General features: G+C 53.9%; 45 protein-coding genes, 1 tRNA gene and 1 pseudogene. 25 read left to right on the top strand and 22 right to left on the bottom strand.

Annotation, left to right across the window (positions count from 1 at the left end):
• The 10 genes from GHN86_RS19810 to GHN86_RS19765 all read left to right on the top strand — a co-directional run.
• Positions 1–531 (top strand): electron transfer flavoprotein subunit alpha/FixB family protein (locus GHN86_RS19810; RefSeq protein ID WP_228389632.1); only part of this gene is annotated, 531 nt, incomplete at its 5' end.
• 137 nt (positions 532–668) lie between these two features.
• Entirely contained in the window at positions 669–1,496 is an 828-nt protein-coding gene (locus GHN86_RS19805) for a substrate-binding periplasmic protein (protein ID WP_153377012.1), read from the top strand.
• Positions 1,496–1,852 carry a DUF4398 domain-containing protein gene (locus GHN86_RS19800; RefSeq protein WP_323369098.1) on the top strand — a complete coding sequence of 119 codons (357 nt, stop codon included), beginning with the start codon at positions 1,496–1,498 and terminating at the stop codon, positions 1,850–1,852. The genes GHN86_RS19805 and GHN86_RS19800 overlap by 1 nt, the downstream gene beginning before the upstream one ends.
• Positions 1,849–2,664, top strand: coding sequence for an OmpA family protein (locus GHN86_RS19795; protein ID WP_153377013.1), 816 nt, complete (start codon positions 1,849–1,851; stop codon positions 2,662–2,664). Before GHN86_RS19800 ends, GHN86_RS19795 begins: the two co-directional genes overlap by 4 nt.
• Before the next feature lie 174 nt (positions 2,665–2,838).
• Positions 2,839–4,278: a PLP-dependent aminotransferase family protein gene (locus GHN86_RS19790; protein WP_153377014.1), complete on the top strand. Its 1,440-nt coding sequence runs from the start codon at positions 2,839–2,841 to the stop codon at positions 4,276–4,278.
• 102 nt (positions 4,279–4,380) lie between these two features.
• Positions 4,381–4,854 carry a translation initiation factor 2 gene (locus tag GHN86_RS19785; protein ID WP_153377375.1) on the top strand — a complete coding sequence of 158 codons (474 nt, stop codon included), beginning with the start codon at positions 4,381–4,383 and terminating at the stop codon, positions 4,852–4,854.
• A 151-nt stretch (positions 4,855–5,005) separates the two neighbouring features.
• A complete protein-coding gene (locus GHN86_RS19780) occupies positions 5,006–5,260 on the top strand; it encodes a YkgJ family cysteine cluster protein (protein ID WP_153377015.1) in 255 nt (84 codons plus the stop codon).
• 46 nt (positions 5,261–5,306) lie between these two features.
• Complete coding sequence (locus GHN86_RS19775) at positions 5,307–5,912, top strand: START domain-containing protein (RefSeq protein ID WP_153387173.1); 606 nt, start codon at positions 5,307–5,309, stop codon at positions 5,910–5,912.
• 265 nt (positions 5,913–6,177) lie between these two features.
• On the top strand, positions 6,178–6,519 hold the full coding sequence (locus GHN86_RS19770; protein ID WP_153377017.1) for a ribonuclease E inhibitor RraB: 342 nt from the start codon (positions 6,178–6,180) through the stop codon (positions 6,517–6,519).
• Between the two features lie 602 nt (positions 6,520–7,121).
• Entirely contained in the window at positions 7,122–7,841 is a 720-nt protein-coding gene (locus GHN86_RS19765; RefSeq protein ID WP_153377018.1) for an amidotransferase, read from the top strand.
• Positions 7,842–7,907: 66 nt separating this feature from the next.
• Here GHN86_RS19765 and GHN86_RS19760 read toward each other — a convergent pair whose 3' ends face one another.
• From GHN86_RS19760 to GHN86_RS19750, 3 genes are all read right to left on the bottom strand, one after another.
• Complete coding sequence (locus GHN86_RS19760) at positions 7,908–8,879, bottom strand: magnesium and cobalt transport protein CorA (protein ID WP_153377019.1); 972 nt, start codon at positions 8,877–8,879, stop codon at positions 7,908–7,910.
• A gap of 80 nt (positions 8,880–8,959) precedes the next feature.
• Positions 8,960–9,742, bottom strand: coding sequence for a lysophospholipid acyltransferase family protein (locus GHN86_RS19755; protein WP_153387171.1), 783 nt, complete (start codon positions 9,740–9,742; stop codon positions 8,960–8,962).
• Positions 9,743–9,952: 210 nt separating this feature from the next.
• Positions 9,953–10,642 (bottom strand): crotonase/enoyl-CoA hydratase family protein, encoded by a 690-nt coding sequence (locus GHN86_RS19750; protein ID WP_153377021.1) that lies wholly within the window; start codon positions 10,640–10,642, stop codon positions 9,953–9,955.
• 306 nt (positions 10,643–10,948) lie between these two features.
• On the opposite strand from GHN86_RS19750, the gene GHN86_RS19745 reads away from it, so the two are divergent.
• Positions 10,949–11,038: transfer RNA gene (locus tag GHN86_RS19745), tRNA-Ser, on the top strand.
• A 256-nt stretch (positions 11,039–11,294) separates the two neighbouring features.
• On the opposite strand, the gene GHN86_RS19740 is transcribed toward GHN86_RS19745, so the two are convergent.
• From GHN86_RS19740 to GHN86_RS19730, 3 genes are all read right to left on the bottom strand, one after another.
• Entirely contained in the window at positions 11,295–11,585 is a 291-nt protein-coding gene (locus GHN86_RS19740; protein WP_323369099.1) for a type II toxin-antitoxin system RelE/ParE family toxin, read from the bottom strand.
• Entirely contained in the window at positions 11,548–11,811 is a 264-nt protein-coding gene (locus GHN86_RS19735; protein WP_153377022.1) for a CopG family ribbon-helix-helix protein, read from the bottom strand. Before GHN86_RS19735 ends, GHN86_RS19740 begins: the two co-directional genes overlap by 38 nt.
• Before the next feature lie 137 nt (positions 11,812–11,948).
• On the bottom strand, positions 11,949–12,431 hold the full coding sequence (locus tag GHN86_RS19730; RefSeq protein ID WP_153377023.1) for a cupin domain-containing protein: 483 nt from the start codon (positions 12,429–12,431) through the stop codon (positions 11,949–11,951).
• A gap of 166 nt (positions 12,432–12,597) precedes the next feature.
• Between GHN86_RS19730 and GHN86_RS19725 the strand changes: the two genes are divergently transcribed.
• Positions 12,598–13,116: a DUF4142 domain-containing protein gene (locus tag GHN86_RS19725; RefSeq protein ID WP_153377024.1), complete on the top strand. Its 519-nt coding sequence runs from the start codon at positions 12,598–12,600 to the stop codon at positions 13,114–13,116.
• A 53-nt stretch (positions 13,117–13,169) separates the two neighbouring features.
• Here the strand turns inward: GHN86_RS19725 and GHN86_RS19720 are convergent, their stop codons facing one another.
• The 5 genes from GHN86_RS19720 to GHN86_RS19700 form a co-directional block, all read right to left on the bottom strand.
• Entirely contained in the window at positions 13,170–13,577 is a 408-nt protein-coding gene (locus GHN86_RS19720; protein WP_153377025.1) for a low affinity iron permease family protein, read from the bottom strand.
• Positions 13,578–13,710: 133 nt separating this feature from the next.
• Entirely contained in the window at positions 13,711–14,043 is a 333-nt protein-coding gene (locus GHN86_RS19715; RefSeq protein ID WP_153387169.1) for a hypothetical protein, read from the bottom strand.
• A gap of 122 nt (positions 14,044–14,165) precedes the next feature.
• A complete protein-coding gene (locus tag GHN86_RS19710; RefSeq protein WP_146383877.1) occupies positions 14,166–14,462 on the bottom strand; it encodes a DUF6388 family protein in 297 nt (98 codons plus the stop codon).
• 104 nt (positions 14,463–14,566) lie between these two features.
• Complete coding sequence (locus GHN86_RS19705; RefSeq protein ID WP_153377027.1) at positions 14,567–15,769, bottom strand: MFS transporter; 1,203 nt, start codon at positions 15,767–15,769, stop codon at positions 14,567–14,569.
• A 145-nt stretch (positions 15,770–15,914) separates the two neighbouring features.
• Positions 15,915–16,235 carry a DUF883 family protein gene (locus GHN86_RS19700; RefSeq protein ID WP_122783998.1) on the bottom strand — a complete coding sequence of 107 codons (321 nt, stop codon included), beginning with the start codon at positions 16,233–16,235 and terminating at the stop codon, positions 15,915–15,917.
• 189 nt (positions 16,236–16,424) lie between these two features.
• On the opposite strand from GHN86_RS19700, the gene GHN86_RS19695 reads away from it, so the two are divergent.
• Positions 16,425–16,676, top strand: a complete 252-nt coding sequence (locus GHN86_RS19695) for a hypothetical protein (RefSeq protein WP_122783999.1) — start codon at positions 16,425–16,427, stop codon at positions 16,674–16,676.
• A 27-nt stretch (positions 16,677–16,703) separates the two neighbouring features.
• Here the strand turns inward: GHN86_RS19695 and GHN86_RS19690 are convergent, their stop codons facing one another.
• Complete coding sequence (locus GHN86_RS19690) at positions 16,704–17,186, bottom strand: GreA/GreB family elongation factor (protein ID WP_153377028.1); 483 nt, start codon at positions 17,184–17,186, stop codon at positions 16,704–16,706.
• 127 nt (positions 17,187–17,313) lie between these two features.
• On the opposite strand from GHN86_RS19690, the gene earP reads away from it, so the two are divergent.
• The 3 genes from earP (at position 17,314) to GHN86_RS19675 (ending at position 19,956) form a co-directional block, all read left to right on the top strand.
• On the top strand, positions 17,314–18,447 hold the full coding sequence (gene earP / locus GHN86_RS19685) for an elongation factor P maturation arginine rhamnosyltransferase EarP (RefSeq protein ID WP_153377029.1): 1,134 nt from the start codon (positions 17,314–17,316) through the stop codon (positions 18,445–18,447).
• Between the two features lie 49 nt (positions 18,448–18,496).
• Positions 18,497–19,069: an elongation factor P gene (locus GHN86_RS19680; RefSeq protein WP_048382289.1), complete on the top strand. Its 573-nt coding sequence runs from the start codon at positions 18,497–18,499 to the stop codon at positions 19,067–19,069.
• A gap of 134 nt (positions 19,070–19,203) precedes the next feature.
• The gene (locus GHN86_RS19675; RefSeq protein ID WP_153377030.1) at positions 19,204–19,956 is read left to right on the top strand and encodes a sulfite exporter TauE/SafE family protein; all 753 of its coding nucleotides are present in this window, start codon (positions 19,204–19,206) and stop codon (positions 19,954–19,956) included.
• On the opposite strand, the gene GHN86_RS19670 is transcribed toward GHN86_RS19675, so the two are convergent.
• The gene (locus GHN86_RS19670; RefSeq protein ID WP_153377031.1) at positions 19,946–20,803 is read right to left on the bottom strand and encodes a LysR family transcriptional regulator; all 858 of its coding nucleotides are present in this window, start codon (positions 20,801–20,803) and stop codon (positions 19,946–19,948) included. The two genes, GHN86_RS19675 and GHN86_RS19670, sit on opposite strands and share 11 nt — an antisense overlap.
• 96 nt (positions 20,804–20,899) lie before the next feature.
• On the opposite strand from GHN86_RS19670, the gene GHN86_RS19665 reads away from it, so the two are divergent.
• Positions 20,900–21,079: a DUF1127 domain-containing protein gene (locus tag GHN86_RS19665; protein WP_153377377.1), complete on the top strand. Its 180-nt coding sequence runs from the start codon at positions 20,900–20,902 to the stop codon at positions 21,077–21,079.
• Between the two features lie 86 nt (positions 21,080–21,165).
• Here the strand turns inward: GHN86_RS19665 and GHN86_RS19660 are convergent, their stop codons facing one another.
• The gene (locus GHN86_RS19660; protein WP_153377032.1) at positions 21,166–22,512 is read right to left on the bottom strand and encodes a class II 3-deoxy-7-phosphoheptulonate synthase; all 1,347 of its coding nucleotides are present in this window, start codon (positions 22,510–22,512) and stop codon (positions 21,166–21,168) included.
• Between the two features lie 157 nt (positions 22,513–22,669).
• On the opposite strand from GHN86_RS19660, the gene GHN86_RS19655 reads away from it, so the two are divergent.
• On the top strand, positions 22,670–23,425 hold the full coding sequence (locus GHN86_RS19655; RefSeq protein WP_153377033.1) for a spermidine synthase: 756 nt from the start codon (positions 22,670–22,672) through the stop codon (positions 23,423–23,425).
• A gap of 371 nt (positions 23,426–23,796) precedes the next feature.
• Positions 23,797–25,467 (top strand): DEAD/DEAH box helicase, encoded by a 1,671-nt coding sequence (locus GHN86_RS19650; RefSeq protein WP_153377034.1) that lies wholly within the window; start codon positions 23,797–23,799, stop codon positions 25,465–25,467.
• A 78-nt stretch (positions 25,468–25,545) separates the two neighbouring features.
• On the opposite strand, the gene GHN86_RS19645 is transcribed toward GHN86_RS19650, so the two are convergent.
• Entirely contained in the window at positions 25,546–26,313 is a 768-nt protein-coding gene (locus GHN86_RS19645) for a DODA-type extradiol aromatic ring-opening family dioxygenase (RefSeq protein ID WP_153387167.1), read from the bottom strand.
• Positions 26,314–26,414: 101 nt separating this feature from the next.
• On the opposite strand from GHN86_RS19645, the gene GHN86_RS19640 reads away from it, so the two are divergent.
• Positions 26,415–27,080, top strand: coding sequence for a thiopurine S-methyltransferase (locus GHN86_RS19640; protein ID WP_153377036.1), 666 nt, complete (start codon positions 26,415–26,417; stop codon positions 27,078–27,080).
• Between the two features lie 56 nt (positions 27,081–27,136).
• Here the strand turns inward: GHN86_RS19640 and htpX are convergent, their stop codons facing one another.
• Together htpX and GHN86_RS19630 are read right to left on the bottom strand one after the other, a co-directional pair.
• Positions 27,137–28,024, bottom strand: coding sequence for a protease HtpX (gene htpX / locus GHN86_RS19635; RefSeq protein ID WP_153377037.1), 888 nt, complete (start codon positions 28,022–28,024; stop codon positions 27,137–27,139).
• Between the two features lie 314 nt (positions 28,025–28,338).
• Complete coding sequence (locus GHN86_RS19630) at positions 28,339–29,550, bottom strand: pyridoxal phosphate-dependent aminotransferase (RefSeq protein WP_153377038.1); 1,212 nt, start codon at positions 29,548–29,550, stop codon at positions 28,339–28,341.
• 222 nt (positions 29,551–29,772) lie between these two features.
• On the opposite strand from GHN86_RS19630, the gene msrB reads away from it, so the two are divergent.
• Positions 29,773–30,168: a peptide-methionine (R)-S-oxide reductase MsrB gene (gene msrB / locus GHN86_RS19625; RefSeq protein ID WP_153377039.1), complete on the top strand. Its 396-nt coding sequence runs from the start codon at positions 29,773–29,775 to the stop codon at positions 30,166–30,168.
• 23 nt (positions 30,169–30,191) lie between these two features.
• Entirely contained in the window at positions 30,192–30,680 is a 489-nt protein-coding gene (locus GHN86_RS19620) for a glutathione peroxidase (RefSeq protein WP_153377040.1), read from the top strand.
• A gap of 58 nt (positions 30,681–30,738) precedes the next feature.
• Here GHN86_RS19620 and GHN86_RS19615 read toward each other — a convergent pair whose 3' ends face one another.
• Entirely contained in the window at positions 30,739–33,054 is a 2,316-nt protein-coding gene (locus GHN86_RS19615; protein WP_153377041.1) for an ATP-binding protein, read from the bottom strand.
• A gap of 168 nt (positions 33,055–33,222) precedes the next feature.
• Between GHN86_RS19615 and GHN86_RS19610 the strand changes: the two genes are divergently transcribed.
• A complete protein-coding gene (locus GHN86_RS19610) occupies positions 33,223–34,113 on the top strand; it encodes an ATP-binding protein (protein ID WP_323369102.1) in 891 nt (296 codons plus the stop codon).
• Positions 34,110–34,592, top strand: a complete 483-nt coding sequence (locus GHN86_RS19605) for a GAF domain-containing protein (protein WP_153377042.1) — start codon at positions 34,110–34,112, stop codon at positions 34,590–34,592. Before GHN86_RS19610 ends, GHN86_RS19605 begins: the two co-directional genes overlap by 4 nt.
• A 12-nt stretch (positions 34,593–34,604) precedes the next feature.
• Here the strand turns inward: GHN86_RS19605 and GHN86_RS19600 are convergent, their stop codons facing one another.
• From GHN86_RS19600 to GHN86_RS19585, 4 genes and pseudogenes are all read right to left on the bottom strand, one after another.
• Positions 34,605–37,553 carry an HD domain-containing phosphohydrolase gene (locus GHN86_RS19600; RefSeq protein ID WP_153377043.1) on the bottom strand — a complete coding sequence of 983 codons (2,949 nt, stop codon included), beginning with the start codon at positions 37,551–37,553 and terminating at the stop codon, positions 34,605–34,607.
• Positions 37,554–37,660: 107 nt separating this feature from the next.
• Positions 37,661–41,275, bottom strand: a complete 3,615-nt coding sequence (locus tag GHN86_RS19595) for a transporter substrate-binding domain-containing protein (protein ID WP_153377044.1) — start codon at positions 41,273–41,275, stop codon at positions 37,661–37,663.
• Between the two features lie 8 nt (positions 41,276–41,283).
• On the bottom strand, positions 41,284–41,910 hold the full coding sequence (locus GHN86_RS19590) for a response regulator transcription factor (RefSeq protein WP_153377045.1): 627 nt from the start codon (positions 41,908–41,910) through the stop codon (positions 41,284–41,286).
• 356 nt (positions 41,911–42,266) lie between these two features.
• A pseudogene (locus tag GHN86_RS19585) lies at positions 42,267–42,983 on the bottom strand (deoxyguanosinetriphosphate triphosphohydrolase); the annotation flags it as partial.
• Positions 42,984–43,292: 309 nt separating this feature from the next.
• On the opposite strand from GHN86_RS19585, the gene GHN86_RS19580 reads away from it, so the two are divergent.
• A complete protein-coding gene (locus GHN86_RS19580) occupies positions 43,293–44,087 on the top strand; it encodes a hypothetical protein (protein WP_194286559.1) in 795 nt (264 codons plus the stop codon).
• Positions 44,088–44,119 lie beyond the last annotated feature (32 nt).

The raw sequence follows: 44,119 nt of genomic DNA, 5'->3' as shown, positions 1-44,119 counted from the left end.
GCGACCGTGCAGTCCACTGCACCGGTCAAAGTGATCACCGTGCGTGCTACCGGTTTCGACCCGGTTGCAGCAGAAGGCGGCTCGGCCGCAGTTGAAGCGGTGAGCGCTGTTCACGATGCAGGGACTTCGTCGTTTGTTGGCGAAGAACTGGCCAAGTCGGACCGCCCTGAACTGACCGCCGCCAAAATCGTCGTTTCCGGCGGTCGTGGCATGCAGAACGGTGACAACTTCAAACATCTGTACGCACTGGCTGACAAGCTGGGCGCTGCGGTTGGCGCTTCGCGTGCGGCTGTGGATGCAGGCTTTGTACCCAACGACATGCAGGTCGGTCAGACCGGCAAAATCGTTGCACCACAGCTGTACATCGCGGTCGGTATCTCCGGCGCGATTCAGCATTTGGCCGGTATGAAAGACTCCAAAGTGATCGTTGCGATCAACAAGGACGAAGAAGCACCGATCTTCCAAGTGGCCGATTACGGTCTGGTAGCGGACTTGTTCGAAGCAGTACCTGAGCTGGAGAAGCTGGTCTAATCCAGTTGCTTCACTTATAAAGAGCCCGGTCGTTTGGGCCGTGGGAAAAGCGCAACACTCTGTGTGTGCGTATTTCCTGCGGCGTGAGCCACCGGGCTTTTTTACGCCTATGAATTGAGTGTGCGGAGTGCAGGGCTATGGATGTGCGTCAGATAAGCAGGCTGCTGTTGGGTTTGGTATTTATGCCACTCCTGTCCCACGCTGCGGGCAAGTGCGAACGCTTGGTTGTCACGGGCAGCCCGGATGCACCGCCTTATTTGTGGCGAGATCCCGCTGATCCTGCGCACTTGATCGGTGCCAGCGCCGATCTCTTGCAACAGGTCGCTCAGGAGCTGGGCATCAAGGTTGACATTCTCTACGGCGGCAAGCGTTCACAGGCGCTAGCCGAGGTTCAAACCGGACGAATGGACGTGCTGCTGGATGCTCCATTGACAGTGGCAGGGCTTTCGACACTGGACTATATCCATCCGCCGCTGGTGCGAAATGATTATCTGGTCTGGACCCGTAAGGACTCGTCTTTAACCTATGAAACTCCAGCCGATTTGCACGGGCATTTGGGGGCGCTGTCTGAAAAAGCGCGCATGACGGAAGCCTTCGACGATTTTGCCCAGCACCAACTCACCCTGGAGCGCCAGCCAGGTTTGCCACAGGCGGTTCAGAAATTGCTGCTTGGCCAAGTCGAATATGTACTGGCGGGCCGTTATGCGGGTATCGCCACCTTGCAAGCCCTTGGTTTATCGGAAGATCTTGTGGCGCACCCGCAACCGATTGATCAGCCGGGCCTGTTTTTGGCGATCTCCCATGACTCCGCCTGCAACGAGCCGTGGCTACGCGGACAGCTCGCCAAAAAGATGACAGAATTGCCCGCCTCCGGCGTGACCGAGGCGGCTTTGCAACGCAATCTGGAGCGCTGGAAGTCGCAGTTACAGCAACCGCTGGCGTCCCAAAACAGTAGGAATCCTTAGTGACAATTCGACCTCTTTTCGCTGCCTTGGCTGTTGTGGCTCTGGCGGGTTGCGCCGCTGATCCAGCGCCGAATGAACAATTGCGTTTGACCGAACAGGCCCTTGAGCAAGCCCGGGCGGTAGGCGCCAGTGCTGACACGGTGGCTGAACTCAAGCAAGCCGAAGACAAGTTGGCTCAGGCTCAGGCCGATATGGCTGAAGCCTCTTACAAAGACGCTCGTACGCAGGCTGAACAGTCCGAGCTGGATGCACGCTTGGCAGAAGCTCGCGTACTGACCGAAAAAAGCCAGGAACAATTGAACGTGCTCAATACCCGAATTACCCGCTTGCGCAAGCAACTGGCGGAGGTGCAATGAACCTGGTGTCTGGAGGTTTAAGCGGTGCCTTGGTAGTGGCTTGCATCGGCCTGGCAGGTTGTGCCTCGCACCCCGACAGTGAGCAGGCGTTGCAGCAAGCCAGCAGCGAATTTCAAGCGGTCAAGGAAGACAGCAATGTGCTGCGCATTGCTCCCAAGGATGTGATTCGCGCCGGGGAATCCCTTGCCCGCGCTGACCGGCTTTCTTCTTTTTGGGGCAGTGGCAACGATGTGGCGCATTACGCGTATCTGAGCCAGCGTTACAGTGATATTGCCCGAGAGCACACTCAGCAAGTGCTCAATCAGGAGCGGGCGGCCAAGCTTGAACTTGAGCGTCAGCGCCTGCAACTGGCCTTGCGAGAAGCCAAATTGCTGAGTGTTCAGCAACAGGGGCAATGGCTCGAAGAGCAAATCATCAGTCTGGCTACGACGCAGACGGATCGTGGGTTGGTGATGACCTTGGGCGATGTGTTATTCGATACCGGCGCAGCGGAACTCAAGAACTCGGCAAACCGTACGGTGCTCAAGCTGGTGCAGTTCCTGCAATTGAACCCCAAGCGCGTGGTGCGCATTGAAGGTTATACCGACAGTACGGGCGGCAAGGACGACAATATTAAGCTGTCACTTGCGCGTGCACAGGCAGTGGCCGACATGCTGGTTGATCTGGGGATCGACGAAAAGCGCATCCAGGTCGAGGGTTATGGTGACGAATACCCAGTGGATGTAAACGCCACAGAGCGTGGACGAGCGCAGAATCGCAGGGTCGAAATCGTATTTTCTGACGATAAAGGTCAACTAGGCGCCGCGCGTTAATTGCGGTTCGCAAGCGTCTAGGCTTAGCGCAATGGGTACAGGCTCTGTACCCATACAGTTACGCCTCATCATGGGCTGTACGGCTTAGATGAGTGACAACTGTGCCCGTACACTTCTAAACTGTTCCGGTATTGTTCGACACAAAAACAAAGCCTGAACAGTGAGTGCTACGCCATGACCAATCTGTTGCTCTATCAACGTATTGCTCAGCAATTGGCTGAGGATATCCGGCGTGGCGTTTATCAGCCGGGTGAGCGCGTGCCTTCAGTGCGCAAAATGAGCTCTCAGCTCAATGTCAGCCACGCAACCGTGTTGCAGGCTTACGCCAACCTTGAAGATCAAGGTCTGATTCGCGCACGACCGCAGTCGGGGTACTACGTACATCAGACTCCGGCATTAACGGCGCCCACCCCGGACATCGCTCGTGTAGAGCGTCCCGGCCTGGTTACCCGCAGTAGCATCATTCAACAAGTGCTGGTCGAGTCCCGTCGCGAGGGCGTGTTTCCGCTAGGCGCTGCTGTGCCGAGTGTCGACTATTTGCCCGTGCGGGCGTTACACCAACAACTGGCCAAGGTCACGCGCTTTCACAGCCCGCGAGCGTTCAGTTACATGTTCAGCCCTGGCTTTGAACCGCTGCGCCGGCAGGTTGCGATCCGTATGCGTGACGCAGGGGTTGTGGTCGATCCTTCGGAAGTCATCATCACTCACGGTTGTGTCGACGCCTTACAAATGTCATTGCGGGTACTGACGCGTCCGGGGGACTTGATAGCAGCCGAATCACCGACCTATTACGGGTTACTGCAACTCGCGGATCTATTGGGGCTGAAAGTCATCGAAATCCCCAGTGATCCTGCCACGGGCATGAGCCTTGAAGCTCTGCAACTGGCCGCTAACCAGTGGTCGATCAAAGCCTTGGTGTTGACCACGCGCCTCAGCAATCCGCTGGGAGGCACCATGCCGGAAGAACGGCAAAAGCAGCTGCTGCGTTTGGCGTCGGATTTCGACATCCAGATAGTTGAGGATGATATTTACGGCGAACTGATGTTTGAGGTGGGGCGCACCAAAGCGTTGAAAGCTTATGACCGTCTGGATCGTGTGATTTACTGCTCAAGTTTCTCGAAAACATTGTCGCCGGGTGTACGAATCGGCTGGATGATAGCCGGTAAATTTCAGCAGGAAATCCAGCGTCTGCAAACTTTTACCACGCACTCGGCCTGTAGCGTGACGCAGATGGGTGTGGCGGCCTACCTTGAAAATGGCGGTTACGACCGCCATTTGCGTTACATCCGACAGGAGTACCGCAAAAATCTGAGTGCATTCCAGTTGGCCGTTCAACAGCACTTCCCTCAAGGCACGCAAATGTCGCGTCCCAGTGGGGGCTTTATTTTGTGGGTAAGCTTGCCTGGGCGAGTTAATACCCAGGAATTGCATGTACGGGCTTTACAGCAGGGGATCAGCATTGCGCCGGGGCTGATTTTCAGCAACACCGAGCAGTTTAATCACTGTATTCGACTAAACTGCGGCATCCCCTGGAATCGCGAAGCCGAGCGGGCGTTAATGACTCTGGGAATGTTGGCCAGTCAGCTGTGCCAAGAGACAGCAAGTCTTTACTGATTGAGCTGTGCGTCCCCGCATATACCGGGTGCTGAAATTCGGCTTGTCAGGCTATGACTAAAAGGCCAGCATTTGCACCTTAACCGTAGAAGCTGTGGAGTTATGAAAGCGAGATATTGTCTGGGATTCATACTGGCGGGCATATTGACTGCGTTGAATGCTGCTGCGGCTACCGCTGCTCAGCCGCAGGCTGAAGCTTCCAGTGTCAGGCCGCATGCCACTCAGCCCGCGGCAAAATCTGCGGTCAGCGCGAAACAGGCAGCGGCCCAAAAAAAATCGTCTGCGGCGTCCAAGTCCAGAGCGGCACGCAAGAGCGCGAAAAAGCCTTTGCCCACTGCCAAACTGGATTTAAGCTTGCCGCCCGATATGGTCCGCCAACTCAGGCCTTTGGGTACTGTTCCAATGCCTGCACATAAACCGTTGCTACCGAACATGTTTGGCGACAAGACGGCTCAAGACAGTCCGTTTCAATTGAACGGGCGCCTCATCAGCAACGAGATGGGCCTGCAACTTCGTAACGAAGCACGACAGAATGAAATTGAAGGTGCGGCGTTGGAGTTTGAATTCAAGCAGTAAGGCTGTGAAATGCGGCGGTTATCCCCGCGTGTCTGACTGAAAACTGACTGTTCAGTCACCTCGTTTTCTGCTGAACGGTCAATTTCAAACGCCTGTTCCAGCGAGTACTATCCCTTGTCATCAACCCACTTTGCCCCTCAATGAGACGCTTATGAATTGCCGTGAAGGCTGTGGCGCTTGCTGCATCGCCCCCTCCATCAGTACACCCTTGCCGGGCATGCCCAACGGTAAGCCGGCCGGTGAGCGTTGCGTGCACCTCTCAGTCGACGCGCTGTGTGGATTGTTTGGTCAGCCTGAGCGCCCCGCGGTATGCAGTGATTTCAAAGCCAATATCGACGTGTGCGGCAACGACCGGGAAGAAGCTATCAATCTGATCGGTTGGTGGGAGCGAATGACTGCGGCTTAGTGTGTTTAGGCTCAAAGAACAAACCTCAACAATAAGGAATAAAACAATGGGTTCGTTGCATCAAGTTGCACTGGCATGTGGTTTTAGTGTTCTGTTGGCGGGTGTAGCCCACGCAGAAGACTGGAAAGTAGCAAAGGATGAAGACGGGATTAAAGTCTCCTTGATTGAAGTTCCAGGATCGCAGTACAAGGCTTATCAAGGTGTCACACTTATCAACGCGCCGGTCGCTAAAATCAGTGCCTTGCAAGAAGACGTTGCAGGTGCTTGTGCCTGGATATACGAGTGTAAAACGCAAAAACTGCTCAAGCACGAAGGCGATAAAAGCTGGACCTATACCCAATTCAATACGCCCTGGCCAGTGACACCGCGAGATTCAGTTCTATTGGTTACCACCAATAAAGCATCTGATGGCACCTTGACTCGTACACTCGAAGGACTGCCAACGTATCTTCCTGAAGAGAAGGGTTTTGTCCGTGTTGCCCAGGTCAAAGGCTTTTGGAAGCTGGTGCCTAAAGGTGCCAATCAAACTGAAGTCACTTATCAGGTGCACACCGAGCCAGGTGGTAGCGTGCCTTCGTGGTTGGCCAACAAATTTGTAGTGGATGCGCCCTTCAATACCTTGAAGGCACTTAAAGAGCGCGCGCAGAAGTAATACATTTTACCGGAGCGACTGCCCGGTTCTGAACAGCGCATCTGTGCAGGGTTCGGGCGACGCCGGTAAGTTTTTCTTTAATCGTAAGTTTTTTTGTATGGCGCTGACTTGGCAGTTCATGCCACAGAGGACTACTCTGCTTCCAGGTCGCAGGTGTATTCGACCGATTCTGATCTTGTTCGCTACATGCTTATTACTCCCGACTCGGCAAACCCTTGCCCTCTCGGGAGCGCTAAATGTCTATCCATTGCGAGGAGGACGTTTCATGAGCACAGCCCATCAAGAAGACCTCAGCAGCTACGTGCTGCGCCGCATGAAAGAAGGCGGTTTTGATTTTGCACGCATTCATCCCATTGAGTTTTACGCCATCTTCCCGGACGAGGAGCGGGCACGCAGGGCTGCAGGGAAATTTTGTGGAGAATGTCTTAATGCCCAGGTCAATGTGCGCGATGACGGCGCCTGGCACCTTGAGTTGAGTAAGGTGATGTACGCAACCTACGGCGGTATTGGCGAGTTTGAGCAGGACTTCGAAGCGGTCGTTGTTCCGCTGGGAGGCGTTATTGAAGGGTGGGGGGTCAAGCAGGAGGTTCGTAGCCTGCTTAACTAAATCCGAGAGTGGTGATCAACGGCTGGCCTTGGGTCGGCCGTTGTCGTCTAGAAGTCACAGTGCGAGAGTCTGTTCTGAGCTGACGAGGGCGGGTCATCCGATAACCTTGGTCAGATTAGGCAAAATCAGCAGCAATGTGGTGGCGAAGAGAATAAGTCCAGCCTGGCGTACTTTCGTATGTTTAAACATGGCGACCTGCCTTTTGTTGTTATTCCTGAACGGCGACGCTCCATGACAAGGGCGCGCCCCCTGAAAAGCGCCTGACCCGTCAACAAAGTTAACCTTAGAGCCCCATAACACATGACTTAGAACCGTTTCACATCATCTAAGTGCAGTAGGTTTCTAAAACGCTATTACCAGCGTTACCCTTGCCCTGTCAGGCCATTGCTAGACGCGGTGGGCAATTGGCTATCACCCATGCTTAGGCACCTACCGTTCGTCAGGGAATGTTTTTCAGGCGTCATTTGATTGTCGAAAGTGCTCTAGTGGGTGTAAGTGATTGGCCTTTGAGGGGGCGTTCAGTGCTTGCCATGAAATGTCGTACAAGGCAGGCTGGACACGTTGTCCTCTTCAAAATCGCCGTTATCGTGCCAGGAACTTTTATGTCGCTACGCATTTGCATTCTGGAAACCGACATCCTGCGTCCAGAGTTTATTGATCAATACCAAGGCTATGGGCAGATGTTCAAACATCTGTTCTCCCAGCAGCCCATTGCGGCCAGCTTCGAAGTATTTAACGTAATGCAGGGTGACTACCCTGCGGATGATGAAGTGTTTGACGCTTACCTGGTGACAGGCAGCAAGGCGGACTCTTTCGGTACGGATCCGTGGATACAGGTACTCAAAGCCTATTTGCTCATTCGTTATGAGCAGGGCGATAAACTGCTGGGCGTGTGCTTCGGTCATCAACTGCTGGCGCTTCTACTGGGCGGCAAGAGCGAGCGCGCCAGCCAGGGTTGGGGTGTAGGAACTCATCAGTACACGCTGGCGGCCAAGGCGCCGTGGATGAGCCCAGTCGTTGAGGACCTGACGCTGTTGATCAGTCACCAGGATCAGGTCACGGCATTGCCAGAGAATGCTACGGTCATTGCATCCAGCGACTTCTGTCCATTTGCCGCCTATCACATCAATGACCAAGTGCTGTGTTTTCAAGGGCATCCCGAGTTTATTCATGACTACTCACGAGCCTTGCTCGATCTGCGTCATGAGCATCTGGGCGATCAGATCTATTCCAGCGGCGTTTCCAGCCTGGAGCGAGAGCATCACGGTCGTACCGTTGCTGAATGGATGATGCGTTTTGTCTCCCAGCCACACAAGGTTTGACGTTAATTACTGACATACAGAAACGGGGCCATACGGCCCCGTTTGCTGTTTCACAGAAGGTGCGTGTTATAGCCAGCCAGAGCGTTTGAAACTGGCCCATAACCCCGTGACGCCCAGCGTTATAAACCCGAGTACACCGAAATAACCGTAATGCCAGGTTAGCTCTGGCATGTTCTGGAAGTTCATCCCATATATGCCGGCAACCGCCGTTGGAAAAGCCAGAATAGCTGCCCATGCGGCGAATTTACGCTGCACGATGCTTTGTCGTGAGGATTCCAGCAACACCACGATTTCAATGGTTTGCGTGGCGATATCGCGCAGGGTGGTGAGGTCTTCCATCTGGCGCGTGACGTGAATTTGCACATCACGAAAATACGGACGCATGTTTTTGTCGATAAAGGGAAAGGTCAGGCGCTGTAATTCCTCGCTGATCTCGACCATGGGTGCGACATAGCGACGTAAACGCAGAACATCACGACGCAGGCTGTGCAAGTGCACGATGTCCGCTTCATTGAGGGTGTTGCCGAGAATATTGCGTTCCAGCTGCTCGATTTCGGCGTGGATGGCTTCACTGACTGGTTGATAGCTCTCGGTCACAAAGTCGAGCAAGGCATACAGTACAAAATCCTCGCCATGCTCCAGGAGCAACGGGCGTGCCTCGCAGCGCTGACGTACCGCTCGGTAAGAGGCTGAGTGACCATTGCGGCAGGTGATGATGTAGCCATTGCCAGCGAAGATATGAGTTTCGATGAACTCTAGAATGCCATCCGTTCGAATCGGCGAATAGATGACGATGAACAGGGCATCACCGAAGGTTTCGAGCTTGGGGCGACTGTGTTGTTCCAGTGCATCTTCGATGGCCAGTTCATGCAAATGGAATTGGCGCTGCAAGTCTGCTAATTGTTGCGCGTCAGGCTGTTCCAGGCCCATCCAGACAAAGTGGCCGGGCTTTTGAGCCCATGTGCTGCTTTCGTCCGGTGTAATGTCTGTGATTTTCTTGCCCGCGTTATAAACCGCAGCTGCAATAACTTTCCCCATAGTTCTAATCGCTTCTTCTTCAAAGGGTTAAGGCACGCAGCAGCTTAGCGCGCAATGCCTCCCTTTGAGTCAACAAACATTCAGAGGTTCGGGTTTGACGCTGTGGCTTTGGGTTTAGGCGGCGCAGACAGGCGACGGTTATGCAGAGTGAGGAGCTCTCGATCCATCGCCTCGATGCAGTCACGCATTTGCTCGCGACACTGTTCCATCAGGGCAGGCATGTCATCCAGCGTCAGGCCAGCGGTTGGAATGGCAGGCAAGGAGCGAATCTGAATATCGGCACTGCGCCAGCGGTTAAGTTTCAAATGCTGTGAGTACGTGCTCACACATACCGGCACGATAGGCACGCCAGCAGTGATCGCCATTTGGAACGCGCCTTTTTTGAAGGGCAGCAAGGTTTTGCCTAAATTGCGCGTGCCCTCCGGGAAGACCCAGATCGAGGTGTCTTTTTCCTGGAGCGTGCGGGTCGTCATTTGCATGGATTTGCGCGCTTTGTGGGCATTGCCTCGATCAATCAGCACATTGCCGGCCAGCCAGAACAGCTGCCCAAAGAGAGGCACCCATTTAAGGCTTTTTTTGCTGATGCACACCGTGCGGTGGGGTACTACATTGCCAAACACAAACAAATCATAGTTGGATTGATGGTTTGCGATGATTACGCAGCTCTGCGGTTTGTCCATCAACGGACCGACTTCTGTCTTGAGGGTGTAGCCCAAAATCCACTTCGCAGGCCAGGCATAAATCCGGGCACAGAGTCTGCTGTTGTCCGGATTGAAAGGTCGGCACATGCCGAGCAGCACGCCCAAAATACCCGCTGCCACGAAATGCAAGCTCAGTAACAACATACGTAACGAAAGTAGCATTTACAGAATCGCCGAAATCAAAGGTGGCGCAGTGTACGGATGTGCTCCGTATTCGGCAATTACCCCGATACACGAAGGAGATTACTGATGTTTAAGCATTTGTTTCAACGAGGGCTCTGAAGTACGGGCTAGAGGTGTTTACCGTGCGTAAACAGCCTGAGAGTCAATCCCGATTGCCTGTAGCATTCGGGATTGACCGTTCGGGAAAGATTAAAGTGCGTGATGTTGATCCAGCTCGATAGCCTTATCCAGCGTATCCAGCAGTTCTTTGCGCACTTTGAGCTTGGTGTTCTTGTGGGCCCTCATGTTGATTTTCTTCAATTGGCCCGCTACTTCCCGTGCTGTCTCCAGCAATGCTTCAGGCTTGACGACCTGATCGAGAAAACCTGCGTCGACAGCACTCACCGGGTTGAACATTTCCCCGTTGATAACAGAGCGGTGGAACGCCGATTTACGCAGGCGATCGCGGGCCAGCTCAATGCCAGCGTGGTGCATGGTCATACCGATTTGCACCTCGTTCAGACCAATGCTGAACGGGCCTTCAACGCCGATCCGGTAGTCGACTGAAAGCAATAGAAATGCTCCTTTGGCCACGGCATGGCCCGGGCAGGCAATTACCACAGGGAAGGGGTGCGACAGAAGACGTCGCGTCAGAGAGGAGCCCTGACGAACCAACTCAATCGCCTGTTCCGGACTTGCGGTCATCACCTTCAAATCATAGCCGCCCGACAGTATCCCTGGCTGACCGGTAATAATGACCACCGCGCGATCTTTCTCGGCTTGATCCAGTGCCGCATTGAAAGCAGATATCACCTCAGGAGAAATGGCGTTCACCTTGCCATTGCTCAAGGTCAGGGTGGCGATGCCTTCATCCAGATGATAGGAAACCAAGTCACTCATGGCGCAATTCCTTGTAGTTAAGTGAGGCAGACGTTACCCAGCGCAGTGCCGCAGGTAAAGCGCTGTGACTGACTGGTGAGTCAGGCCGTTTGCAAGCGCCTTCTATATAGAAGGCGGCGCGTCTACAGTTGGGGTTGGGATGGGTATTGGGCCAGACTGGAGTTTGGCTGATTAGCCCTCTTGATTGGCCCTTCAAAATAGCTATTTCTGTAACCGCATGAAAAATCTGAAAAAAACATTTGTCATATCGAAAGCTTTCGACTACATTAGCGCGCCTCGACAGACAGAACTTGTTTGACGAGATACGGTGAAGTGTCCGAGTGGCTTAAGGAGCACGCCTGGAAAGTGTGTATACAAGAAATTGTATCGAGAGTTCGAATCTCTCCTTCACCGCCACATTCTACAAACACAAACCCCTGATTTTCCTAGAGAAAGTCGGGGGTTTGTGGTTTCTGGCGTCTGGAAAAGGGCGATGTGGGACAGATCTGGGGCTGATAGTTGGGTTCGAGCATGCGGGCGAGGGCGGGAAGGTATCCTTGGCACCAATGGTGGTGACATGTTTCTAGTAGTGCAGCTTTATAGGCTTGTACGGTAGCGCAGCTACAGGCGTGCTAAGTGCAAGGCTCTGATCTTGCATTGCAGGCACGGGCAATTACCAGTTTTCTTGTCGCTCCGTGCTCTGGTGAAGAATACGCAGAACTTGCACCTCGTTATGCATCAGTCTGTACGGCGCTATAAAAGGGAATTTGGCCAGAATCAGCTCCCGCACATCGGGCGTTTGTGAAGGGCGCCCAAGGCCGGTGAAGGTTCCCAGTTGCTCCAGCGCTTCAATGATCTGGAGCAGTGCGGCATTCGCTGCGGCAGAGCCTAAGCGTGATTCGTAATACTCGTGAATCGAGTCGAGATCACTGCTCGCTTTGTCCGTCAGCGCGATGTTTGGCACGGTTCACCCATTTGTCTTTGATGGTTTTAAAGTCTGTCAGGTTGCCTGCGTCAGCATCAGCGATGCCTTCGGCAATGGCTTTGATGTGCCAGGACTCAGCCTCGATGTAGCGAGCCAAGGCACGCTTGAGGTGGTATTGGCGGTCGCGATCCGTAGCTTCGGACAGCTGATCAAGCTGTTCCACCAGCGTCTCTTCGACACGGAATGACAGCACTGGAGAAACCATGATGTTGTCCTCGTCAGGTGTATACAAAGTTTTGATGGTTTTGACTGTATACGCTAATTTTTGAGTGGAATAGTCCTTTGTCGACTGACCTGACGAGCGAGCATAAGGGGGGAGGTTGACCAACAGCCTATCTCTTATTACTCATAAGGCCTGCCATCTTTATGCGTGAAGTGCCACTTGCCGTCAGTACCCTCTACGGTTTGTAGGTCGTCAAACGGGTAGGTCACGCAGTCTCCCGCACTGCGGTCGCCCACCTCAAGGATGATGCACTCCTGGTCAGATCGATTCTCCAAGTGGTGTGCAAGGCCTTGGGATGGAAATCCCGCAATCATTCCGGGTGCGAGTTGTAAGGTCGTCTCCCCGCGAATCAAGGTGGGATAACCTTCCAGGACATAGATAAATTCATCTTGCCGCGAATGTGTGTGGTGAAGTGCTGAGAGGCTTCCCGGTGAGAGATGGATCAGGTTCACGCCAAAGTTTTGGAGATTGAAGAGGTCGCCCAGCGGCCTTTTTTTGCGCCCCTGCGTGAGGGCGGCAAAGGGCTCAGGGTAGTTGCTGGGACGGAGCCTTTCTGGAGCGTCTAATGCGCTGATTGGGCTTGGCTCTGACATTGCGGTCATCTTAAGTTCCTGAGCGAGTTTTCATGGGTTGTGCTCTCAGGTTGGCGCTTTCTGGCACGCATCACCGTTCCGCTCGTCAGAAAAGTGCGACCTCATCTAAACCTTTGCCCCTCCCGGCCTTCAGATTCTGTGCAAGGAATAAACCTGCCTTTTTCTGGAGGATGTTATGAATACCCTGAAGGGTCTTAATCGCTTTGTCGGCGGCTGTGCTTTAGCGTGTTGCGCGTTGGTAGCCAGTCCAGCGATGGCAAATAGCCCGGCCGAGTTTGTTGAAAAGGCCTCCGCAACCGGTGTTGCCGAAATTGAAATCAGCCGAATGGCAATTGGTAAAACCTCGTCCACCGATATCGAAAGTTATGCAGTCGAAATCATCAAGGATCAGACAGACGCCAACCGTGACTTGAAGAAAATTGCCAGTGAACAAGATCTGCCCGTTCCGACGCACGAAGAAGTACTTAACAAAGCCAAGCCCTTGATGCTTGAGGTGCAGGAGGACGATTCATTTGATGCGGCCTATGCCGCCAGTCAGGTGAAGGCGCGTGAAGATGCAATCCAACTGTTCAAGCAGCAAGTGGATAAGCCCGCGTCGCCCGCACTGAAAGCCTTTGCAGAGAAGTATTTGCCTAAATTTGAAATGCACTTGGTGATGGCCAAAAAGCTCGTTGATGCCCATCACAAGTCCTGATGCTCTGCGCTCGGCTACCCATGGCTACAGCTGGCAGTGGCGAAAGCAGGGCATCACTGCGTTTTGGTGAGGGTGGCTTTGACGGAAGTTTCAGTGACGTTCAATTGCATTTCCTGATCCTCGCCCATCCGTTGGTACTGTTTGCGGATTGCTGTGAGTTCTTTCGCCGTGAGCCTATCCAGGCCCAGTACGGCGTTCTGTGCTTGCTGGGTGGCGCGCAGCAGCTCGTCAATCTTGATGTGCAGCACATCGTTGTCCCGGTTTTGGGTGTTCTGGATCAAGAAAACCATCAAAAACGTGATGATGGTGGTGGAAGTATTGATGATCAATTGCCAGGTATCGTTGTAGTGAAACCACGGGCCAGAGGCTGCCCATAGCACGATCATGAAAAGGGCGAACTGGAAGGTTCGGGGGCTCCCGGCCATTTTGGACAGGTTTTGGGAGATTTTTTCGAAACGCATGACAGCAATCCATAAAGGGGTAGGTCAGTTATGACCTCAGCCTTCATCTGAAATTCTGTTTACGCTGGGTCTTGTTGAATGAAATTGAACGATGGGAACAGGCTGCATCGTCTGAGACGCAGCCTGGCTTGGCTTAAGGTTTCATCGTGCCTGAAGGTGCGGGGATCGCACTGGCAGGGCTGTCATCGTCGTCACCCATAGGGCCATTACCGTCTGTATTCATACCGCCTTGACGGCCAGGGTCATTGCCCTGCATATGCGGGTCCACAGAAGGATGTGTAGGTACATCCGAATCGTTGTGGATCTTGGCGTCGGGGGTAATGGTTGGTTTTATATCTTGGCCCGCAGGTGGCTCCTGAGGGTTGGTGGGTACAGTCGGGCCTGGCGGCGAGGCGGCGAAGGCGTTTGTAGAGAGCGCACAGAGCAGTGCGGCCAACGGGAGCAGTTTGAGCGGCGAGGTCATCATGGTTGCGTCTCCAGACATTGGGGAGTCGTACCTGATATTGGTGTGCTGGCGTAGTGATTTAGTGCAGTGCAGGTGACGAACGGCGATTTGCTGGCCGCGTGTCGCCTGCAAGCGTGACGGCATCAAACCGTGATGTCATTGAATCCGCAATATTCTTCCCAGCTCATGTCCAGTGCTTCAGCGACTTCCTGATGGACTTCGAGGCGCATGGCCTTGAGTTCTTCGGGACTGCGAGCGATCAGCTCCAGCGCCAGCTCCCAAGGGTCAAGCCCGCGGTTTTGAGCTTCATCTTCGAATGCCCAGAGAATTTGTTGCTGACGGTCTTCAGCGCTCAGGTCTTTCATTTCTTCAAGCAGCTCAGGGTGCGACTTGATGAAGGTGTCCAGGGCCAGCTCGTTACGGGATTCTTTAGGGATCATGCGGCGTCTCGAAACAATAAGGCGACCCGCTTGGGCGAGCCGTCTTCAGGTGGGTTACGCATCCTAGCGAGTTACCCGGGGGATGAAAAGTGTTGCAGCAGTGCTTACCCGACAGGTTGTAATTTGCTTTCGCGTTGCAGGCTAAATCCCCATACCGCCAGTGCCAGTGTTGCCACTACCGCCCCTACGATGACGATGCCGTCCCAGCCAAATGCCGGATAGGTCTGCGCGCCCACCAGTGAGCCTAAAGCGCCACCAATGAAATAGCAGGTGATATAACCGGCGTTCAGGCGATTTCGTGCGGCTGGACGAACCTTGAATACAGCGTTCTGGTTGCTGACGTGTACCAGTTGTACGGCAAAATCGAGGGCCAGCACGCCAATCAGCAAGGCGGCCAGTGAATGCCCGGCATACGCCATTGGCAACCAGCTTGCGAGTAAAACCAGCAGGCCGATGGTTGTGGCCAGTTGGCCTTTGCCGCGATCGGCCATACGCCCGGCCCAGTTTGCAGCCACTGCGCCGACGGCGCCCGCGAGGCCAAACAAACCAATGACCGCGTCGGAAAAGTTGTAGGGCGGCACGGCCAGTAGAAAGGCCAACGGTGTCCAAAACAAGGCGAACAGTGAAAAGGTCAGCAAGCCCAGCAGTGCGCGCAGACGTAGCACAGGTTCTTCGACAAACAACCTGAACACCGAGCCGATGAGTTTTGGGTAGCTCAGTCCGGCGCTGTGGTGATGGTTGGGCAGTGCGCAGAACAGGGCAATGGCACTGATCAGCATCAGCGCTGCGGCGAGCAGGTAAATAGCTCGCCAGTCACCGGCTGATGACAGGGCGCCCGCGACTGTGCGAGCCAGCAAAATGCCCAATAGCAGACCGCTCATCAGCGTGCCCACCACACGGCCGCGACTCTGCGGGTCTGCCAGGCTGGCCGCCATGGGCACAAGCACCTGCGCCGAGACTGAAAACAACCCCGTCATCGCTGTACCCACCAATAGCCAGGTCAGTGAGGGTGCGAACGCGCTCATCAACAGGCCCATGGCACTGAGTACGGTCATGGTGACGATGAGCCTTCGTTGCTCAAACAAATCCCCCAGCGGAACCAGCAGCAATAAACCAACGCCGTAACTGAGTTGCGCGGTAATCACCACGGTGCCGGCGCTGCTCATGCTCAGGCCCAGCTCTTGGGCGATGGTGTGCAGCAAAGGCTGGGCGTAATAGTTGCTGGCGACAGCCAAGCCCGTGGCGGTGGCCATCAGTAGAATCAGGGCCATGCTTAGAGGTTTGGTTGCAGGGGTGGAGGCGGACATTGACTGTCTCATTGGCAGGGTGGGGCGATGAATTATCCGGGTTGTTGGCTTTGAATGTAATTAAATATGTCTAGGTTCCTGGTTTTTTAACCAGAAAAGCCCCTCTCCATGACAGAGAGAGGCTTTCAGTGTGCCGCTACGATGACTAGTTGCGGCGGCCCAACAACAGGCCTACCACCAAGCCGAAACCGGCTGAGATGGCCACGGTTTGCCAAGGGTGGCCGCCGATATAGTTTTCGGTCGCATCGACCACAGGCTTGGTGCGTTCACGCACATTGCTCACCGAGTCCAGCGCCTGTTTCAGTTTCAGGCCAACTTGTGCACGCAGGGTTTCGCCTTCTTCGCCCACCAACGATGCGCTGTCACTGAGCAGCTTTTCGGATTCGGCAATCAAATCTTGCAGTTCGCTGAACGCTTGATCCTTGATTTGATCTTCAGCAGCTTGTACGGCGTTTTTACGAGCCATTGCGGTACTCCTAGCAGGTCAAAGGGTGATGAGTTATGGAGTCAACCCGAGACTAAAAAGTTGCATCGATTTGCGGGTTGTTTTTTGAGGGCGGATTGAGCCTGAGGTAACAGCGTAGTTAAAAACCAGACTGAGACACTTCTTTCGAGGGTGTAAGATGTCGCCTTATTTACACCGCAGGAAATTCACATGAGCTTCAACCTCGCCAACAAGCCCCTCGCTGAGCGTGCGGCGCTTGAAGATGAAAAATCCCGTTTGTATGACCTCTGGCAGAGCAATCTGGGCAAAGCCAAAGGGGATGCGGCACGCCTGTTTGGTGAGCGCGCCAAGCGCAAGGGTAACTGGTCGCAATGGGTGCGCGCCGAGCTGGATGCGATGTCGCCCCCGGAGTACGCGAATATGGTGCGCAGCGAAGTCAATCGTTTGATGGCTGCCAAGTAACGTCAAGGGATAGTCGCCAGACCTGCGTCAGAGGGTGTCGCAAACAGTAAAGGTTTGCACTGCACCGCCTACGCTGATCTGCACGTCGTCGTCAGGTTGCTTGCGCACCAGTGCGGCGCCCAAGGGTGAGCGCGGGGTGATGACGGTGATCGTCTGCGCTTCATGCATCAGCTTGAGCCCGGCGGCATCAGGGGTGAGATACACCCACTGTTCGTTGCCGTTGGCGGCCTCCAGCTTGATTAAATCCCCGACCTGAATGCCGTGTGCTGCATCGAATGCGGCGCATGTCATGGATTGGCAGTTTTTAAGCGCCTGACGTATTTCTTCGACCCGGCGCGCTTGGCCTGTCGCCAGATACGAGGCTTCAAGCCCAAGGGTGTCGTACTTGTTCTCGGCAATATTTTCTTTGTCGGTCGCGGCTTCGTACGCCGTTTGCGCTGCGCGTTGGAGCACATCGAGGTCAACTTCGAGTTTTTTCAACAGCAACAGGTGCACAGCGTTTTTATTCATGGTTTTCAATCAAGCAAGACGACAGGCGGCGATTGTCGCACGACTGCCTGACAGATTATTCCGCCTTAAGCCTTCTGTGTGCGTTGAAAGATACGGACAATCAGCCCTTTGAATGTGGGAGCCCGGAATGAAAGCCTCCTGGGATATTTTTTGCAGTGTGGTCGATAACTACGGCGACATTGGCGTGACTTGGCGTCTGGCCCGGCAATTGGTTGCCGAGCATCAGCAGTGCGTACGACTGTGGGTGGATGACTTAAGGGCGTTTGTACCCCTTTGCCCAGAAGCTGACGCTGGCGTCGCGCAACAATGGCAGCAGGGGGTTCAGGTATGTCAGTGGCCCGAGCAATGGCCTGAGGTGGAGGTCGCGGATGTGGTGGTTGAGGCTTTCGCCTGCAAGCTGCCAGAAGCTTATTTACATGCCATGAAAGCCCGCCCAGCGCCCCCTTTGTGGATCAACCTGGAGTATTTGAGCGCTGAAGACTGGGTCAGTGGTTGTCATGGCTTGCCATCACTGCGGCCTGATGGCTTGAAGCGTATGTTCTTTTTTCCAGGGTTTGGAGAGGGCACTGGCGGGCTGCTGCGTGAAGCGGATCTACTGGCTCGGCGACGTGCTTTTGATCAAAGTCCCCAAGCGAAACAGGCATTTCTGCAGGGGTTGGGTGTGTATGCGGCTGAGAATGCCTGCCTCATTTCCCTGTTCGCTTATGAAAATTCCGGCTTGGCCAGTTGGCTGGATGCGATGGCCGCAGGCAACAAGCCCACTCATCTGCTGGTGCCGCAAGGCCGGATTATGGGCGATTTGTTGCGCTGGCTCGGGATGGAGGCGCTGGCGCCGGGGGCGGTCGAGCAGCGGGGTTCATTGGTCGTTCAGGCGTTACCGTTTGTCCGTCAACAGGATTACGACACGTTGTTATGGTGCTGTGATTTCAATGCAGTGCGCGGCGAGGACTCGTTTGTGCGGGCGCAATGGGCGGGGCGGCCGTTTCTTTGGCACATCTATGAGCAGGAAGAAAATGCGCACTGGGACAAACTCAATGCATTTCTCGCGTTGTATGTGAAAGACCTTACGCCCGCCGCGGCTCATGCGTTCACAAGCCTGTGGCATGCCTGGAATGCCGGTTCAGATATGGCCTCAGGCTGGAATCTGCTGCTTGAGCACTGGCCAGAGCTTACTGCGCATGCTGAACGCTGGTGTCTGGAACAGTCATTGCAGGCTGATCTTGCGCAAGCGCTAGTACTGTTTTATAGAAATTGGATATGATACGCGGCCTAGATTTTTGTAAATCTCAATCCAAATTCGGATACTCGCAATGAAAACTGGTAAAGAGCTTAAACCCGGTACAGTCATCAAGCTCGAAAACGATCCTTGGTTGGTTCAGAAAGCTGAATTCACCAAGTCCGGTCGTAACAGCGCAATCATGAAGACCAAGCTGAAGAACCTGCTGACTGGCTACAAGACTGAAATCGTATACAGCGCTGACGACAAGCTGGATGACGTGATCCTGGATCGCAAAGAAGCGACCCTGTCCTTCATCAGCGGTGACACCTACACGTTCATGGACACCACTGACTACACCATGTACGAGCTGAACGCTGAAGACATCGAAGCCGTTCTGCCTTTCATCGAAGAAGGCATGACCGACGTTTGCGAAGCTATCTTCTTCGAAGAGCGTCTGGTATCCGTAGAGCTGCCGACCACTATCGTGCGTCAGGTTGACTACACCGAAGGTTCCGCTCGCGGCGACACTTCGGGCAAGGTGATGAAGCCTGCCAAACTGAAAAACGGTACCGAGCTGAGCGTTGCAGATTTCGTGGAAATCGGCGACTGGATCGAGATCGACACCCGTGACGGTGGCTCCTACAAGGGCCGCGCCAAGGTTTAAGCCTGGCGTTAACCGTACGTTGAAAAACCCGGCCTCAAGGCCGGGTTTTTTTTCGCCGTTAAAAAGTGCGCGCTTTAACGCTTTGCCGGGCGCTGGCGAGTGGATAGCATGCGCGTTCACGAAGAGGGGCCGTAATGTTGATGGATTTTGTAATGTATGGCGCCTTGGGTATCGCCATGGGGGCGTTGGGCGGGTTATTCGGGATCGGTGGCGGCTTGATCGCGATCCCGGTACTCGGGTTGTGGTTCGGGCTGGATCAGCAATTGGCGCAAGGGACTGCTTTGGCAATGTCAGTGCCCAATGTGTTTCTGGCGCTGTATCGCTATCAGCAGCGTAACCGGATCAATCTGCGTCAGGCATTGCCGCTGGTGCTGATGAGTTTCAGCTTCGCCTGGTTAGGCGCAATGCTCGCTGTCGGGGTTGACGGACGCATTATCCGCTGGGGATTTGTCGCCTTTCTGCTCGCGATCACCCTGTATAACCTGATCAAAATGTTCACCTTGTCGGTTTCACCAGTGACCGGGTCGCGCTTTGGCTGGCCGTGGTTTGGGCTGTTGGGCGCTGTCGCGGGTACCACCGGTGGGCTGTTTGGGGTGGGCGGTGCGGTGGTGGCGGTTCCCGTGCTGACCAGCGTCTTTGGCACCACCCAAGTAGTTGCTCAAGGCTTGTCGCTGGCGCTTGCTGCGCCGAGCACTACGGTGACCCTGCTGACCTATGCCGCACACGGTGAGGTTAACTGGGCCATGGGTGTGCCACTGGCGATCGGCGGCCTGCTAAGCATCAGTTGGGGCGTGAAGATGGCTCACGCCATACCGGAGCGTCTATTGCGCGGGCTGTATTGTGCCTTTTTGCTGCTGTGCGCGGCGTTGCTGGCAGTCAAAGCTTAAAGCCATCGACGATGTACTCGGCAAAACACTCGATGATGGGCGATGACACGCTGTTGGGTTTGCGCATCAGCACAATGCTGGCCGAGGGCAGCAGAGGCAGGTTTTCGGCCTCGCCAACAACCCGCAAATCGGCGGTCAGCAAGCTCTCCAGTTGAGCGGTGACGGCAAGACCGGTGCTCACCACCGCATTGATTGCCGCGAGGCTGGCGCTGGTATAGGCGACCCGATATTCACGTTGCATAAGGTCCAGTGCATTACAGGCCCAGGTTCTGCAAAAGCAGTCGGTGTTGAACATGGCCAGCGGCAACGGTGTTTGTTCGTGCGGTGCAAAGCCTTGGGCAATCATCCAGACGAAGCGCTCCTGACGCAGGATCTGGCCCATTTCAGTGCCGGGTTCTCGGGTCACGATGGTCAGATCCAGGTCATTGCGTTGCAGCAGCAGCGCAGAGGGTTCGCAATGCACTTCGACATTGATCAGTGGATAGTCCTTGGCAAAGCGCGTTAACACACCGGGTAAAAAGCGCATCACGTAATCATCGGGCGAACCGATTTTGACGGTGCCGACCATGTGCGGTTGGCGCAGCGTGTTGAACACTTCGCTGTGCAGTTTGAGGATTCGCCGGGCATAGCCCAACAACACAAGACCTTCAGTCGTGAGGCTGACATTACGCCCGTCGCGCTGGAACAATGCGCACTTGAGCACATCTTCTTCCAGTCGTTTCATTTGCATGCTCACCGCCGATTGCGTGCGGTTGACCACTTCAGCTGCACGGGTAAAGCCGCCGTGATCGGCAATTGCGGCGAAGGTGCGCAGCAAGTCGGTGTCGATGCTGGGGAAGTCGGTCATGCATCAATCTCGTAGATGTATCGCATAAGAAACATTCGTTGGATTGATCTTAAGCCCGCGCAGAGACTTGAGCCATCCCTATGGAGGTGGCAAGTGATGAAAGGTCAAAGAGGTCGAGTGTGGTTTGCCCAGGTTGCCCGCTGGTATCAACTTTCGCGGGAAAGAGCGTGCCTGAGGCGGATCAGCGAGGCGGCGTTGAAGGATCTAGGGCTGAGCAGGGCGGATATAGAGACTGAAAGTCAGAGGGCTTTTTGGGATGATCCGTTTAACAAATGAGTAGGCGGTGTCAGAGGCCCCCAACCCTTTCCCAAGGGGGAGGGAGCTAAAGCAACTACAGATTTTCGGGAAAGGGTTAAAGGCTTTTAGCGTTTAACCTGTTTCAGCGTTTCGGCGATCAAAAACGCCAGTTCCAGCGATTGGTCGGCGTTCATGCGCGGGTCGCAGTGGGTATGGTAGCGATCTGATAACCCGTCTTCAGTGATCGGGTTAGCCCCGCCGATGCACTCGGTGACATTCTGTCCGGTCATTTCGATATGAATGCCCCCGGCATAACTGCCCTCGGCCTCGTGCACCTGGAAGAATTGCTTCACTTCACCGAGGATCTGCGCAAAATCACGGGTCTTGTAGCCGCTGCTCGCTTTGATGGTGTTGGCGTGCATCGGGTCGCAGCTCCACAGCACCTGTTTCCCTTCGCCTTCAACAGCGCGAATCAATTGCGGCAAGTGGTCACCTACCTTGTCAGCGCCCATGCGCACGATCAGGTTGAGACGGCCCGGATCGTTTTGCGGGTTGAGGATGTCGATCAGGCGAATCAAGTCCTCGTTGTTCATGCTCGGCCCGACCTTGACTCCGATCGGGTTGTTGACCCCGCGCAGGAACTCGACGTGGGCGCCATCCAGCTGACGTGTCCGGTCGCCGATCCATAGCATATGGGCCGAGCAGTCGTAGTAATCGTTGGTCAAGCTGTCACGGCGCACAAAGGCTTCTTCGTAGTTGAGCAGCAACGCTTCGTGGGCGGTAAAGAAGCTGGTTTCACGCAGCTGCGGCGAGCTGTCCATGCCGCAGGCACGCATGAACGCCAGGGTCTCGTCGATACGGTCGGCCAACTGGCTGTATTTTTCGGCCAGCGCAGAGTTGGCGATAAAGTCCAGATTCCACTTGTGGACCTGATGCAGGTCGGCAAAGCCACCTTGGGCAAAAGCGCGCAGCAGGTTCAAAGTGGCCGTGGACTGGTGATACGACTGCAACAAGCGCTCTGGATCCGGTACGCGGCTTTTTTCATCAAAGCCGATGCCATTGACGATGTCACCGCGATACGCGGGCAACGTGATCCCGTTGATCGTTTCGTCATTGGCCGAGCGCGGTTTGGCGAATTGCCCGGCCATGCGCCCTACTTTAACCACTGGGCAACCTGCGGCGAAGGTCATCACAATGGCCATTTGCAGCAACACTTTGAAGGTGTCGCGGATCTTGGCGGCTGAAAATTCCGCAAAGCTCTCGGCGCAATCTCCGCCCTGAAGCAGAAACGCCCGCCCTTGAGTGACCTCGGCAAACTGTCGGCGCAGCTCGCGGGCCTCTCCGGCAAACACCAGTGGCGGGTAACTGGCCAGGCTTTGCTCGACGCGCAGCAGGTGCGCCGCGTCAGGGTAGTGGGGTTGTTGCTGGATCGGCAGGGCGCGCCAGCTGTCAGGGCTCCAGGATTGGCTCATCGCAGACTCTAGTATTCAGAAGGGTGAGGCGCATGTTAGCAGCAATTAGTGCGTGACCTGTTAAGGCGCAATCGCTGACAATCGCGCCTTTGCGCTCAAGTTGAGTGGTTGATTTTTACAGTGCTGCGGGTGTGCCGGAGCGCGGCAAGGAGAGGAAATGTCTGAGGAGCGCGTGGAGCGTCTGCTCGCCGAAGTCCATGATGATTTCGGCATGATTCGAGTGCTGGAAGTGGCGGATTACCGCTTTCTCGAATTTGGTGATGCGATCGAGCAAAGCTGTGTGTTCACGGCGGACCCAAGCTGGCTGGAGTACGACTACACGCGCGCCATGCTGATCGGGGCGCTGTGCCATGAAGCGCCAGAGAGCGCGTTGTTTCTGGGGCTGGGTGCGGGCACTCTGACGCAGGCCTGTCTTAAGTTTTTACCTCTGGAAGACGTTGAAGCCATTGAGCTGCGTCCGGACGTACCGCGTCTGGCTATCGAATACTTGGGGCTGGATGATGACCCGCGGTTGTACATTCGCATCGGTGACGCACTAGAACTGCTGGACACCGCCGAGCCGGCCGACCTTATTTTCGTCGATCTGTATAACGATCTGGGGCCAGCCGCCGGGCATTTGGCGTGGACATTTTTGGAGAACTGCCAGAAGAAACTTGCGCCCAATGGCTGGCTCATCATTAACCAGTGGGCGACAGACGATGGCAAACCGCTGGGGGCAGCTCTGCTGCGCGGGCTTTATCACCGACATTACTGGGAGCTGCCGGTCAAAGAGGGCAATGTCATCCTGATGGTGCCTGCCGAACTTGACCAGACACTCGATCTGGAAGCGCTCACGGCCCGGGCTCAAGCCTTGGCGCCGCGTTTGGGCTATTCACTTGAGTCGTTGATCAAGGCGATTCGCCCAGCGACCTGAGGTGTAAAGATGAATCGTTTTAGCGTTTGCTCCCGTGCAGGCAGGCGTTTGGCCATTTTCAAACCGCGAAAATATCGTTAAAGCCCGGTCTACAGAGGCATACAGGCTATTTTGTCTTAAAAAAGCGCTTCTTTTTTTTGATAAATCCGGTATAGTGCGCGCCGGCCTTTAGCCGGGCCACGTTTAGGTGTCGCATTTCCCGAAGCACGCTTCGGCTGCTCGTCCGTTTCGCGGACAACCCTGAACGCTCCATTCATTTAAACGTTTTCGCAAATCCCCGCCGACAAAGCAGCCAGGGCGACTCTTGAGTCTTACACGGCATGCGCAGCTTTGGAGCATGGGTCTTTGCGGATGCACTTAGAGGCAGACCCATGACCCAGGAAACCGGCGGCTTCGCCGCTTTTAATCTTAATCCGAACATTCTTGCAGCAGTCGCAGCGACTGGCTACGAAGAACCTTCGGCTATTCAGCATCAATCGATCCCGATCATTATGGCCGGTCACGACATGATTGGTCAGGCGCAAACCGGTACGGGTAAAACCGCCGCGTTCGCACTGCCGATTCTGCATCGCATCGATCCTGCTAAGCGCGAGCCGCAAGCCCTGATCCTGGCGCCAACCCGTGAGTTGGCGCTGCAAGTAGCAACCGCTTTCGAAACCTACGCCAAGCAAATGCCGGGCGTTACTGTTGTAGCCGTTTACGGCGGCGCCCCTATGGGCCCACAACTGAAAGCAATCCGTAATGGCGCACAGATCGTTGTCGCCACTCCGGGCCGTCTGTGCGACCACTTGCGTCGTGACGAAAAAGTACTGGCGACTGTGAACCACCTGGTTCTCGACGAAGCCGACGAAATGCTCAAACTGGGCTTCATGGACGACCTCGAAGTTATCTTCAAGGCCTTGCCTGCGACCCGTCAGACCGTATTGTTCTCGGCGACCCTGCCGCAGTCGATCCGTGCCATTGCTGAACGCCATCTGCGCGATCCGCAACACGTGAAGATCCAGACCAAGACTCAGACTGTTACCGCGATCGAACAGGCTCACCTGTTGGTTCACGCTGACCAGAAGACCTCGGCTGTATTGAGCCTGCTGGAAGTTGAAGATTTCGACGCGCTGATCATGTTCGTGCGTACCAAACAAGCGACCCTGGATCTTGCCAGTGCCCTTGAAGCCAAAGGCTATAAAGCTGCTGCGCTGAACGGTGACATTGCCCAGAACCAACGTGAGCGCGTGATCGACTCCCTCAAGGATGGCCGTCTGGACATCGTTGTGGCGACCGACGTTGCTGCTCGTGGTCTCGATGTTCCACGTATCACTCACGTGTTCAACGTTGACATGCCTTACGATCCAGAGTCCTACGTTCACCGTATCGGCCGTACTGGCCGTGCCGGTCGCGAAGGGCGCGCACTGCTGCTGGTGACTCCGCGTGAGCGCCGCATGCTGCAAGTGATCGAGCGTGTAACCGGTCAGAAGGTCGCTGAAGTCCGCCTGCCGGATGCTCAAGCTGTTCTTGATGCCCGCATTAAGAAGCTGACCAACAGCCTGACGCCGCTGGTCGCTGATGCTGAATCGACTCATGGTGATCTGCTGGATCGTCTGATTGCCGATATCGGTTGCAGCCCACGTGCTTTGGCTGCTGCTTTGCTGCGTAAAGCAACCAATGGTCAGGCGCTGACTCTGGCTGCAATCGAGCGCGACCGTCCACTGGTGCCGAACAGCGCGCCGCGTGAGCGTTCCGAGCGTTCGGGTGACCGTCCGGACCGTGGTGATCGTGAGCGTCGTGCTCCGGTTCCATTGGCTGAAGGCCGTGCTCGCTGCCGTACTGCGCTGGGTGCGCGTGATGGTATTGCTGCCAAGAACCTGCTGGGCGCTATCCTCAACGAGGGTGGCCTGGCACGTGAAGCGATCGGTCGCATCCAGGTGCGTGACAGCTTCAGCCTGGTAGAGCTGCCGGAAGTGGGTCTGGAAAGTTTGCTGGCCAAACTGAAAGACACCCGCGTTGCAGGCAAGCAGCTCAAGCTGCGTCGCTACCGCGAAGATTAATCACTGTTGCAGTGATTGATCGCTAAAAAAATCCCCGACTGGTTCGGGGATTTTTTTTGCTTGAGATTTGTGCTGGTGTTAGCCAAAACGATAAATGTCCATCCCCAGCGCGCCCAGCGTCCAGCCTTTGTGGGCAACATTGAAAGTACCGCCCGCACCCCGGGCAACGTACAGCGGCAGCAGGTGCTCGTCGCTTGGATGATTGCGTGAGGCAAAGGGGGCTTGTCGGCGATAGTCATGCAGCGCCGCTTCGTCGTTGGCCGCCAGCTTTTCGATGATCCACTCGCGAAAGGCTAATGCCCAAGGCTCGGCGTTTTCAGGTGCAGCACGCCAGTCCAACTCGCCCAAATTGTGAGTGATGCTGCCGGAACCGATGATCAAGATGCCTTCCTCGCGCAAGGTGCCAAGCGCCTGCCCCAGCGCTGTCAGGCCTGACGGGCCAAGCGCGCTGGGCAGCGACACCTGCACAACCGGAATATCCGCATCCGGGTACATCAGTGATAACGGCACCCAGGCGCCGTGGTCAAAAGGCCGTTCAGGATCAAGACTGGCGGCCATGCCATGCTCGGCCAGTAGCTCTACGATGCGTGCAGCCAGTGCGGGTTCGCCGGGGGCGGGGTATTGCACGGCAAACAAAGCAGGGGGAAATCCGCCGAAATCATGCCAGGTGGCCGGGGCAGGGTGGCTGGCAACCTGCAAGTCAGCGCTTTGCCAATGCGCCGACACCAACACGATTGCTTTCGGTCGGGGCAGTTCGGCTGCCAGGCGTCTGAGCGCCGGGCCACTGGCGCCCGGTTCCAGTGCTAGCATGGGTGAGCCGTGAGAAATATACAGGCTGGGAAGCATGAACCATGTCCTCAAGATTAAGATGGCGCATCTTCATCCCGATCATTGATCTAAATCCAATATAAGTTTTAGCGCTTATTTATCGAATTTAAAGGTGAATCATGCAGCCCGAATTTTGGCACGACCGTTGGGATCGCAATCAGATAGGCTTTCATCTTCAAGAGGTCAATCCTTACCTGACACGTTGGTGGCCCTCTCTGGAGGTGGCGCAGGGCAGTCGCGTGCTGGTGCCGCTTTGCGGGAAAAGTCTGGATTTAAGCTGGTTGGCGGCACAAGGCTATGAAGTATTGGGTGTAGAGCTCACGCAGACGGCTGTGGAGCAGTTTTTCGGTGAGCAGAAGGTTATGCCTACGATTAGGCAGCACGGCGCCTTCAAGGTCTATGAGGCGGGCCCTGTGAGCATTCTATGTGGAGACATCCTGGAGCTCTCGGCGGCAGATGTCGCTGACTGTTCGGCGGTGTATGACCGTGCGGCAATGATTGCTTTCCCTGACGACATGCGTGCCGCTTATGCGCGGCATCTGACTCAGGTACTCCCGATGGGGTGTAAAGGCTTATTGATCACTCTAGATTACGACCAGTCGCAGATGAAAGGCCCGCCGTTTTCAGTGCCGCACGCAGAGGTTGAAAGTCTTTTGAGTCCTGCCTGGTCACTGGAGGTCGTCGAGCAGCCAGATGTACTTAATCAGGAATGGAAATTCCTCAAAGGCGGGGTTACGCGGCTGGTTGAGCGTGTCTATCGCCTGAAGAAAACCTGCACCCCTTGAATGCGGACACAAAAAAGGGCAGCCAGAGCTGCCCTTTAGTTGAACATGAGTGAATGTCAGCCGCGGCGACGCAGTGCGTCAATACGCTCTTCAAGGGGCGGATGGCTCATGAACATTCTGGCCAGACCTTGCTTGAGACCACCATTGATGCCAAATGCGGCCATGGTGTCCGGCATGTGCACGGGTAAGCCCTGTTCGGAGCGCAGACGCTGCAAGGCACTGATCATGGCGGTTGTCCCGGCCAACTGAGCGCCGGCTTCGTCAGCCCGGAATTCACGTTTGCGTGAAAACCACATCACGATGGCGCTGGCGAGGAAGCCCAGAACCAGCTCGGCGAAGATGGTCGCAACGTAGTAAGCGATCCCTCGACCTTCATCGTTCTTGAACACAACTTTGTCGACAAAGTTACCGATGATGCGGGCGAAAAACATCACGAAGGTGTTCACCACGCCCTGAATCAGCGCCAATGTCACCATGTCGCCGTTGGCGACGTGGCCAATTTCATGGGCCAGAACAGCCTTCACTTCGTCGGGCGAAAAACGCTCCAGCAAACCCTGACTCACCGCGACCAAAGCGTCATTTTTGTTCCAGCCAGTGGCAAAGGCATTCGCCTCATAGGCCGGGAAAATACCCACTTCGGGCATTTTGATCCCTGCTTCCCGCGAGAGTTGTTCAACAGTTTGTATCAGCCATTGTTCATGACGGGTACGTGGCTGAGTGATCACCTGGGTGCTGGTGCTCATCTTCGCCATCCATTTGGATATGAAGAGTGAGAACAAAGACCCTGCAAAACCAAAGACCGCACAGAATATCAATAGCTGACTGAGGTTCAGATCAACCCCGTTGGCCGCCATGAACCCGTCAAAGCCGAACAGGCTCAAGGTAATGCTGGCAATCAGCACGACCGCCAGGTTAGTGGCCAAAAACAGCAGAATGCGCATCATGGTTGTAAGAATCTCCTCGTCTTTAAGGTGTTGCCGCATGCGGGTATATAAGGTGCTACCACAGGCTATTCAACCGAGCGACTATTTCAAACTGTGTCCTACAAATGAATTCTAGTCACACGCAAGAAATTTCCTAATAAAGAGATCGGCTTTTTTGGTGTGGATTACCACGCCATAGCCAATAAAACCGGGGTATCAGGATTTTCAAAAAAGACTTTAGCCGTAGATTTCGGGGGGAGGAGGAAGGAAATGAAGAATATTTAATTCGACACATGCTGTGCGACTTTTCTGTCATCGCACAGCACAGGATGAAATTACTGACGGTAGTTTTTAAGAAAGTTTCCGATTCGACCGATTGCCATGTCCAATTCATCAACGCGTGGCAACGTTACAACGCGGAAGTGATCCGGCCATGGCCAGTTGAATGCGGTGCCTTGAACCACCAATAGTTTTTCCGAAAGCAGCAAGTCCAGCACGAACTTCTCATCGTTGAGAATCGGGCAAACTTTTGGATCGATACGTGGGAAGGCATACAGTGCGCCCATCGGTTTTACACAGCTGACGCCCGGAATGTCGTTCAGCAGTTCCCAAGTGCGGTTTCGCTGCTCCAGCAGGCGACCGTTTGGCAGCACCAGATCATTAATGCTCTGATAACCACCGAGTGCAGTTTGGATGGCGTGTTGGCTGGGTACGTTTGCGCACAGACGCATATTGGCCAGCATATCGATGCCTTCAATGTAGCTCTGGGCATTGTGCTTGGGGCCGGAGATAGCGATCCAGCCGGAGCGGAACCCTGCCACCCGGTACGACTTGGACAGGCCATTGAAGGTCAGGCACAACACATCGGGTGCCAATGATGCGGTGCAGATGTGGACCGCATCATCGTAAAGAATCTTGTCGTAGATCTCGTCCGAGAACACCACCAGGTTGTGCTGGCGTGCCAGTTCGAGCATGCCCAGCAGCACTTCCTTGGAATACACCGCCCCCGTCGGGTTATTGGGGTTGATGATGACCATAGCCTTGGTATTGGGAGTGATCTTGGCCTTGATATCAGCCAGGTCGGGCCACCAATTGGCCTGTTCGTCGCACAGGTAGTGCACGGGATGACCGCCAGCCAATGTGACGGCGGCGGTCCACAATGGGTAGTCCGGTGCTGGCACCAGGACTTCGTCACCATTGTTGAGCAGCGCTTGCAGCGACATCACGATCAGTTCGGACACACCGTTACCCAGGTAAACGTCTTCGATACCGACGCCTTCGACCTGTTTTTGCTGGTAGTACTGCATGACCGCCTTGCGCGCGCTGAAGAGGCCTTTTGAGTCACTGTAGCCTTGCGCCGTTGGCAGATTGCGGATCACGTCCTGAAGGATTTCATCCGGCGCTTCAAAACCAAAGGGCGCCGGGTTGCCGATATTCAGCTTGAGGATGCGATGGCCTTCCTCTTCCAGTCGTTTGGCGTGCTTAAGCACCGGGCCGCGAATGTCATAACAGACGTTGGCGAGCTTGTTTGATTTGCTGACCTGCATGGCGATGTGATCCCGAAAATGAACGATCCAGACTGTGTGAGTACCACAGCCTTGGGAAATTCTGCGTTTTCACGCAGTGGCAAACACCGCCTTGCCTCAAGAATCCGTTTGAATGCAGATAGAGCGGGTGCCAGACTGGCGCTTAACGAGGCGCAATCATACGTGCCACCCGATCACTGTAAAAGCCACTGGTCGGGCTTTTTCCGTTGCAGAGGCAGAACCATGGAAAAGTTAAGTAAAACCCAAGACGAATGGAAAGCGATGCTTGATCCTGAGCAATACAATGTGTGCCGCCTCAAAGGCACCGAAAGGCCTTTCTCGGGGAAATACAACGCGACTAAAACCGACGGGGTTTATCACTGCATTTGCTGTAATGAACCACTATTTGATTCCAGCACCAAGTTCGATTCCGGCTGTGGCTGGCCGAGCTTTTACGCGCCAATTGGTGACAGTGCGATGGTCGAGATTCGTGATGTCAGCCATGGCATGGTTCGAACCGAGGTGGTCTGTGCAAAGTGTGACGCGCATCTGGGGCATGTATTTCCAGACGGCCCGCCACCTACCGGACTGCGTTACTGCATCAACTCGGTGTGCCTGAACCTGGTTCCCCGCCACTGAGACACCGCCTGCGAGGCTGTACCATGATTGACGACCTGTTCACGATTCCCTGCACCACGCTGGGCGGCGAGCAAAAGACGCTGGCGGACTTTGCTGGCAAAGCTGTATTGGTGGTAAATACAGCCAGCAAGTGTGGCTTCACTCCACAGTACAAAGGCCTTGAGCATTTATGGCAGGCGTATAAAGACCAAGGTCTGGTGGTGCTTGGCTTTCCGTGCAATCAGTTCGGTAAGCAAGAACCAGACGATGAAGCGGCTATTTCCGAGTTTTGTAAATTGAACTTTGGCGTGACCTTCCCCTTGTTCAAAAAGGTTGAGGTCAATGGCAGGAATGCACATCCGTTGTTCATTGAGCTTAAAAAACGGGCTCCCGGGTTCTTGGGTACAGAAAGGATCAAATGGAATTTCACCAAGTTTTTGATTGGACCCGATGGCGGCGTTAAACGATACGCTCCGGCCACCAAGCCTGAAGCGCTTAAAGCGGGCATTGAAGCGCTCCTTGGAAACAGTTGAAGACCGGCGCACCTCGATGCAGGCCGTTGCGTTTTTTAAGGGCTAGCGAATATACCGCTTATGCTTTTGGCGGCACCCATGTGTCCAGTAAGGCCGCCAGCTCTTCGCGACGAAACGGTTTGGCCAGGTAATCATTCATGCCCGCAGAGCGGCAGCGCTCCCGCTCCTCGGGCATGGCATTGGCAGTCAGGGCAACAATCGGCAGCTCTGACCATCGACTGCTCTGACGAATTTGTCGGCTGGTTTCATAGCCATCCATGACCGGCATGTTGCAGTCCATCAGCACCAGATCAAATAAATCGTCTTCCAGCAGGCTCAAGGCTTCGCCGCCATGAGCTGCAATAACAACATCGCAGCCCAGCTTGCTGAGCATTCCCTTGGCGACTAACTGGTTCACAGGGTTATCTTCTACCAGCAATATGCGAGCGCGATGTTTGCTAGGCAAATCGCTGACTTGCACACTGAGGTTGGCGTCGCCGCCTTTATGCAACAGATGCTGCAAGGCTTGATAAAGCGCATGGCGTGACAGCGGTCGGGCTTTTTGCAGTAGCGGCGCCAGCGCATTGACTTGATCACCCGGCATAAAGTTGCCGTAGGCAGTGACCAGCAGAATTGGCGCGGTTAAGGCTGGTCGCACGCCCAGCAAGCATTCAGGACAGTCGGTTATCAACAGATTCAGATCAATGCCGACCAATGAAGTGTCGAGGTTGTGCCGGCTATAGTGCAGGCCCCAGAGGGGCAAATAGCTTTTTAACAGTTCGTTCAGGCCGCTGCCTTCAGCACTGACAGCAATCACTTGCCCTGACAGGGGGGCAAGTTTGATCGCGGGGGTATGGCAGGGCAATGGAAGTTCGGCACAAAATTGGCTGCCGAAACCAATTTCGGAGCTGATAGTCAGGCGGCCTTTCATGACTTCGCACAGGCTGCGGGTGAGCGCCAATCCCAGACCTGTACCACCATACTGGCGGTTTATACCGACTCCGGCCTGAGTGAATGGGCTGAAGATGCGCATTTGGGCTTCCTGCGCAATGCCGATGCCGGTGTCGCACACTTGGATACTGACTCTGTCGTCCTGTGCGCTCAATCGAACATCGACACGCCCGAAGCGCGTGAACTTCAGAGCGTTGGACAATAGATTGCTGACAATCTGGCGTACCCGTGTCGGGTCACCCAGTACCAATGCCGGGAAGTGCGGGTCGATCAAGCAGGTCAATTCAACACTGGGGGCCGCATTTTGCGACAGCAGATTGGCAGTGTCTTCAACCAGGGTTCCCAGGTCGAATGCAATGTGTTCAAGCTCCAACTGCCCGGCGTCGAATTTCGACAGGTCGAGAATATCGTTGAGGAGTTCGACCAGTACTTTGCCTGAGTCATGGGCAATCGACAGCTGCTGGTGTTGCTCAGCGTTCAGCGGACTGTCCAGACACAGCGCCAGCATGCCCAGAAGTCCGTTCAGAGGTGTGCGTATCTCGTGGCTCATTGTGGCGAGGAACGCTGAGCGCGCCTGAGCCATTTTCAACGCAGTGCTGCGTGCGGCTTCCAGCTCCTCATTTGATTGGCTGAGGCGCGTGTTGATTGCTTCGAGTTCCTGGGTGCGCGCTTTGACCATGTCTTCGAGTTGGGACAAATATTCATTCAGGCGATTTTCTGCGTTGCGCCGCTGCTCGATTTCTCTCGCAACTGCGTCAAATTGCTGATTGGCTGCGTTGACCAAAACACCTATTTCGTCGTCTTCGTGTCTGGGCGGGCACTGAATACGCGCTTGTTGCGGTTCTCCGGGTTTACTGCTGCTGAGTGCGCGTATGACCCGCACCAGTGGCTGCGTAAGCATGAAGTAGAACAGCCCCAGAAGAATGAACGTCAGCAACAAACTGCGGGCGAAACCGCTGAGTAGGGTAATTTCGGCACGGTGCAGAAACCGGCTACCAAAAGGGAATGTATCCACCTCAAGGTGCAATTCACCTACGCTGAGTTCGGGTAAGTGATTGAAATAAAGTCTGTCGTCAAAGCTGCGCATGGAGCCGAACAAAAAATCGCTGAGCGCCCGAAAGCGGCCGTTTTCAGGTTGCTCCTGGACGGCGGCGAGGACATTTTTATCGTTGTCGCTGATTTTTGCGCCTGTAATGGCCGGTGAGCGCAGCAGACCCATGACCAGTTCTTGTGCAAGTTCCGAGTCCAGGTTGTAGGCAATTCGCGACGCAGGATTATGACTGATATCCAAAAGGGATTGGATTTCACGATTGATGGCGGCGTTTTCGCTGGCATAATCGATACCAATTTGCACCACGCTCAGTATGGTGCCCAGAATGAAACCGACCAGCACTGTCAACCTTGCCTGTTTATAAGACAGGCGATGGGTGAGTTTTATGTCCATGAGTGCTGCACCTGATTCCATTCCCTTTGGCGGGCAAGAGTAATCGAAATGCCGCTTGACCCGCATCAATTTCGGGGTTGGCGGATTTGTCGTTTCTACCGCCTTGAGGGCGGGGACCCAGCGCTTAATTTCAATGCGCCATCATCTGTATCAGTCTGAGGAGATAGTGTGGAGTCTAAACTTGAGGCCTTTTTAGAGCGGGCTGAATCAGTCCTGGCGCGTCTTGAACCTTTACTGCCAGCGCATCGTGAGCCAATAAAATGGGGCGACTGTCTGGCAGCCCGTTGGCAGCGTGAAGGTCGCTCGGGCTACTTGATGCCGCTTAAGGTCAGCCTTGAGATGCGTCTTACTGACCTGATCGGCGTCGATAGCCAGCGTGATCAGTTGGGTCGCAATACTAAACAATTTCTAGAGGGGCTGCCGGCCAACCATGCTTTGCTTTGGGGCTCGCGCGGTACCGGTAAGTCTTCAATCATTCGCGCGCTGCTTGCCGAATACGCCCCGGCAGGCCTGCGTTTGATCGAAATTGAACGTGACCATCTGGCGGATCTCCCGCGAGTGGTCGAACAGTTGCAAGGTTTGTCACAACGCTTTGTTTTATTTTGTGATGACTTGTCATTTGAAGCCGGTGAAGGTGATTACCGGGTACTAAAAAGCGTATTGGACGGATCGCTTGAGCAAGCGCCAGATAATGTTTTGCTCTATGCCACTTCAAACCGTCGGCATTTGGTTCCCGAAAAAGAAAGCGACAACGAGAACTGGAAGAATGTTGATGGCGAGCTTCACCCTAACGAAGCGGTGGAGGACAAGATTGCATTGTCTGACCGTTTTGGCCTTTGGCTCTCGTTTTACCCGTTTACCCAGGATCACTTTCTAAGTGTGGTCGAGCACTGGATCGACGTGCTGGCCACCAAGGCTGGCTTGCAATGGCAGCGCGATGCAGCGTTGGATATTTTAGCTGTGCGCTGGGCGACCGGGCGCGGCAACCGCAACGGGCGCTGTGCTTATCAGTTCGCGCGTTACTGGGTTGGAATGAAATTGTTGGAGCAAACGAAATGATTGATTTGAACGCCACGGGCTCAGGCCTGGACGGTTACACCTTGTTGACGGCCCAGTTGGAGTCCTTGCTAGCGGATGAGCGGGATTTTATTGCCAACGCCGCCCAGTTCTCGGCTTTTCTGTACCACCAGATTGATGACCTGAATTGGGCCGGGTTTTACCTCAATCGCAACGAAGAACTGGTATTGGGGCCTTTCCAGGGGCAGATTGCCTGCGTGCGAATTCCATTCGGGCGGGGCGTGTGTGGTGCGGCAGCAGCGAGCAAGCAAACCCAACGAGTTGAAGATGTACACGCGTTCGCTGGGCATATTGCCTGCGACAGCGCATCCAACAGTGAATTGGTGGTGCCGTTGATTAAAGACGGACGTCTCATCGGCGTGCTTGATCTGGACAGTCCAAGCATTGGCCGGTTCAGCGAACAGGACCAGCAGGGTATTGAAGCGCTTGCTGCGATTTTTTTGCGTTTAAGTGATTGCTGATAGTGATTTAGTTTAAAGCCCGGCTTTGAGTAGTAGCGCTTCGATATCGACGGTGTCGATTTGATGTGGCTCAAGAAACTGCCGGGCGTATTGCATAAAGATTTGCTCGCGTACAAAAAGCTCGAATAGAGGCGCATCAATATGGGCGTCACGGCACATGCCAGTCATGATCTTCAGCGCCTCACTTAATGTTTTTCCGCGTTTGTAAGGGCGATCCGAAGCAGTCAGTGCTTCGAAAATATCGGCAATGGCCATCATCCGCGCCGCCAGGCTCATTTCTTCCCGTTTCAATCGTTTTGGATAGCCGCTGCCATCCATTTTTTCATGGTGACCACCTGCAATTTCTGCAATGTTTCCAAGGTAGCCGGGGAAGGGCAGGTGGCTGAGCATCAAAATGGTTTGCACGATGTGGTTGTTGATGATGTAGCGTTCTTCAGAGGTTAACGTACCGCGGGTGATGCTCAGGTTATACAACTCACCCCGATTGAACTTGAAAGCCGGAACGTCGAGTTTGAAGCCTGAAGGATTATCGGGGCTGATAAGTTCAGTCTCGGGCCTAACAAAAAGATGTTCCGGTTTGTCGTCCAGCAACCACTCGGTGACGGGAAGGCTCTGCTCCTCGCGGCCTTCTTGACGTTTGTTCTCTTCCCAGGAAACACCAAGCCGGTCATCCAGCGTCCGCGTCCAGGTGTATTTGGCAATGGCGCTCAAGCGCTGAAGGTCTGCTGCAGCCATGGCTTCACCGCCCAAATTGCTGCGTGCTACAAACGCAAAATCATCATCCAGTTGCGACAGGCGATTGTCACGTTGAGTGGTCAATTGTTTATCGTCAACACCCAACGCCCGTGCTTGCCAATAGTTGATCCAGGCGTCGCGCTTAAGCACTTCGAAGCGTGTACGAACTTCGTGAATGCGGTCATACAAAGTCTCAAGTTTGGTGGCTTTGTCGACCACATACTCAGGCGTAGTGACTTTGCCGCAGTCATGCATCCAGGCAGCAATGTGCAGCGCCTCCCACTCTTCATCCGTAGGGTTGTACTGAGCAAATTCAGGGAGCTGGCTCGCAGCGGCAGCTTCGGCCAGCATAAAGGTCAGTACCGGTACACGTTGGCAATGCCCCGCGGTATAGGGGCTTTTGGCGTCAATGGCCCCGGCCAGCAGTTTGATAAAGGCGTTAAGTAACTGTTTTTGTCGATCCTGCAGGCGCTGACTTTCAATCGAAACAGCGGCGGCTCCGGAAACGGCCTTAATAAAGGCAATTCGGTCAGATCGCAGGTGCTCCTGATCGGCAGGAGTTCCAGTGTTGTTCAGGAGTAGAGCCAGCACCCCGACGGTTTCGCCGTGGCGGTTGTGTAGACGAATGCCAATGACATGCACGCTCTGGCTGTCGAGAGTCTGCATCACCGGTTTTAACTCTGCCGCCTGCTCGACCGTGAAGGTACGCACAACGCTGTCATTGCCATCGCATAGCACCTGTAGCCACTCGGGGGGAGAGTCATCCTGGAGGTTGATTACGCTCGTAGCGAGCGAGTCCACGGTCTGGGGCTGGTCGTTGACGATCAGTCCCTTCAATACCAACTGTGTGCCCTCGTTCTCCATGAGATAGATCAAGCCAGCTTGGGCTTGAGCGATCTTGATGGTTTCAACCAGAACCGACTGCAAAAGGGGTTCAAAGCGAGTGTGTGCTGACAGGCTTGCAGTGATTTCAAAAAAACTCGAAAGGGTCTCTTTCATCCGGCGCATGGACATTTCAAGTTGATCTATTTCCAGCACCGGCGATTGTTGTTTGATGGGGTAATTGAAATCGAAGCGGCGAATGGCCTCCGCTTCCTCAACCAGGGTTTTAAGGGGTTTGACCATCAAGCGCGAGGTCAACCAACCCAAAGGCAAACACAGCAGCAATATCGCCAACGTCACGAGCATGCCCTCCCATCGAAGCTGGTAAGCGTCGGCAAGAAGTTCGTCTTCAGGAACCATTAGGGCTAGTTTCAGGGTGTTTGAGTCCTTGTCATTGATAGTGGCTTGAGACGTTATCCATTGGCGATTGCCGTCACTGAGGTGTAGTTGCTCGTCTTTTCCGTTTTGGGTCAACAGTTTCAATACAGGGTTCAAGGCGCCGATTTCAGGGAGTTCAGTCGCATTTTTATCCCTTAAAAACTGATCTGAATCCGGGTAAGCCACGACTCGGCCTTCGGCATCGAACAGCACGATTTGAGTATTGGGCGTTACCCGATGTCGAGCGAGTGTCTCGGACAGTTGCGATAGGCTCAGGTCGGCACCGATCACTGCTTTTGCCGTGCTGCGTTTGGATAGCGTGGTGCCCGCTTCCTGTGTGGAAAAAAACAGGTAAGGATCGGTCGTCGTATGGTCGGTGCTGGCTCGTGCCGGAATAAACCAGCTTCGCTGCCGCGGGTCGTAAGTCTGATCCGGCTCGTTGCGTTCTTCCAAAAGTGTCAGCGAATCATCAAAGAAAAGTTTTTTTGATTCCACCTCGGGGGAGTCCGTAAAGCGTTTGAGGGTCCACACGCTGTAGGCCGATTGTTGGGGGGCATTAAGGCGGGTCTTGATTGCTTGATTGCGCAAGGGCCTGACCAGGAAGAAGCTCCCTTGGTTATCACCTATAAAAAGCGCCGAAAGCCTGGGGTTATCTTTGAGGGCCTGCACAAACGGCTGCAGCAAACCCATCCGGGTCTCGAATGAGTCGCTCATGGCATTCGGGTTAAGTGCCAGCAGGTTTAACGCATGCCGGATGGGTTGATAAGTATTAAGCAGATCCTGCTGTACATCCTGAGCAATCTGATTGAACTGTTTTTGGCTGCTATCAAGAATGATGCGAGTGGTTTGCAAATAGTTGAACACCGCCAGGGCAATGCCTATTAATAACAGCAAAAGTGTGAACACAGCGCTGATGTGCACGTGCAGCGGGAATTGACGCTTTTTCAGGTAGGCAGTAAGGGACATGGCTGTGTCTGCTTGGATGGGAGAGCAACCGTATGCCTAAGCATAGTGAATGAGGGCCAATCTGCCGGAATATTGGCCTTGCACCCAAGGTGGCTCCCTCGCCGGTTTTAACTCCCCTTGGCCAGTTCGTTGACCATTGCTTTTTCCAGTGACTCCATGGCGCGCTGCACGGCGTTGCGGCACGCGAGCAGTGTTGAGGGGCTGGCTTGCTCCATGGCTTCACACTGTTTAATCAGGTCGTGGGCGCCGACAATTCGCGCTGCGCCCTTGATTCGGTGGGCCAGGTTATAAAAGGGTTCCAGATCTTCAGTAAGTGGCAGCTTCAGGAGCGATGCAAGGTCATCCCGGTTACTGCGCAGCAACTCCTCAAGCAAACGTTTAGTCCTCGATTCGTCACGCCCGGACAGAGAGTAAAGGCTTTCGAGATTGATAATTCCGTACAGCTGATCGGGAGGCTCAATTGCGTTTAAACGCTGGCTCAACAGTGTCAGGCTGATGGGTTTGAACAAACAGTCATTCATGCCGGCTTGCTTGCAGCGAAGGCGCTCTTCCGGCTGAGCGTTAGCGGTAAACCCTAATATGGTGCAGGGCGCGTGCTGCAAAGCCTGTTCGTGCTGGCGAATTGCTCGCGTTAGATCGTAACCATTCATGACGGGCATGTTGCAGTCTGCAATGACCAGATCGAATGTGCCTTCTTTCCAGGTTTCCAGTCCGTCAGCACCGTTGTGCTCTGTGGTAAATCGATGGCCCAAAAAGCCCAACTGCTGGCACATTAACAATCGATTGGCTGGATGATCATCAACCACCAGAACGTTCAATTGGCGCGTGCTGGGTGAGATGTCTGGTTCTGGCGTGACGGTATTCAGGCAAGGTGCCAATGTGGGGGCTTTTAGCGAGATTTGAATATGGGTGCCGATTGAGGGTTCGCTGGTTAAATCAAGGGTGCCACCCATCATTTCACACAGGCTGCGGCAAATAACCAGACCCAGGCCTGCTCCATTGAGTGCCAGTTGCCCCCTGTTTTCGACTTGTGCAAAGGGTTCGAACAAGCGTTTCTGATCTTGCTGGCTAATCCCGATGCCGGTGTCTTTAACGCTCAAACGAATCTCGACCTGTTCCGGGGTCTCGGTGGCCAGCATGTTGAGCTCCAGTGTTACTTGGCCGCGCTCGGTAAACTTGATGGCGTTACTGATCAAGTTAGTCAGAATCTGCTTGAAACGAAGCGGGTCGATCAACACATTCGGGGCTATACCTTCGGGTTTGAAAATAAATATCAGCCCCAGAGATTTCTGACGTGCAAGACCATCAAACACCCGAATGACCGAATTGGCCAACTCTCGCAAGTTAACGCGCTCCGGGGTCAGATTCATGCGGCCTGATTCGATGCGGGCGATATCGAGAATGTCGCCAATCAATTCCAGCAGATCTTTGGCTGAATTGTAGGCAACCTCAATTGAGGGTCGATCAAGGTGCCCTTGATCGGCGCGTTTGAGGGTCAGTTCCAGCATGCCTATGACGGCATTCATCGGCGTGCGTATTTCATGGCTCATCGTCGCGAGGAATGTACTTTTTGCACGATTGGCGTCATCGGCCAGCTCTTTGGCTGCACGCAGTTCATCAAGGAGCTGGCGCCGATCGCTGATGTCAATCCAGCCGCCGATGATGCCCTGAACTTCACCCAGCGAATTACGATACGGAAGTATCCAGTGATAAATGGTCAGGGTGGTATCGCCAATATGCAGAGGGCGATCAGTGATCAGAGGCAAGCCTTCGCACATCACTCTCAGGTAATCAGCTTGGTAGTCATGGGCTTCGTGAATATTGTTCAGCATGCTTTGGGTTTGCATCACTGTTTTACCAATGACGTCTTCACGTTTGGCTGAAAAGGCTTTCAAGTAGCTGTCATTGCAGGTTTGCAGAATCCCATCGCGATCACGGACATAGATCGGATGCGGTGTGCCGTCGACCAAAGCACGCATGAACTCGAACTGATCGCTGAGTGCGCGTTCTGCCGTTCTGCGTTGTTGAATCTGGCGCCGCATATAGGCATTCCAGATCAATGACAGGACCAATAAAAGGCTGGTACCCATAATGATTTGGTAGATCAGGCGATGGTAATTACGCCAGTAACTGTCTGATGCTGGAACGTATCCGCGCCAGCGACTGTTGATAATACCCAGTTCGTCCGGGGCAATACTTAACAGGGCCTTATTGAGAATAGAGCTTAATTCCGTGGCATCACGGGCAGTGGCCAGGGAAAACGTGGCGGGTTGGGTGCCAAGGGACGCGCTGATCTGTATACGGTCCTGGAATACCTGGGAAGACAACAGGTAATTAGCCAGAACCAGTGTATTGACTGCCCCTTGGACCTTGCCTTCAGCCAACAACTCAGAGGCTTGATAAATGTCGTCAGTTTCGACCAGCGTGATCTTCGGGTGCTCGGTGCGAAAATATTCCGTCAGAGGGTTTCCCTGTGTCAGTGCAAGTTTTTTGCCCGATAACTGTTCAAGGCTTGAAGGTTGTTCAGAGCCCTTGAGAGTGAGCAGGACAAAGGAGTTTTCCAGATAGGGCCGACTGAAGTTCAGCGCGTCTTCACGGGACATGGACGGGCTGATGGCCGAGATAATGTCTGTTTCATGTTTATTGATCATCTGAATCATGGTGCCGAGACTACGGGCACGCTGGATTTCAAAGCGCAGGCCGGTGCGCAGTCGAATGAGTTCGAGCAAGTCGGCAGTGATGCCTCTGAAGTTGCCGTCAGCATCAAAGAAAGTCAGCGGAGCCATCGTCTCATTCACTACCACTTTGACCGTAGGGTGCTGGGCGAGCCAACGTTCTTCGCGATCTGTCAGCTGGAGTTTTTGGTCGGTCAGCAGGATGTCGCTACCGGCACTCCAGCGCTTGGCAATACTTACTCGCTCGCTGTTAGGCACCGACTTGAGTGTGGCGTTGATGATATCGAGCAATTGTGTATTGTTACGGCTTACGGCAAAGCTGAAACCATAGGTTTCCTGCTTGCCGAAATTAGCCATTTTGATGTTCTTCAAATAGCCCTTGTTGATCATGTAGTGAGTGGACACCGTATCGCCCATGAACACATCAGCCTGGTCAAAAGCCACTGCATTAATTGCGTTTTGAACAGATGGGTAAGACTGGATGATCGCCTTGGGATAAAGGGCCTTTACCTCTTCCAGAGGAAGGTAGTGATAAACCATGCTCAGGCGCATACCCTCGAGCCCATCGGAGAGAGAGCGTGTCTCGCCCTCGCGGGTAACCAGTACGGGCTGATCAATGGCATAGGGAATGGAGAGCAATAGCTGCGGATGAGCTGCTTCGAAACCGTTGGAAGTGCCCAGTAAATCGATTTTGCCCTCCTCGAGCGCTTTGATTGCAGCGTCTCTTGTCGCAAAACGCTGCACTTTGATGGACACGTTAAGGGCGGTGGCCAAAAGGCCAGCGTAATCAGCGGTCAAACCTTCGTAGTCTTGTCCGCTGGCGGTCATATCAAACGGTGGATAGTCCGAGGATGATGTGCCCACAACGATTTGGCTTTTTTCCTGCAGCCAGTTACGTTGTTGTTTATCCAGTGCAACGCCTATGTGGTAGGTGCCCGAGCGGCTGAGCAGAGAATAGCTTTCAATTAGGGACTGCTCGGCCAACACGGATGTACACAGGATTAATCCTGTAAGCAGCGACAGATATTTCTTTAACCGCGTGGGCATCCTGGTTCTCACACTAAAGCGTTGCGTTTAGCCAGTTCAATTAGATCTACCAGGGAACTGGCTCTTAATTTTTGCATGAGCCGTTTTTTATACGTGCTCACGGTTTTATTACTGAGGAACATGCCAGTGGCAATTTCCTTGTTTGTTTTACCTTGAGCAAACAGCTTCAGTACCATGAGTTCACGGTCATTGACTTGTTTGAATAACTCGATTTCTGAAAGTGTGTCGCCCTCATTTTTTTCAGGGCACAGTGCCTGACTGGGAAAATAATTGTACCCGGAAAATACAGCCTTGATAGCACTGACAAGTTCACTTAAGTCTTCTTGTTTACACACATAGCCCGCAGCGCCGGATTGCATGCAGCGCATTGCAAACAAAGCGGGCGACTGAGCGGTCAAGACCAGCGTTTTCAGGGTTGAGTTCATCGCGCTGAAGCGTGCCAACACTTCAAGACCATCGAGTTTTGGTATGCAGATATCAAGAATGATCAGGTCAGGAACACATTCGCGGATCATTTGCATGGCATCTACGCCGTTGTCGGTTTCTCCGACTATTTCATAACCTTCATGCTCTAACAACATACGTATGGCTAATCGGATTACCGGGTGGTCGTCAACAATAAATACGGTGCTCATATGAATTTCCCATAAAGTACTGCATAGAAAGGGCGCACCTTAGCTCAGTTACACAGGCGCGGGCACGAAACGAGTAGCCTACAAATGTAGTATGGGAATATTCCTACATTAAATAAGGCGGCAGCTCACACTTTGTATGAGGATGTAAAATTGTTTAAAAGGTGGCAGCCTATTTTTTAAACAAGCTGAGTACTATGAGTTTTTTGTCTGGAGGCTTTTTCGCAATGTTGTTTATCTGTACTGGCAATGTTTAGTCGAGCTGTAAGAATCCAGGTGACTAAATGTAAGCCACAGATAGTTAGATTCGCTTTACGAGGAGTGCAGTTGCCCGCCCGGTTATTAAAGGGCGGGTCTTGTCAGGCAGGGCTGGAACGCCCGGTCATTTCTCTGGCCATTTGTGTGGCATAGCTGTCTGTCATGCCTGCAATAAAGTCGATTATTCGCATAAATGATCGATGCAGTGGCCACTGTGCGTTTGGTGCATTACTACCCAGCAAATCGAGGATACGGCGATTTTTGAATGACGGCGTACGCCCGCCATGTTGCTCAAGCGCTGCCCCACAAAATGCATTCAACAAAATTTCCAGGGTGGTATAGGCGCCGATTTCGTGAAGGGTCTTACGTTTGTCCTGGAATATTTTCACTCTTGCCATATTTTTGGCATCCAGTACACACCGCTGTGCTGCGCCGTGCATGTGTTCGACCAAATCCCCCTGTAAGGTTCCTGCCAATAAAGCGTCCTGCTGCTCCACAAAGGCCAGGGCGGCCGCATTGGTGAGGTGTTCAATGGCTTTTCCACGCAGAATCGCCAGCTTGCGTCGTTGCGAGTCTGAGGGGCCGAGCAGTCGATAGGTTTCAGGTAGATCATCGCCCACCAGGCCCAGCAACAAGGACTCCACCTCACGGTATTCAAGCAGGTCCATTTCCAGACCGTCTTCAAGATCGATGAGGGCATAGCAGATGTCGTCGGCTGCCTCCATCAGGTACACCAGTGGATGCCGCGCCCAGCGCTCGTCTTCTATTTGTGGCAAACCCAATTTGTGGGCAATGCTTTCGAGCAAGTGCAGCCCACTACAGGCAATTATGCAACCAAACTGAAGTATTGCTATCCGATTGATTTATATGGATAAAAGTTTGAGTATTAGGTTTTCTTTCAAAGGCCCGCACTATATGGACAGGCAGCGTTAGGGATAGGGAACCTCTTTAGGTAATCGTAGAACGTCGTCAGGAAGCGAGTTTTCTTGATAGTGGATAGACAACCCGTTGTGTCTATCCAGATGGTTTGGAGTGCGTCGGCTTTGCAGGCATGCGATGAACCATCAGTAACGCCCTTGGCGTTCCCATTACGTTAAACGACAATGAGGAACATCAAAGGAGTCGTCATGAAAGCAAATTGGATTTTGGCGGGAGTCGGTATTGCGATAGGGACCGGCGTTCTGGTTGCCATTGGTGTCCTCGGGGCTTATGGGTATTACCTTGGGCCGGTATCCAGACAAGCAACAGACTGGGGAAGCTTCGGATCAGTGATGGCGGGGGCATTCACGCTACTCAGTTCGTTCGCGACTATCGGGACTCTGCTTTTTCTTTACCTTCAACAAATGAAGAATGACGAAAAGCAAGAAAAAATCGATCTGCAAAACCAGCTTAAAGAGAAGAAACATGATGAGGTTGTAGAAAAACAACTGAAAGCTTTGACTTTTGAACAGTATTTGAATCACCGAAAATTATTTATAGAACGGCTAAATGAACAAGCAACATTTTTTAAAGATGAGATTGGATTCCCTAATCCTGAGCGTGTCTATAATGGAATATTCCCCAAAAATAGCCCAAGCCATTGTGAGTACCGGGTTGATCTCGTCGATCCCCAAGATGCCAAAGCTTGCGACCTAACCGACTGCGTGGAAATTTACCGATCAATCGGATTGCTATTGGAGAATTATGGAGACAAGGAGAAGCACTTAAAACTGGTTCAGCAGATCGTACATATGCAAGGGTGTCTCGGTATAAGTTATGCGGGAAATCATCGAGAAGGCGATATCTATTTCGTTGATTTGAACGCGGGCTTGAATATTTACACAATTGAGGAAACACTGATTCGTATAGAAAGCGTACTTAACTCAGTCCTGTTTTATACTGGGCGGTTGCAGGAGCTGAGTGCAACACGGTTATTGAATTGACGCAGGAGCATCATATTGCATAGCCAAGGCTT

The sequence above is a fragment of the Pseudomonas helleri genome, from assembly GCF_009600315.1.
In the GTDB taxonomy this organism is placed as follows: Bacteria; Pseudomonadota; Gammaproteobacteria; order Pseudomonadales; family Pseudomonadaceae; genus Aquipseudomonas; species Aquipseudomonas helleri_A.
This window is presented reverse-complemented; position numbering and strand designations above follow the sequence as displayed.

Excerpts from the sequence above, each read along its gene's own strand:
- GHN86_RS19805 (WP_153377012.1), top strand. The coding sequence starts at position 669 with ATGGATGTGCGTCAGATAAGCAGGCTGCTGTTGGGTTTGGTATTTATG.
- GHN86_RS19795 (WP_153377013.1), top strand. The coding sequence starts at position 1,849 with ATGAACCTGGTGTCTGGAGGTTTAAGCGGTGCCTTGGTAGTGGCTTGC.
- GHN86_RS19790 (WP_153377014.1), top strand. The coding sequence starts at position 2,839 with ATGACCAATCTGTTGCTCTATCAACGTATTGCTCAGCAATTGGCTGAG.
- GHN86_RS19785 (WP_153377375.1), top strand. The coding sequence starts at position 4,381 with ATGAAAGCGAGATATTGTCTGGGATTCATACTGGCGGGCATATTGACT.
- GHN86_RS19780 (WP_153377015.1), top strand. The coding sequence starts at position 5,006 with ATGAATTGCCGTGAAGGCTGTGGCGCTTGCTGCATCGCCCCCTCCATC.
- GHN86_RS19775 (WP_153387173.1), top strand. The coding sequence starts at position 5,307 with ATGGGTTCGTTGCATCAAGTTGCACTGGCATGTGGTTTTAGTGTTCTG.
- GHN86_RS19770 (WP_153377017.1), top strand. The coding sequence starts at position 6,178 with ATGAGCACAGCCCATCAAGAAGACCTCAGCAGCTACGTGCTGCGCCGC.
- GHN86_RS19765 (WP_153377018.1), top strand. The coding sequence starts at position 7,122 with ATGTCGCTACGCATTTGCATTCTGGAAACCGACATCCTGCGTCCAGAG.
- GHN86_RS19760 (WP_153377019.1), bottom strand. The coding sequence starts at position 8,879 with ATGGGGAAAGTTATTGCAGCTGCGGTTTATAACGCGGGCAAGAAAATC.
- GHN86_RS19755 (WP_153387171.1), bottom strand. The coding sequence starts at position 9,742 with ATGCTACTTTCGTTACGTATGTTGTTACTGAGCTTGCATTTCGTGGCA.
- GHN86_RS19750 (WP_153377021.1), bottom strand. The coding sequence starts at position 10,642 with ATGAGTGACTTGGTTTCCTATCATCTGGATGAAGGCATCGCCACCCTG.
- GHN86_RS19735 (WP_153377022.1), bottom strand. The coding sequence starts at position 11,811 with ATGGTTTCTCCAGTGCTGTCATTCCGTGTCGAAGAGACGCTGGTGGAA.
- GHN86_RS19730 (WP_153377023.1), bottom strand. The coding sequence starts at position 12,431 with ATGACCGCAATGTCAGAGCCAAGCCCAATCAGCGCATTAGACGCTCCA.
- GHN86_RS19725 (WP_153377024.1), top strand. The coding sequence starts at position 12,598 with ATGAATACCCTGAAGGGTCTTAATCGCTTTGTCGGCGGCTGTGCTTTA.
- GHN86_RS19720 (WP_153377025.1), bottom strand. The coding sequence starts at position 13,577 with ATGCGTTTCGAAAAAATCTCCCAAAACCTGTCCAAAATGGCCGGGAGC.
- GHN86_RS19715 (WP_153387169.1), bottom strand. The coding sequence starts at position 14,043 with ATGATGACCTCGCCGCTCAAACTGCTCCCGTTGGCCGCACTGCTCTGT.
- GHN86_RS19710 (WP_146383877.1), bottom strand. The coding sequence starts at position 14,462 with ATGATCCCTAAAGAATCCCGTAACGAGCTGGCCCTGGACACCTTCATC.
- GHN86_RS19705 (WP_153377027.1), bottom strand. The coding sequence starts at position 15,769 with ATGTCCGCCTCCACCCCTGCAACCAAACCTCTAAGCATGGCCCTGATT.
- GHN86_RS19700 (WP_122783998.1), bottom strand. The coding sequence starts at position 16,235 with ATGGCTCGTAAAAACGCCGTACAAGCTGCTGAAGATCAAATCAAGGAT.
- GHN86_RS19695 (WP_122783999.1), top strand. The coding sequence starts at position 16,425 with ATGAGCTTCAACCTCGCCAACAAGCCCCTCGCTGAGCGTGCGGCGCTT.
- GHN86_RS19690 (WP_153377028.1), bottom strand. The coding sequence starts at position 17,186 with ATGAATAAAAACGCTGTGCACCTGTTGCTGTTGAAAAAACTCGAAGTT.
- earP (WP_153377029.1), top strand. The coding sequence starts at position 17,314 with ATGAAAGCCTCCTGGGATATTTTTTGCAGTGTGGTCGATAACTACGGC.
- GHN86_RS19680 (WP_048382289.1), top strand. The coding sequence starts at position 18,497 with ATGAAAACTGGTAAAGAGCTTAAACCCGGTACAGTCATCAAGCTCGAA.
- GHN86_RS19675 (WP_153377030.1), top strand. The coding sequence starts at position 19,204 with ATGTTGATGGATTTTGTAATGTATGGCGCCTTGGGTATCGCCATGGGG.
- GHN86_RS19670 (WP_153377031.1), bottom strand. The coding sequence starts at position 20,803 with ATGACCGACTTCCCCAGCATCGACACCGACTTGCTGCGCACCTTCGCC.
- GHN86_RS19665 (WP_153377377.1), top strand. The coding sequence starts at position 20,900 with ATGAAAGGTCAAAGAGGTCGAGTGTGGTTTGCCCAGGTTGCCCGCTGG.
- GHN86_RS19660 (WP_153377032.1), bottom strand. The coding sequence starts at position 22,512 with ATGAGCCAATCCTGGAGCCCTGACAGCTGGCGCGCCCTGCCGATCCAG.
- GHN86_RS19655 (WP_153377033.1), top strand. The coding sequence starts at position 22,670 with ATGTCTGAGGAGCGCGTGGAGCGTCTGCTCGCCGAAGTCCATGATGAT.
- GHN86_RS19650 (WP_153377034.1), top strand. The coding sequence starts at position 23,797 with ATGACCCAGGAAACCGGCGGCTTCGCCGCTTTTAATCTTAATCCGAAC.
- GHN86_RS19645 (WP_153387167.1), bottom strand. The coding sequence starts at position 26,313 with ATGCTTCCCAGCCTGTATATTTCTCACGGCTCACCCATGCTAGCACTG.
- GHN86_RS19640 (WP_153377036.1), top strand. The coding sequence starts at position 26,415 with ATGCAGCCCGAATTTTGGCACGACCGTTGGGATCGCAATCAGATAGGC.
- htpX (WP_153377037.1), bottom strand. The coding sequence starts at position 28,024 with ATGATGCGCATTCTGCTGTTTTTGGCCACTAACCTGGCGGTCGTGCTG.
- GHN86_RS19630 (WP_153377038.1), bottom strand. The coding sequence starts at position 29,550 with ATGCAGGTCAGCAAATCAAACAAGCTCGCCAACGTCTGTTATGACATT.
- msrB (WP_153377039.1), top strand. The coding sequence starts at position 29,773 with ATGGAAAAGTTAAGTAAAACCCAAGACGAATGGAAAGCGATGCTTGAT.
- GHN86_RS19620 (WP_153377040.1), top strand. The coding sequence starts at position 30,192 with ATGATTGACGACCTGTTCACGATTCCCTGCACCACGCTGGGCGGCGAG.
- GHN86_RS19615 (WP_153377041.1), bottom strand. The coding sequence starts at position 33,054 with ATGGACATAAAACTCACCCATCGCCTGTCTTATAAACAGGCAAGGTTG.
- GHN86_RS19605 (WP_153377042.1), top strand. The coding sequence starts at position 34,110 with ATGATTGATTTGAACGCCACGGGCTCAGGCCTGGACGGTTACACCTTG.
- GHN86_RS19600 (WP_153377043.1), bottom strand. The coding sequence starts at position 37,553 with ATGTCCCTTACTGCCTACCTGAAAAAGCGTCAATTCCCGCTGCACGTG.
- GHN86_RS19595 (WP_153377044.1), bottom strand. The coding sequence starts at position 41,275 with ATGCCCACGCGGTTAAAGAAATATCTGTCGCTGCTTACAGGATTAATC.
- GHN86_RS19590 (WP_153377045.1), bottom strand. The coding sequence starts at position 41,910 with ATGAGCACCGTATTTATTGTTGACGACCACCCGGTAATCCGATTAGCC.
- GHN86_RS19580 (WP_194286559.1), top strand. The coding sequence starts at position 43,293 with ATGAAAGCAAATTGGATTTTGGCGGGAGTCGGTATTGCGATAGGGACC.